Annotated in this window: 64 protein-coding genes and 4 pseudogenes (2 of these 68 cut by a window edge); 37 read left to right on the top strand and 31 right to left on the bottom strand. The window is 48.1% G+C overall.

Features of this window, described 5'->3' with window-relative positions:
* The 20 genes from FEK47_RS05850 to FEK47_RS05945 form a co-directional block, all read left to right on the top strand.
* Positions 1-1,982, top strand: partial view of a ClpP-like prohead protease/major capsid protein fusion protein gene (locus FEK47_RS05850; protein WP_135486263.1) — the 3' portion only. Its footprint begins 109 nt before the window's first position; only the last 1,982 of its 2,091 coding nucleotides appear in the window; its start codon lies off the left edge, out of view; its stop codon occupies positions 1,980-1,982.
* A gap of 72 nt (positions 1,983-2,054) precedes the next feature.
* Positions 2,055-2,384, top strand: a complete 330-nt coding sequence (locus FEK47_RS05855) for a DUF2190 family protein (RefSeq protein ID WP_240727680.1) — start codon at positions 2,055-2,057, stop codon at positions 2,382-2,384.
* A complete protein-coding gene (locus tag FEK47_RS05860) occupies positions 2,384-2,770 on the top strand; it encodes a head-tail joining protein (RefSeq protein ID WP_135486261.1) in 387 nt (128 codons plus the stop codon). Before FEK47_RS05855 ends, FEK47_RS05860 begins: the two co-directional genes overlap by 1 nt.
* Positions 2,751-3,473, top strand: coding sequence for a hypothetical protein (locus tag FEK47_RS05865; RefSeq protein WP_129541814.1), 723 nt, complete (start codon positions 2,751-2,753; stop codon positions 3,471-3,473). The genes FEK47_RS05860 and FEK47_RS05865 overlap by 20 nt, the downstream gene beginning before the upstream one ends.
* 11 nt (positions 3,474-3,484) lie before the next feature.
* Positions 3,485-4,036: a hypothetical protein gene (locus FEK47_RS05870; RefSeq protein ID WP_129542085.1), complete on the top strand. Its 552-nt coding sequence runs from the start codon at positions 3,485-3,487 to the stop codon at positions 4,034-4,036.
* Entirely contained in the window at positions 4,020-4,643 is a 624-nt protein-coding gene (locus FEK47_RS05875) for a phage baseplate assembly protein V (protein ID WP_135486260.1), read from the top strand. The genes FEK47_RS05870 and FEK47_RS05875 overlap by 17 nt, the downstream gene beginning before the upstream one ends.
* 34 nt (positions 4,644-4,677) lie before the next feature.
* Positions 4,678-5,034: a GPW/gp25 family protein gene (locus FEK47_RS05880; protein ID WP_040091455.1), complete on the top strand. Its 357-nt coding sequence runs from the start codon at positions 4,678-4,680 to the stop codon at positions 5,032-5,034.
* On the top strand, positions 5,009-5,923 hold the full coding sequence (locus tag FEK47_RS05885; RefSeq protein ID WP_135486259.1) for a baseplate J/gp47 family protein: 915 nt from the start codon (positions 5,009-5,011) through the stop codon (positions 5,921-5,923). The genes FEK47_RS05880 and FEK47_RS05885 overlap by 26 nt, the downstream gene beginning before the upstream one ends.
* Complete coding sequence (locus tag FEK47_RS25065) at positions 5,916-8,327, top strand: phage tail protein I (protein ID WP_135486258.1); 2,412 nt, start codon at positions 5,916-5,918, stop codon at positions 8,325-8,327. The genes FEK47_RS05885 and FEK47_RS25065 overlap by 8 nt, the downstream gene beginning before the upstream one ends.
* Before the next feature lie 12 nt (positions 8,328-8,339).
* Positions 8,340-9,728 carry a phage tail protein gene (locus FEK47_RS05895; protein WP_138183138.1) on the top strand — a complete coding sequence of 463 codons (1,389 nt, stop codon included), beginning with the start codon at positions 8,340-8,342 and terminating at the stop codon, positions 9,726-9,728.
* 2 nt (positions 9,729-9,730) lie between these two features.
* Positions 9,731-10,276 carry a tail fiber assembly protein gene (locus FEK47_RS05900; protein ID WP_135486257.1) on the top strand — a complete coding sequence of 182 codons (546 nt, stop codon included), beginning with the start codon at positions 9,731-9,733 and terminating at the stop codon, positions 10,274-10,276.
* 55 nt (positions 10,277-10,331) lie between these two features.
* Positions 10,332-11,807, top strand: a complete 1,476-nt coding sequence (locus FEK47_RS05905; protein WP_135486256.1) for a phage tail sheath C-terminal domain-containing protein — start codon at positions 10,332-10,334, stop codon at positions 11,805-11,807.
* Positions 11,804-12,322, top strand: coding sequence for a phage major tail tube protein (locus FEK47_RS05910; protein WP_000627737.1), 519 nt, complete (start codon positions 11,804-11,806; stop codon positions 12,320-12,322). Before FEK47_RS05905 ends, FEK47_RS05910 begins: the two co-directional genes overlap by 4 nt.
* Positions 12,323-12,381: 59 nt before the next feature.
* Complete coding sequence (locus FEK47_RS05915; RefSeq protein WP_129541822.1) at positions 12,382-12,684, top strand: phage tail assembly protein; 303 nt, start codon at positions 12,382-12,384, stop codon at positions 12,682-12,684.
* Positions 12,685-12,801: 117 nt separating this feature from the next.
* Entirely contained in the window at positions 12,802-14,463 is a 1,662-nt protein-coding gene (locus FEK47_RS05920; protein WP_135486255.1) for a hypothetical protein, read from the top strand.
* Between the two features lie 2 nt (positions 14,464-14,465).
* Positions 14,466-14,954 (top strand): phage tail protein, encoded by a 489-nt coding sequence (locus tag FEK47_RS05925; protein ID WP_000228001.1) that lies wholly within the window; start codon positions 14,466-14,468, stop codon positions 14,952-14,954.
* Entirely contained in the window at positions 14,929-15,147 is a 219-nt protein-coding gene (locus FEK47_RS05930; RefSeq protein ID WP_129541824.1) for a tail protein X, read from the top strand. The genes FEK47_RS05925 and FEK47_RS05930 overlap by 26 nt, the downstream gene beginning before the upstream one ends.
* Positions 15,138-16,238: a contractile injection system protein, VgrG/Pvc8 family gene (locus tag FEK47_RS05935; protein ID WP_135486254.1), complete on the top strand. Its 1,101-nt coding sequence runs from the start codon at positions 15,138-15,140 to the stop codon at positions 16,236-16,238. Before FEK47_RS05930 ends, FEK47_RS05935 begins: the two co-directional genes overlap by 10 nt.
* A 24-nt stretch (positions 16,239-16,262) precedes the next feature.
* Complete coding sequence (locus tag FEK47_RS05940; RefSeq protein ID WP_135486253.1) at positions 16,263-17,660, top strand: prophage tail fiber N-terminal domain-containing protein; 1,398 nt, start codon at positions 16,263-16,265, stop codon at positions 17,658-17,660.
* Positions 17,657-18,259, top strand: coding sequence for a tail fiber assembly protein (locus tag FEK47_RS05945; RefSeq protein WP_135486252.1), 603 nt, complete (start codon positions 17,657-17,659; stop codon positions 18,257-18,259). Before FEK47_RS05940 ends, FEK47_RS05945 begins: the two co-directional genes overlap by 4 nt.
* Before the next feature lie 196 nt (positions 18,260-18,455).
* Here FEK47_RS05945 and potB read toward each other — a convergent pair whose 3' ends face one another.
* Positions 18,456-19,319, bottom strand: a complete 864-nt coding sequence (gene potB / locus FEK47_RS05950) for a spermidine/putrescine ABC transporter permease PotB (RefSeq protein WP_135486251.1) — start codon at positions 19,317-19,319, stop codon at positions 18,456-18,458.
* Positions 19,303-20,439, bottom strand: coding sequence for a spermidine/putrescine ABC transporter ATP-binding protein PotA (gene potA, locus FEK47_RS05955; protein ID WP_130205581.1), 1,137 nt, complete (start codon positions 20,437-20,439; stop codon positions 19,303-19,305). Before potA ends, potB begins: the two co-directional genes overlap by 17 nt.
* A 249-nt stretch (positions 20,440-20,688) precedes the next feature.
* Here potA and pepT point away from each other — a divergent pair, with 249 nt between their 5' ends.
* Positions 20,689-21,915: a peptidase T gene (pepT, locus tag FEK47_RS05960; RefSeq protein WP_130205583.1), complete on the top strand. Its 1,227-nt coding sequence runs from the start codon at positions 20,689-20,691 to the stop codon at positions 21,913-21,915.
* Between the two features lie 48 nt (positions 21,916-21,963).
* Here the strand turns inward: pepT and roxA are convergent, their stop codons facing one another.
* The 8 genes from roxA to rluE all read right to left on the bottom strand — a co-directional run bounded on the left by roxA (position 21,964) and on the right by rluE (position 29,790).
* A complete protein-coding gene (gene roxA / locus FEK47_RS05965) occupies positions 21,964-23,085 on the bottom strand; it encodes a [50S ribosomal protein L16]-arginine 3-hydroxylase (RefSeq protein ID WP_135486250.1) in 1,122 nt (373 codons plus the stop codon).
* 75 nt (positions 23,086-23,160) lie between these two features.
* Positions 23,161-24,621 carry a two-component system sensor histidine kinase PhoQ gene (gene phoQ, locus FEK47_RS05970; RefSeq protein WP_130215937.1) on the bottom strand — a complete coding sequence of 487 codons (1,461 nt, stop codon included), beginning with the start codon at positions 24,619-24,621 and terminating at the stop codon, positions 23,161-23,163.
* Positions 24,621-25,292 carry a two-component system response regulator PhoP gene (gene phoP / locus FEK47_RS05975; RefSeq protein WP_130205589.1) on the bottom strand — a complete coding sequence of 224 codons (672 nt, stop codon included), beginning with the start codon at positions 25,290-25,292 and terminating at the stop codon, positions 24,621-24,623. Before phoP ends, phoQ begins: the two co-directional genes overlap by 1 nt.
* A 162-nt stretch (positions 25,293-25,454) precedes the next feature.
* Positions 25,455-26,825, bottom strand: coding sequence for an adenylosuccinate lyase (gene purB, locus FEK47_RS05980; RefSeq protein ID WP_000423737.1), 1,371 nt, complete (start codon positions 26,823-26,825; stop codon positions 25,455-25,457).
* A 3-nt stretch (positions 26,826-26,828) separates the two neighbouring features.
* On the bottom strand, positions 26,829-27,470 hold the full coding sequence (gene hflD / locus FEK47_RS05985; RefSeq protein ID WP_001297479.1) for a high frequency lysogenization protein HflD: 642 nt from the start codon (positions 27,468-27,470) through the stop codon (positions 26,829-26,831).
* 35 nt (positions 27,471-27,505) lie between these two features.
* Entirely contained in the window at positions 27,506-28,612 is a 1,107-nt protein-coding gene (gene mnmA, locus FEK47_RS05990; protein ID WP_130222859.1) for a tRNA 2-thiouridine(34) synthase MnmA, read from the bottom strand.
* A 53-nt stretch (positions 28,613-28,665) separates the two neighbouring features.
* Complete coding sequence (gene nudJ, locus FEK47_RS05995) at positions 28,666-29,127, bottom strand: phosphatase NudJ (protein ID WP_022296361.1); 462 nt, start codon at positions 29,125-29,127, stop codon at positions 28,666-28,668.
* A 9-nt stretch (positions 29,128-29,136) separates the two neighbouring features.
* Entirely contained in the window at positions 29,137-29,790 is a 654-nt protein-coding gene (rluE, locus tag FEK47_RS06000) for a 23S rRNA pseudouridine(2457) synthase RluE (RefSeq protein WP_135486249.1), read from the bottom strand.
* Positions 29,791-29,961: 171 nt separating this feature from the next.
* Here rluE and icd point away from each other — a divergent pair, with 171 nt between their 5' ends.
* On the top strand, positions 29,962-31,212 hold the full coding sequence (gene icd / locus FEK47_RS06005; protein ID WP_059274669.1) for an NADP-dependent isocitrate dehydrogenase: 1,251 nt from the start codon (positions 29,962-29,964) through the stop codon (positions 31,210-31,212).
* Between the two features lie 113 nt (positions 31,213-31,325).
* On the opposite strand, the gene FEK47_RS06010 is transcribed toward icd, so the two are convergent.
* The 9 genes and pseudogenes from FEK47_RS06010 to FEK47_RS06050 form a co-directional block, all read right to left on the bottom strand.
* A complete protein-coding gene (locus tag FEK47_RS06010) occupies positions 31,326-32,468 on the bottom strand; it encodes a site-specific integrase (protein WP_135486248.1) in 1,143 nt (380 codons plus the stop codon).
* Positions 32,458-32,694 (bottom strand): excisionase, encoded by a 237-nt coding sequence (locus FEK47_RS06015; RefSeq protein WP_000088653.1) that lies wholly within the window; start codon positions 32,692-32,694, stop codon positions 32,458-32,460. The genes FEK47_RS06010 and FEK47_RS06015 overlap by 11 nt, the downstream gene beginning before the upstream one ends.
* 139 nt (positions 32,695-32,833) lie before the next feature.
* Positions 32,834-33,073 (bottom strand): DUF4222 domain-containing protein, encoded by a 240-nt coding sequence (locus tag FEK47_RS06020; protein ID WP_135486247.1) that lies wholly within the window; start codon positions 33,071-33,073, stop codon positions 32,834-32,836.
* A 47-nt stretch (positions 33,074-33,120) separates the two neighbouring features.
* Complete coding sequence (locus FEK47_RS06025; protein ID WP_000763387.1) at positions 33,121-33,339, bottom strand: TraR/DksA family transcriptional regulator; 219 nt, start codon at positions 33,337-33,339, stop codon at positions 33,121-33,123.
* A gap of 98 nt (positions 33,340-33,437) precedes the next feature.
* Positions 33,438-33,653 carry a hypothetical protein gene (locus tag FEK47_RS06030; protein WP_000188892.1) on the bottom strand — a complete coding sequence of 72 codons (216 nt, stop codon included), beginning with the start codon at positions 33,651-33,653 and terminating at the stop codon, positions 33,438-33,440.
* Between the two features lie 76 nt (positions 33,654-33,729).
* Positions 33,730-33,921, bottom strand: coding sequence for a DUF1382 family protein (locus tag FEK47_RS06035; RefSeq protein ID WP_023143467.1), 192 nt, complete (start codon positions 33,919-33,921; stop codon positions 33,730-33,732).
* Positions 33,894-34,076 (bottom strand): DUF1317 domain-containing protein, encoded by a 183-nt coding sequence (locus tag FEK47_RS06040; protein WP_000682305.1) that lies wholly within the window; start codon positions 34,074-34,076, stop codon positions 33,894-33,896. The genes FEK47_RS06035 and FEK47_RS06040 overlap by 28 nt, the downstream gene beginning before the upstream one ends.
* Positions 34,073-34,753 carry a lambda exonuclease family protein gene (locus FEK47_RS06045; RefSeq protein WP_135486246.1) on the bottom strand — a complete coding sequence of 227 codons (681 nt, stop codon included), beginning with the start codon at positions 34,751-34,753 and terminating at the stop codon, positions 34,073-34,075. Before FEK47_RS06045 ends, FEK47_RS06040 begins: the two co-directional genes overlap by 4 nt.
* A pseudogene (locus FEK47_RS06050) lies at positions 34,750-34,884 on the bottom strand (phage recombination protein Bet); the annotation flags it as partial. The pseudogene FEK47_RS06050 and the gene FEK47_RS06045, both read right to left, overlap by 4 nt.
* Before the next feature lie 30 nt (positions 34,885-34,914).
* Here FEK47_RS06050 and FEK47_RS06055 point away from each other — a divergent pair.
* Together FEK47_RS06055 and FEK47_RS06060 are read left to right on the top strand one after the other, a co-directional pair.
* A pseudogene (locus FEK47_RS06055) lies at positions 34,915-35,175 on the top strand (hypothetical protein); the annotation flags it as partial.
* Entirely contained in the window at positions 35,175-35,759 is a 585-nt protein-coding gene (locus tag FEK47_RS06060) for a tail fiber assembly protein (RefSeq protein ID WP_135486245.1), read from the top strand. The pseudogene FEK47_RS06055 and the gene FEK47_RS06060, both read left to right, overlap by 1 nt.
* A 122-nt stretch (positions 35,760-35,881) precedes the next feature.
* Here FEK47_RS06060 and FEK47_RS06065 read toward each other — a convergent pair whose 3' ends face one another.
* The 4 genes from FEK47_RS06065 to FEK47_RS06080 all read right to left on the bottom strand — a co-directional run bounded on the left by FEK47_RS06065 (position 35,882) and on the right by FEK47_RS06080 (position 39,296).
* Entirely contained in the window at positions 35,882-36,715 is an 834-nt protein-coding gene (locus FEK47_RS06065; protein WP_135486244.1) for an SDR family NAD(P)-dependent oxidoreductase, read from the bottom strand.
* A gap of 72 nt (positions 36,716-36,787) precedes the next feature.
* A complete protein-coding gene (locus FEK47_RS06070) occupies positions 36,788-37,426 on the bottom strand; it encodes an SDR family oxidoreductase (protein WP_135486243.1) in 639 nt (212 codons plus the stop codon).
* A gap of 17 nt (positions 37,427-37,443) precedes the next feature.
* Positions 37,444-38,376, bottom strand: coding sequence for an alpha/beta hydrolase (locus FEK47_RS06075; protein WP_135486242.1), 933 nt, complete (start codon positions 38,374-38,376; stop codon positions 37,444-37,446).
* Positions 38,376-39,296 carry an alpha/beta hydrolase gene (locus FEK47_RS06080; RefSeq protein ID WP_000981715.1) on the bottom strand — a complete coding sequence of 307 codons (921 nt, stop codon included), beginning with the start codon at positions 39,294-39,296 and terminating at the stop codon, positions 38,376-38,378. The genes FEK47_RS06075 and FEK47_RS06080 overlap by 1 nt, the downstream gene beginning before the upstream one ends.
* Before the next feature lie 137 nt (positions 39,297-39,433).
* On the opposite strand from FEK47_RS06080, the gene pgrR reads away from it, so the two are divergent.
* From pgrR to FEK47_RS06095, 3 genes and pseudogenes are all read left to right on the top strand, one after another.
* Complete coding sequence (gene pgrR / locus FEK47_RS06085; RefSeq protein WP_138183139.1) at positions 39,434-40,333, top strand: DNA-binding transcriptional regulator PgrR; 900 nt, start codon at positions 39,434-39,436, stop codon at positions 40,331-40,333.
* Positions 40,334-40,500: 167 nt separating this feature from the next.
* Entirely contained in the window at positions 40,501-41,163 is a 663-nt protein-coding gene (locus FEK47_RS06090) for an epoxyqueuosine reductase QueH (protein WP_135486241.1), read from the top strand.
* 286 nt (positions 41,164-41,449) lie between these two features.
* Positions 41,450-41,617, top strand: a pseudogene (locus tag FEK47_RS06095) (isocitrate/isopropylmalate family dehydrogenase); the annotation flags it as partial.
* A gap of 188 nt (positions 41,618-41,805) precedes the next feature.
* On the opposite strand, the gene FEK47_RS06100 reads toward FEK47_RS06095, so the two are convergent.
* Positions 41,806-42,147, bottom strand: a complete 342-nt coding sequence (locus tag FEK47_RS06100; protein WP_130222855.1) for a DHCW motif cupin fold protein — start codon at positions 42,145-42,147, stop codon at positions 41,806-41,808.
* 680 nt (positions 42,148-42,827) lie between these two features.
* Here FEK47_RS06100 and FEK47_RS06105 point away from each other — a divergent pair.
* Positions 42,828-43,544, top strand: coding sequence for a YebC/PmpR family DNA-binding transcriptional regulator (locus FEK47_RS06105; RefSeq protein ID WP_064528650.1), 717 nt, complete (start codon positions 42,828-42,830; stop codon positions 43,542-43,544).
* Between the two features lie 404 nt (positions 43,545-43,948).
* Here FEK47_RS06105 and FEK47_RS06110 read toward each other — a convergent pair whose 3' ends face one another.
* On the bottom strand, positions 43,949-44,278 hold the full coding sequence (locus FEK47_RS06110) for a YkgJ family cysteine cluster protein (protein WP_130205601.1): 330 nt from the start codon (positions 44,276-44,278) through the stop codon (positions 43,949-43,951).
* 454 nt (positions 44,279-44,732) lie between these two features.
* Between FEK47_RS06110 and FEK47_RS06115 the strand changes: the two genes are divergently transcribed.
* From FEK47_RS06115 to FEK47_RS06130, 4 genes and pseudogenes are all read left to right on the top strand, one after another.
* Complete coding sequence (locus FEK47_RS06115; protein ID WP_135486240.1) at positions 44,733-45,134, top strand: DUF302 domain-containing protein; 402 nt, start codon at positions 44,733-44,735, stop codon at positions 45,132-45,134.
* 253 nt (positions 45,135-45,387) lie between these two features.
* Complete coding sequence (locus tag FEK47_RS06120) at positions 45,388-46,911, top strand: cyclic diguanylate phosphodiesterase (protein WP_135486239.1); 1,524 nt, start codon at positions 45,388-45,390, stop codon at positions 46,909-46,911.
* A gap of 130 nt (positions 46,912-47,041) precedes the next feature.
* Positions 47,042-47,260 (top strand): cell division-associated protein YmgF, encoded by a 219-nt coding sequence (gene ymgF, locus FEK47_RS06125; RefSeq protein ID WP_130215949.1) that lies wholly within the window; start codon positions 47,042-47,044, stop codon positions 47,258-47,260.
* A gap of 48 nt (positions 47,261-47,308) precedes the next feature.
* Positions 47,309-47,452, top strand: a pseudogene (locus FEK47_RS06130) (autotransporter outer membrane beta-barrel domain-containing protein); the annotation flags it as partial.
* Positions 47,453-47,509: 57 nt separating this feature from the next.
* Here the strand turns inward: FEK47_RS06130 and FEK47_RS06135 are convergent.
* The 5 genes from FEK47_RS06135 to minC all read right to left on the bottom strand — a co-directional run bounded on the left by FEK47_RS06135 (position 47,510) and on the right by minC (position 50,448).
* The gene (locus FEK47_RS06135; RefSeq protein ID WP_074399524.1) at positions 47,510-47,845 is read right to left on the bottom strand and encodes a YmgD family protein; all 336 of its coding nucleotides are present in this window, start codon (positions 47,843-47,845) and stop codon (positions 47,510-47,512) included.
* Positions 47,846-47,848: 3 nt separating this feature from the next.
* On the bottom strand, positions 47,849-48,193 hold the full coding sequence (locus FEK47_RS06140; RefSeq protein ID WP_064528662.1) for a YMGG-like glycine zipper-containing protein: 345 nt from the start codon (positions 48,191-48,193) through the stop codon (positions 47,849-47,851).
* Positions 48,194-48,646: 453 nt separating this feature from the next.
* Entirely contained in the window at positions 48,647-48,913 is a 267-nt protein-coding gene (gene minE, locus FEK47_RS06145; protein ID WP_001185664.1) for a cell division topological specificity factor MinE, read from the bottom strand.
* A 3-nt stretch (positions 48,914-48,916) separates the two neighbouring features.
* On the bottom strand, positions 48,917-49,729 hold the full coding sequence (minD, locus tag FEK47_RS06150; protein WP_000101043.1) for a septum site-determining protein MinD: 813 nt from the start codon (positions 49,727-49,729) through the stop codon (positions 48,917-48,919).
* 23 nt (positions 49,730-49,752) lie between these two features.
* Positions 49,753-50,448 (bottom strand): septum site-determining protein MinC, encoded by a 696-nt coding sequence (gene minC, locus FEK47_RS06155; protein WP_130215951.1) that lies wholly within the window; start codon positions 50,446-50,448, stop codon positions 49,753-49,755.
* 125 nt (positions 50,449-50,573) lie between these two features.
* Here minC and FEK47_RS06160 point away from each other — a divergent pair, with 125 nt between their 5' ends.
* The 3 genes from FEK47_RS06160 (at position 50,574) to FEK47_RS06170 (ending at position 52,135) form a co-directional block, all read left to right on the top strand.
* The gene (locus FEK47_RS06160; RefSeq protein ID WP_130205736.1) at positions 50,574-50,867 is read left to right on the top strand and encodes a YcgL domain-containing protein; all 294 of its coding nucleotides are present in this window, start codon (positions 50,574-50,576) and stop codon (positions 50,865-50,867) included.
* A 71-nt stretch (positions 50,868-50,938) separates the two neighbouring features.
* Positions 50,939-51,598: a fumarylacetoacetate hydrolase family protein gene (locus FEK47_RS06165; protein WP_135404263.1), complete on the top strand. Its 660-nt coding sequence runs from the start codon at positions 50,939-50,941 to the stop codon at positions 51,596-51,598.
* Between the two features lie 90 nt (positions 51,599-51,688).
* Positions 51,689-52,135, top strand: a complete 447-nt coding sequence (locus tag FEK47_RS06170) for a YcgN family cysteine cluster protein (protein WP_205712811.1) — start codon at positions 51,689-51,691, stop codon at positions 52,133-52,135.
* A gap of 669 nt (positions 52,136-52,804) precedes the next feature.
* Here the strand turns inward: FEK47_RS06170 and FEK47_RS25355 are convergent.
* Positions 52,805-52,951 carry a hypothetical protein gene (locus tag FEK47_RS25355; protein WP_240727677.1) on the bottom strand — a complete coding sequence of 49 codons (147 nt, stop codon included), beginning with the start codon at positions 52,949-52,951 and terminating at the stop codon, positions 52,805-52,807.
* A gap of 907 nt (positions 52,952-53,858) precedes the next feature.
* On the opposite strand from FEK47_RS25355, the gene FEK47_RS06180 reads away from it, so the two are divergent.
* Together FEK47_RS06180 and umuC are read left to right on the top strand one after the other, a co-directional pair.
* Complete coding sequence (locus FEK47_RS06180) at positions 53,859-54,278, top strand: translesion error-prone DNA polymerase V autoproteolytic subunit (protein ID WP_130205617.1); 420 nt, start codon at positions 53,859-53,861, stop codon at positions 54,276-54,278.
* Positions 54,278-54,925: the 5' portion of a DNA polymerase V catalytic protein gene (gene umuC / locus FEK47_RS06185; protein WP_138183140.1), read on the top strand. It continues 621 nt past the right edge of the window; the window shows 648 of its 1,269 coding nt (coding positions 1-648); it begins with the start codon at positions 54,278-54,280; the stop codon falls past the right edge of the window. The genes FEK47_RS06180 and umuC overlap by 1 nt, the downstream gene beginning before the upstream one ends.

Consider the following 54,925-nt stretch of genomic DNA (forward strand, 5'->3'; position numbering starts at 1 on the left):
AGGCTGCCGGGCGGGTGGAAATTTACCTCTATGACGTGATTGGTGGATGGGGCATCACCGCGCAGCAGTTTATTGCTGACTGTAAAAATGCGGGGGTGTTTGAGGCCAGCGCCATTGATCTGCATATCCACAGCCCGGGCGGTGATGTGATGCAGGGTTTTGCCATCTTTAACACGCTGTCACGTCTGAAAGCGAAGGTGGATATCTGGGTGGATGGGGTTGCTGCCAGCATGGCCTCCATGATTGTTTGTCTGCCCGGCGCCACAGTGCATATGCCCGAAAACGCCTGGCTGATGATACACAAGCCGTGGGGTGGGATCGCCGGCGATTCTGATGATATGCGTGATTATGCCGACTGGCTGGATCGCAACGAGGCGCTGATGCTGTCAGCCTACATGAATAAAACCGGACTCGGGCAGGAGGAGCTGGAAGTCATGCTGAAAGCAGAAACCTGGCTGAACGGTGCTGAAGCCGTGGAAAAAGGCTTCGCTGATACGCTTGAACCAGAATTACAGGCTGCGGCCTGTGTGAACCAAAATAAACTGAAGGATTACCATAACATGCCAAAACAGCTTAACACGCTTTTTGCTCCGCGTGCAGAAACGACGAACGGACAGCAGCAGGAACCGAAAGCAGGTTCGCAAGATGCACAACAGACCGCAACTCAGCAGGCGTCATCAACCGGAAATGTGGATATCAGCGCAATTGCTTCGCAGGTTCAGCAACAACTGATGGCAGCCAATGCGGAACGTGTGCAGGCTGTAACTGCTGTTTTTGCCTCTTTCCCGTCTTATGCCGCACTGAAAGCGGAGTGTCTGAACGACATGACCTGTACGGAAGCACAGGCCCGTGAAAAACTTTTGCATGCGCTGGCAGTCGGAACGACACCAAGTGCAGGCCCGGGCGCTGTTCATATTCATGCCGGGAACGGTAATCTGGTCGGCGATTCCATTCGTGCGGCTGTGATGGCACGCGCCGGATATGCCGAAGCAGAAAAAGATAATGCTTATAACGGTTTTACTCTGCGCGAGCTGGCGCGTGCTTCGCTGGTTGATCGCGGTATTGGTATCTCAGGTCATTCCGCACCGATGGCGATGGTTGGGCTGGCATTTACTCACAGCAGCAGCGATTTCGGCAATATCCTGATGGATGTGGCTCATAAAGCTGCGTTGCAGGGCTGGGATGATGCCAGCGAAAATTTTGACAAATGGACCCGCAAGGGAACGCTGACTGATTTTAAAACCGCGCATCGTGTCGGGCTGGAAACTTTCCCGACGCTACGAAAAGTATTGCCGGGGGCTGAATATAAATATGTGACCCTGAAAGATCGTGGCGAACCGATTGCACTGGCGACGTATGGCGAATTGTTCAGCATTGATCGCCAGACCATCATCAATGATGACCTGGATATGCTGACCCGTATTCCGATGGCAATGGGGGCGGCAGCGCGTACTACCGTGGGTGATCTGGTCTGGGCCGTGCTGACCAGCAATCCGAAAATGTCGGATGGTAAACCGCTGTTCCATGCAGATCATGGCAACCTGGTGACTGCCGATTTGTCTATTGAGGGGCTGGATTCCGGGCGTAAAGCTATGCTGCTCCAGAAATCGGGTGACCGTCGTCTGAACATTCGTCCTGCTTTTATGCTGACGCCTGTTGCCATTGAGTCGCGTGCCAATCAGTTGATTAAGTCTGCCAGCGTGCCCGGTGCAGATGCGAACAGCGGCATTATTAACCCGATTCAGAATTTTTCCACGGTTCTGTCAGAGGCCCGTCTTGATGACAGCAGCCAGACGGATTATTACCTGGTGGCAGCGCAGGGGCGTGACACGATTGAAGTGGCTTACCTCGACGGTATTGATACGCCGTATCTGGAGCAGCAACAGGGCTTTACGGTTGATGGTGCAGCATTCAAGGTGCGCATTGATGCCGGAGTGGCACCGCTTGACTGGCGTGGCATGGTCAAAGTGAAAAAACAGTAAATAACCGCCGGACAGGGCGGTTTTTTTATGGCTGAAGCGGCGTACCAGGCGCCGCATTTACCGGAGAAGAAAATGTCAAAAAATTTTGTTCAGGACGGAAAAAACGTCGACTGGCTGAATGGGACCGGAAAGGTAGTGTCATCTGGCGATCTGGTTGTTCAGGATAATCTTATTGGTGTTGCTCATGCTGATATTCCGGACGGAGATGTGGGCATTCTGCATACGACGGGAGTTTTCTCTTTGCCTAAAGAGGCAGAGGCGTTGACGCAAGGCAAGCTGGTGTATTTCAAAGCGGATACGGCAACACTGACAGCAACGAAATCAGGTAATACGCTGGTGGGTACCGTCTGGTGTAACGCTGAAACCAGTGATGCCACTGTGTGTGTACGTCTGGGGTACTGATGAACAGGTTTCGACGCCTGCTTACAAACGCGGATGCCCGGGTAACCCGGGCATTTGCTGAAGAGATACCCGCATACCTGTTCCTCCGGGACGGAGATAAACGGCCTGTAAGCGTGATATTCGAATCGCCGGATGCGACCGTCGGGATCCGTGATGGTGGTGAAATTAATGATCATGCGCCAGCCTTCAGTGCCATGACAGCAGATATTTCCGGGTTAATGAAACGTGATCAGGTGGAAATTAATGCTGATATTTTTCACGTGACGCATATTGGCGCTGATGAGGAAGGGCGTACACGGGTTACTCTTGCGCGGGGAGAACCCGGAAGAAGTACACCTGCCGCCCCTGTCCGACCGAGTAAACGTTATGGCAGTCAGAGAGCATGAACGAAGCAGTGCCCGGCAGCGACGGCTGGCACGAAACCTCGTCGTCGATATTGATGAAGATGAGGTGCTGAAAATTATCGCTAAACTGGGCGGTTCAAAAAGCCAGATCCGTAAAGCCTGGGGCGTGGCACTGAAAAGAGCTTCGTCTGCACTGCGGATGAAGGCTATGGCAGAGTTTAAAAAACAGGTTGCCCCACGCAGTCAGAAAATGATCAAAAAGCGTGTTCTGCATAATTTTGTCATTCGTCGTAACGGTGATGAGTTTGATGAGGCGAAGGTGTGGTTTGGTCTGAATGCCATCAAAGTACGTGATCTGCGCGGACGCATCAGTGGGGGACGACGCGGCGAACGTCATCAGTTGCGCGATGAGCGGGGACGTTTTGCACCAGCTTCCCACCGCAGGAAGGCGCGGGAGATCCGTTTTAAACCTTCCGGGGAATCCCTGCCTGTCACCACCTGGTCAACGGATGATGCCTTCATCAACCAGTTCGAAACGGAAAATCGTAACGGACGTATATCAAAAAGGAAAACGATACTGGTCCGACAGGCATCCGGACGGCGGAGGGTGCGTGAAGCGGAAATTGATATTTATGAAGCCATGCTGAACCGTATAGAGGATTTTGTTTTTCCGGATGCGGAAGCACTGATCCTGAAAAATTTTGAGCATGAACTGAAATTCCGGGTATTTAAGGGGCTGGAGTGATGGAGCCATTGATGATGGGAGCCTGGCATCAGGCGGTGATTGACAGTCTGAAACAAATTCCCTGGGTGGAAGATGCTGATGAATACCCGGAAAAAGTGACGCAACTGGTGACGCCTGCCGTGTTTGTGGATGTACCTGGCTGGGACAAGACTCAGTTTGCCGACGGGCAGACGCGGGTCACGCTGAAATGTGATCTGTTTGTGGTGACAGACCGGGCCGGAAAGACGGAAAACGTGCCAAAACCGCAGATTTTTGCCCGTTGCCTGGCGATGGATTTGTCTGACTGGATTGAGGGGGCCACGTTCGGGCTGGATAACGTTGATCCGGCTGTTTTTATTGATGCAGAGGTGGATACCTTCGACCGGCTTCTGGATGACTACATCGTTTTCCGTGTTTCTTTCGAACAGGATATTCCTGTCGGGGAAGATCCGTTCGCGGTTCCGGCAGGTGCGCCATTACAGGAAGTCTGGCTGGGGAAAGTACCGGAAACTGGCAAGAGACATGAGCGGGATTATCGTCTTATCTGGAAAACCGAGGGCACCGGCAATGAGTCTGGCGGATGAAGTGGCAGAGTTACGCCGCAGGGTGGCGGATATGGTGCGGCGTGGGGTGGTGGAGGAAGTGATACCGGGTAGTCCGGTGATGGTTCGGGTGGATATCGGGGATGTGCTTTCGCCGCCGTTACCCTGGATTCAGGTGCAGTCCGGGCGCTACATGCAGGTCAGTAATTATCCGGCTCCCGGCGATGCCGTTACGGTGATATCGGAGGCGGGCGATCTGCGTAACGGTCGGGTGTATCCGGGGGCCAATATTGACGCTATCCCTGTCCCTGAGGGCAGTAAATACGAACATGTTATTTTGTTTGATACCGGAACGGAAATCCGTTACGACCGTAAGGCTAATGCCCTGTCCATCACGCTGGCTGAAGGCGGTAGCTATAAAATTACCGGCAAGGGAACCCTGGACGGTCCGGTAGAAATCACAGACACCCTGACCGTACATGGTAAAGCAACCATGAATACTGAAGCGGTAGTTAAGGCGGATCTGACGGTCGGTGGTGAGGTTTCTGATCATTACGGAACGATGAGTCAAATCCGGCTTGTCTATAACGGTCACAATCACCGGGGCGACAGTGGTGGCAGCACCGGACAGCCTGGTCAGCAAATGTAATCTCCTTTTCAGTTTTTTTTCCGGAATAAACAACATGATTGGTATTGATTCAGCCACCGGCAGATATCTGCACGGTAACGAACATCTGCGCCAGTCCGTCACCGATATTTTGTCAACGCCGGTCGGTAGCCGGGTCCTGCTCAGGGAATACGGCAGCAGACTGTTCAGTCTGCTTGATAACCCACAGGATGATTTCACGCGGGTGAGAATTGTCCGTGAAACGGTAACCGCCCTTGAACGCTGGGAACCCCGCCTGACCCTCCGGCGGGTGGAGGTGACGTGGACAGGAGAAGGGAGCGCCTGGCTGACGCTTGTCGGGGTGAACAACGAAACTCAGGACACGATTCGACTCGAGGAGATAAAAATTGGCAATGTCTCAGGCAATCATTGATCTGTCCGCGATACCGGTACCGGATGCTGTGGAAGTGCCGGATACCGCAATGCTCGTCTCTCAGATAGTGGCGAAGTATCAGGAGCTGGATACGTTGTTTTCAGCACTGGTGGAATCTGATCCTGCTTATAAATGGGCGGAGGCACTGGCTTTTCGGGTGGCGCTGATGCGCCAGCAAATAAATGATGCAGTTCGTGCAGTACTGCTTGCCAGTGCCGGTGGGAACGATCTGGATCAGGTTGGCGCGAATTATCAGGTACAGCGGCTGGTAATTACCCCTGCAGACGACAGCACCATTCCGCCCACGCCGGCGGTGTATGAAGATGATGACGCCTTTCGCGAACGCATTCAGTTGTCATGGGCACGGCTCAGCACCGCTGGCGCGAAAAATGCGTACCACTATTTTGCACAAAGTGCTGATCCTGATGTGCTGGATGTGAAAGCCTACGGGCCGGAAACGCATTCGCAGGAAGGGCGGGTTTTTCTTTATGTGTTATCCCGGTCAGGAAATGGCACCGCATCACAACCCCTGCTGGATAAGGTGGCAGCATCAGTCAGTGATGATGAAACCCGTCCCCTGACGGATTTTGTCAGTGTCCGGGCGGCAGAAATTATTCCCTACGACGTGGTGGCGAATATTCATATTCCCTACGGACTGGATGGTGAACTGGTAATGGCAAATGCCCGTAAGGCGCTGCAGTCTTACACTGACAGTGTCCACAGGATTGGTTCAGTGGCATCCCGTTCCGGCATGGATGGTGCACTGCACCAGACCGGGGTGATTACGGTGAATCTGACCTCTCCTGCCAGCGATATCGTTCCTGCGATGGGGCAGGCACCGTGGTGCCGTAAGGTAACACTGAACAAGGTGGAGACAACCGATGAATGACGATATCAGGAGCATACTGCCGATCAATGCCAGCCGGGCAGAGCGGGTGGTGGACTGTGTCGCCGGAGATATGTTGGCAGACATAGCGGTCTGTCTGATCCGCTATGTGAAAAATCCCGATTTATGTCCTGCTGAATTGCTGCCATGGCTGGCCTGGGAAATGGCAGTAGATACCTGGAATGAACACTGGACGGAGGCGGAAAAACGTTCTGCTATAAAGCGTGCCGCCTATATCCATCGCCACAGAGGGACTAAAGCGGCGCTGATGGCGTCGCTGGCTGACAGTCCGTTCCGGTCGCAGATTGTGGAATGGTATGAGCAGACGCCGCCTGGTGATCCCTATACATTCCGGTTGAATGTGGAGCAGAAGGACTTGCCTGTCCTGATGAGTGACCACCAGGATCTGAAACATGCCGTATTACGTGCCAAAAATCTGCGCAGCTGGTTCAGTATTCATGTTTATGGGGGCTGTCAGGGGAAAGGATACGGCTATGGGTATGTGACAGCGACGGAAAAGATGAAAAACAGGATACTGCCGTCAGAAATACAGTTGTCATCAGACAACTTACGACTGGCCCCTGGAGACGTTGTTTCTGTGCAGGTGACGGTGCTACCACTGATTGCTGATTCCCGCGTATTTTCTGTACAAATCGAAGATGACAGTGTGGCCGCGATAAGTGTTTCTGGTGATGTGGTTACTCTGACAGGGAAACAGTCTGGTCGAACTACAGTCGTCGTATCAACGGTAAATGGAGTGGTTGCCAGACTGCCGGTAAGTGTTGTGTCTGTTGTTCAGGTTATTATCAGGGCAGATAACGCCAGCATGCCACTGTTTTTTATCGATCCCCAGGATAACGACTTCACTATTGATTATGGTGATGGACTGGACAGCAGAGATTATGTGATTAAGGAGGATGTGGTCAAAGCTACCCGCACATTGCCGGTCGGAGAAGAAATTACACTGACGATTAAGGGCGCGGAAAGTCTGACATTCTACACCTCGAAGGCAGTAAACAACACCAATCCACTCCTGGAGATCATCCGCGTCAGTGGTTCCAGAAAAGACATGTCGTGGTTTGCGAATCTGCAGTGGGCATTGCGAAAAATTCACGCAGGTTCTTTTGATAATCTGCCTCACGTACTTTCATTTGAGAATGCCTTTAGGGGGTGTTCGTCTCTTCATGAATTACCTGAAAATCTTTTTGCCAGGTGCGAAGCTGTGGTGAATTGGTCTGGTGTATTCTATGGGTGCTCTGCCCTGACAGACATCCCACTTTTATTTGCGACAAAATCAAGCGCGAACATACTTTCAAAACTGTTTTGTGGCTGTTCGGAGATCGTCCGGGTTCCGGAGACATTATTCGCTGGTATGGAGAATGCATTGACTTTTGAAAATGCTTTTTCCGGGTGTGAGAAGATGGTTAATGCCCCCGCTATTCCAGCTCACAGACTTCAGAATTTTTACAGGGCGTTTTCTGGGTGTTGTAATCTTGCGGAACTCCCGGCGATATTTGGGGAGCAGAACGAAAACGACGCATCATCAATTGATTTGTCCTATGCGTTTTATGGTTGCCGAACACTGACAACCATTCCCGGTGGCTGGGTGGATGTTATCAGAAGCAGAATTGCGCATATTGATGGCATATTTAATGAGTGTGACAGTATACGCAGTATACCTGCGCGATTGTTTTCTGGAGCAGATAATCTTCGTTCTGCTAATAATGCGTTTTACAACTGCCACAGTATTACCCATGTTGGCGATGGCTTATTCGAGGGATGTCAGAAGCTGACAGGAATAAACGGGGTGTTTTATAACTGCAAATCACTGGAAAGCATTGGTGACAGACTTTTTTCGGGGTGTGTGTCAGTTAAATCGGCATCAGAAACGTTTGCTAACTGTAATATTTCGACTGAGATCGGTGAAGGGATTTTTTCTGGTTGTACATCTCTGATATCAATGAATTCCGTTTTTGCAAATTGCAGAAAACTTATTATGTTACCGGCTGACACATTCAGAGGATGTATTTCGCTGAAAGATGTGTCTTATATTTTTTCGAATTGCAATGCATTAACGAAGATTCAGGGTGAACTATTTGCAGACTGCCCACTTACCGTGAGCAGAGGCATGTTCAGATGGTGTTCGTCATTGATTAAGGTTCCTTGTGGGGTGATTAATCATCGGGAAAGTAGTGTCGACATGACCGAAATGTTTCGTGAGTGCACATTATTGGCAATGGACATTAATGATATATTCCCGGATGTGTTTGCTGAAAAATGCAATCTGTCATATTTGTTTTTCCAGTGCAGCAATGTAACAGGCAGTAAGTCAGAATTTATGGCAAAGTTTCCGGATCCGGTATCTGTTGCTAATGCATTTAATTATTGTTCGTTACTTACAGACTGATAAGGAGAATGTATGCCATCAGGACTGACGTTAACAATACAAGGAGCAGCCGAAATTGAATCGGCTTATCAGACTGGTCAGGTGGTTACGATCACTCATGTACTGACGGGGGATGGCGGCGGTAAAACGTTACCATCAACACCGGATGAGATGGCTTCAATGTCGGCATTGTTGGGGCAATTTGGTCAGGAAGTGTTTTCTGAAGGTAAGGTTGAGCAGGGATTTATCAGTGGTGACATTGTCATTGACTGTAAAAAATATCCCGGAAGAACCTTGCGTGAGCTGGGAATGGTTAGCAGCAGCGGTACGCTGATTGCTTATGGTCGTTATCCCGACACGTATTTACCGGCGCAGACTGATTCTGTTATCAAAGAAGTTATACTGACAATGGTTCTGGCGCTTACCCACACCCAGAATGTGACGCTGGAGATTGATCCTGAAAGGGCCATTATTACCCAGGAAACAGGTGACAGGCGTTATCTGCAGCGAAAAAACAATCTTTCAGATGTGGAAGACAATGACGAAGCAATTGATAACCTCGGATTAAAACCCACGGTAGACAAGGCAAAAAATGCCGTTCAGCGTGATGGTGACACCATGAGCGGGGAACTGAAAATCCATGGTGTGAATGCGCTGAGGATTTTCAACGAAGCTTTTGGCCTGATTTTTCGTCGTTCGGAAGAGTGCCTGCACCTTATCCCTACCAGTGAAGGTCAGGGTGAAAATGGCGATATTGGCTCCCTGCGTCCGTTCACCATAAATTTGCGGACGGGTGAGATATCCATGTCGCACAAATTGTCTGTTGGCGGTGGTTCTCAGGTGAATGGTGCATTGGGTATCGGCGTTCAGAACGCACTGGGCGGTAACTCAATTGCTCTCGGAGATAACGATACAGGTATAAAACAAAACGGCGACGGCATTCTGGATGTTTATGCGAATGGACAGCATGTATTTCGTTTTCAGAATGGGGTGGCAATAGCGTTAAAAAATATTCAGGCCGGAAATGCCAGGAAATTTACGCTATCCAGCACTAACGAATCTGCGAAAAATGCAACGTTTAATTTATGGGGGCATTCATCCAGACCCGTAGTTGTTGAACTTGGTGATGATTCAGGCTGGCATTTTTACAGCCAGAGGAATACAGATAACAGCATCACGTTCGCTGTAAACGGACAGGTAGTGCCATCAAATTATGGAAACTTTGATGCCCGTTACCAGATGAAAACAGGGATCGTACAGGATGTGCGACTGGGGAGTGCGGTTGGGATTGGGCGTGGAGGGAATGCACCATCAGGCCATTTGCTGAGCGGTGTTGATGGTGGCGAAAGCGTGGACTGGGCGAATGCCCGCCCGGTGCAGGTTCTGATTAATGGCGTCTGGCGGAATGTAGCGAGTTTGTAATTATGATGCATTTAAAAAATATTTCTGTTCAGAACCCTAAAACGATTGAGCAATACCAACTGGCACGACAGCATAAATTTTTATTGTGGCTGTTCTCAGAGGATGGTCAGGAATGGCACGAAGCTCAGGAAAAATTTCAGCCAGACACACTCAAAGTGATTTATGTCAAAACGGGAGAAGTCGTCTGGGTCGGGAAAAATATCACATCGGTTTGCCCGGAAAATAAAAGCGTAATTGAACTGCCGGACATTACCGCGAATCGTCGTATTGCAGCGTCAGGCTACTGGTTTTACCGCAATGATGAATTTGTTTTCGACTACAAATTAAAAGCAGAAGACGAACGCGATGCTCTGTTAAAGCAGGTCAGTATCGTGACCAGCGAGTGGGAAAAAGACCTGCAACTTGGGTTAATCAGCGACGAAGATAAAGAAAAGCTGAAGGCGTACCGTATTTACGCAAAGAAATTGCAGATGATGGATTTCAGCAATATTTCGGATAAGGCCACTTGCAACAATATCGTCTGGCCTGAGCCACCACAAAATATCTGAAAAAGAAATGAATTATCTGACCGCCTTAAGGGCGGTTTTTTTATGGGAGAAATGTATGTCCGGACTACATGGTGTTGAAACCATTGAACTGACGACAGGCACGGTTGCCGTGCAGACCATCTCCACGGCTGTAATTGGCCTGGTGGGGACCGCGCCGGACGCCTCCGGTGGTGTGTGTGCTTCCGGTACAGCTGGTTCGTGGCTGCTGGGAACGGCGCTGGATTTTACGGCGAAACAGGAAGGTAGGGCTGGCAATAATATTTCGGTTGTTGCTGTCGCTGCCACAGAGCAAAGCGCGCAGACAGCGGCTTCGCTGGAAGGTTCGACCCTGATGATAACGCTGGGTACGGATGAACGCAGCCAGGTTAACACCACGGTGGCTCGTGTGATTGAGGTGGTGAATGCACTGGGTGATTCGCCAGTGACAGTGGCGGTCAGTCCACTGAATGCAGAGGGTGCAGAAAATAATGTGGTGTCGCCGTTCAGTCTGACCTTATCCGGCGGAGAGGATGAGGCGTTTCCGGTTAATACACCGGTGGTGGTGGCGGGGGCGTTAACTCAGGCCGGGAAACTGGGCGCAGCCGGGACATTATATCCGGCCCTGCGTGATATTTTTGACCAGACAGGTGCGCTGGTGATTGTGGTGCGTGCGGAAAGCAAAACGAAGGCAAAGGAAGCAGAACAGCGCGCGGCAGTCATTCGGGCAATGGAAGCCCTGATGGAAAGCAAAGGAAAAACGGGCTACCAGCCGCGCATTCTTATCGCTACTGGTTACAGTGAGGATGATGGCGTGGCAAAGGCGCTGGAAACGTACGCAGCGAAGTTACGGGCCGTGGCCTATATAGACTCCCCCTCAATGGCAACGCCGCAGGATGTGGTTCAGCGACGTGCGTCCTTTGGCGGGCGTGTGGAGCTGCTGCGTCCGCGCGTGTCAGTGATGGATGACAGCGGGCAGACGGTATTTCGTCCGTATTCAGCACGAGCTGCAGGGCTACGTGCCCGTATTGATTACGAAAAAGGATGGTGGTGGTCCAAGTCAAACCAGGACGTGATGAATATCACCGGACTGGAGCAGGTTGACACATTTATTCTCGGAGAGCAGAACTGCACAGCAAACCTGCTGAACATGGAAAATATCTCCACCATTATTCGCCACGACGGTTTTAAACACTGGGGGAACCGTCTGTGCTCATCCCACAGTCAGTGGCGTTTTGAGCCGGTACGCCGTACAGCAGATGTGATTGAAGACAGCATTCAGGAGGCCATGCTGCCTTATGTCGATCGGCCGCTTGATCGGGATGTGGCAGAAGACATTCTTGGCAGTATTAATGCCTATATGCGCCAGCTTAAAAATCTGGGCGCGATCCACGGAGGCAGTGCCTGGCTGAATGATGAACTGAATACAGCAGAAACCCTGGCGGCAGGGCAGTTGTATATTGATTATGACTTTGGGCCGAAGTCACCACTGGAGCGCCTGACACTGCGGGCGATGATTAACAATAAACTGGCGCTGGAGGAGCTGACAGTATGATTACGGGTGAAAAAAAACTGTTGCGCGCGTGGGCGTTATTTCTTCCTGGCGGGATCCGTCTTCAGGGGGCACATGAATACACGCCGCCTGCCATTAATATCACGACAGTGGATATCAAAACCGGCGCAATGGATGCACCGGTAGCAGTGGATGATGGCATGGAAGCACTGACCTGCTCATTTAAAATTTATGGCTACGATGTTGCCATGCTGACTCTGCTGGGGTTGCAGGCCGGACTTTATTCACCGGAGATCGTTGTTCGTCAGGCTTACCGGGTGGGGAATGCGACCAGCGGACAGGTGGAAACCCTGCAGGGGATGATCACCAGTATCACCCCGGATGCGCGCCCGGCAACATCACAGGCTGAGGCTTCGGTGACGGTGGAAATGTCACTGAGTTATTACCGTCAGGCTGTCGACGGTCTGGAAACCATCTGCATTATTCCGGAGGAATTTGTGCGTCGTATTAACGGCGTTAATGTTCTGTCGGATCTGAAAAAAATTATCCGGGTTTAATCCCGGCATCCTGTCATTCAGGCGGCTCAGGCCGCTTTTTTTTTTAAAAGGAGACGATTATGTCGGAAAAAAACAGTGTTCCCGCCAGCAGTGTGGAAATTGTGTTATCCGTGCCGTATGTCACCGCATCAGGACAGACGATCACGCATGTCACCATGCGTGCGCCTACCGTCCGCGATCGTCTGTTGCATCGCCGGAGTACCAAACCGGAAGCAGAGGCTGATCTGGATATGATTGCCGGTCTGTGCGGGATGGACGCGGCGGACATGATGAACATGGAAGCGTGTGATTACCTGACCCTGGAGCGGCAGTTCAATGTTTTTTTGCTGCCGCCGGTCCGGCGGAAGAAGAAAGCATCCTGACGGCGATACGGCGCGCCGGTGCCTGGTTCGGGTGGTCTCCGGGAGATGTGATGGCGCTGCCGTATACGGATTTTGTGGCAATGATGCTGGCGGAGTCGGAAGAGAGGAAGCGATGTTATGGCAACGGTGGGCGATAACCTTAAAGCGAATATCCGGATCGGAGGTTCGATAGATCCGTCGTGGAAAAAATCGGTTGATGGACTGAAGCACGGATTATCAGGGGCAACACAGGAAGTGGCTCGCCTGACACGCCAGCAGGACGTACTGAAACGAAAAATTCAGGCTGGTGTACTGGCAGGACAGGATATTACCGAACTGCGAAAGCAGTATGAAAAGCTGGGCAGAAAAATTCATGATGCCACCGGGGAACAGGATAAATTTAACCGTAAGCTGGCGCGGGCAGAACGTCTGGAACGCTGGAAAGGACGGGCCGGGACGGTTCTTAAAACCGGGCTGGGGCTTTCGGTTGGTTCCGGACTGACGCTGGCAGCCGGTGCCGGCGCGGTACTGAACCGGAATGCGGAAACGGCAGAGCGGTCAGGGATAGCCCGGAGTTACGGGGTGGATTATGAAACCTATGCGGCGTGGGATTCACTGGGCCGGCAGATGGGGTTAAACGGCGAAAACATCGGTGATCTGTTTGAGGAATACCGGAACAAGGTTTTTGACGATGATAATGGTGCCACGGACAAAGGAGCCATTCAGGAGGTATTCGGTAAACTGGGGCTGAAGGCGGGCGTAATGGCCGGAAAAAGCAACCAGGAGCAAGTCGAATTTTTGTTTGAACGCTTACTGCAGGTGGAGAATGAGCAGCAGGCGGCGGGTATGGCAGATGCGCTGTTTGGTGGTGAGGCCAATAAAATTCTGACCTGGATGCGTCTGTCAGGAAAGACCTTCCAGGAACTTATCAGTGAGCAGAAACGCTATAACCTGGTGACAAAGGAAGGGGCTGATGGCGCAGTTCAGGGGCATGTGGCGCTGTCAAATCTCCGTAATGTTCTGAGCTCTTCCATTGATGACATCAGTGGGAAACTGGGTAAGGAGCTGTCACCACATATTCAACAGGTGACGGATGACCTTGCGGACTGGTTTAAGAATGGTGGACTTGAAAAAATTCAGGAATTTATAAATGACGTCGCTTTGCCGACGTTGATCAGGATGGCTGCATGGATGTGGAAATTCGGAAAAGTATTGGGCGGAATTACACAAAAAGCCATTGAGTGGGGGCTGGCGGATGATCCGCGAGAGGACCGACGAGAAGTGCTGGAATATCTGGCAAAAATGGGGTCGCCGGAGCTGGCGAGAGCGGTGGCGCAGAAAAACGGTCAGGGTGAATGGTTTGATGAACTTCTCAGGCAAAATCCGGACCTGACGAAACAGGTTGTACAGGCCTATAAAGACACTCGCGGTTATCTCCCATGGAATCATGACGATAAAAAGTTTGATGCATTTCTCGACCCTTTGCTGGGGCCAGAAGATACTCCCGACTTTAAGGGGTGGGAAGAGGCAATCCGCAATGGTCTGGTGAAATATGGTGCGCTGCCTGCTGTCGGGCAGGAGCAGAAAAACCCGGATCCTCTCTCGGCTCTTCAGGATACCCCCGGCAGTATCAGCCAGGTGGAAGTAAAACCCACGTATCAGATACGGGCGGAATTTAACATCACTCAGAAGCCCGGCGAGGATGCCGGACAACTGGCAGACAGGGTAACGAAAAATCTGGGAGATATTAATTTTGGTCAGCGTTCTCGCATGACCGATGGTGATGCATTCTGGGGGTGAACATGGTGGATTTGCTGGGCTGGGGCGTAAACCGGCTTGAGCGTGAAGCATGGGACGCGGTGGGCTCATTAACGGATGTCGCCTCCCGCGTCATGCTGTCGTTTGGTGAGTTTGAATTCAGTATTGATACGGCAGCCTATAACGCCATGAAGCGCACTATGGAATGGCGATGGGATGAACAGCAACTTATCGGAAAAAACGACCTGCTGCAGTATACCGGTAAGGGGGCCAGAACAATAACCCTTGAAGGTATGGTGCATGCGGGATTTCGTGACGGTGTGGGAATGGATGCTCTTGATACACTGGTTCAGATGGTGGATGACAATCCGGCTCCGCATCTTCTGGTTTCGAGCACAGGTGATGTGATGGGGTATTTTGTGGCAACTGCCTATTCAGATAACACCACGTCCTTTCTTCCCGGCGGTGCGCCGAAGAACAAAACGTTCACACTGGAGCTGAAATACTATGGCGAAAAACTGGCGGACCACTGACGGCGATATGCTGGATGATATCTGTCAGAGACACTATGGCAGTGCCGGACTTAACCAGTCACTGGCAGCGGTACTGGAGGCTAATCCGGGGATTGCTGACTTTGGTCCGGTGTATCCCGCAGGGGTGGAAATCGTGTTGCCGGACTGGACATATGAGCCGGAAGAGGAGGAGGCGTTTCAGTTATGGGACTGAATGAATATCAGCCTGATTTCAGTCTGACAGCGGAAGGTAATGATATCACAAAGGCCATAAAGCGGGGGCTGGCAGAACTGCGTTATACCGATAATGGTGCGGCCACAAAGCGATCCGATGAACTGATGGTAACGCTGTTCAGCGAGACGATGGTGCTGCCTCCGAAAGGTGCGGTATTAACGCTGGGGCTGGGATTTAATGGAAATCTGGTAAATAAAGGCAGCTTTACCGTCTGTCAGGTGGCAAGCGGTGGCCCTCCCCGCCGGATCACCATTTATGCCACCGCAGCCCCCATGAATGCGTCCAGACATGGCGCGGATGTGACCGCACTGAAAACCCGCGCCTTCAGCGATATCACGCTGGGCGACCTGGTAAAAAACATCGCCACTGAAAATAATCTGGTGGCGCGGGTTTCACCATCGCTTGCTGATATTCGTATCTCCTGGGTGATGCAGTCATCAGAATCAGACGCAGCCCTCCTGTCCCGGCTTGCAGGCGTGTATGGTGCCACCAGTAAACCGACGAACGGTTACTGGTTATTTCTGGAGTATGGCGCATCGCAGAGTACAGGCGGAAGAGATACCCCTGTGATGACCATCACACCGGATATGGTGTCAGACTGGGATTACCGGGAGGGCGAACGACAGGGTGCTGCGGGTAGTGGGAAGGGAGACAAAAAGAATGGGAAAGTGGGTGTCCGATATTTTGATACCCGTGACGGACGCACACGAGAAGTTAAAGTGGATGTGGAGTCTACAGACAAGCGGCATCCGTTTACCCAGCCTGACCAGGGCACCGCAAAACACTGTGCAGACTCGAAAGTTAAACGCGTGCAGAAAGCCGGACGCCAGATGACGATAACGCTACCGTGCAGACCGGCACTGCTGAAAGCGGGAGCAGAGATGCGTTTTATCACGCAGGGGTTTGGAGTACGGGAAGATCATAACTGGCAGGCAGAGTCAGTGGAGTTTTCACTGGCACCAGGGCAGGGGTTTGCGCTGAATCTGTCGCTGGCTACCGATATTTCCGCGAAAGGGAAGGCCTCAGGGAAGAAGAAAGCGGATAAAAAGGGCGTGAATTATTTTGGTTAGTGTTTTCTGTATCAGGTAATAAAAATGGCTGTATTAATTTCAGGTGTGCTGACTGATGGCGCGGGACTCCCCATGTCCGGATACCATATTATTCTGAAAGCCCGGCAGAATACATCTGCAGTGGTCATGAGAACGGTGGCTGCAGTGGTGACAGGGGCGGCAGGAGAATATGCCTTTGAGGCTCAGACCGGAAAATATGATGTATATCTTCGGTCGTGCATTGAAAGAGAATATTGTGTCGGTGACATTTCAGTTTATTACGACTCAAAGCCCGGCACGCTGAACGACTTTCTGACCGCCCTTGATGAAGACGACCTGAAGCCGGATGTGGTGAAGCGTTTTGAGGAAATTGCAGATGCAGTCAACCGTCTCTCTGAACAGGTGAGTATTGACAAGGAGAAAGCAGAAGCAGCTGCTGATGCTGCAAAAAATGCAGCATCAGCAGCTCTGGACAATACAAATAAGGCGGAGGAATTTAAAGAACAATCACGGAAGAATGCCGAAATCGCTGCGGGATGCGCGCAAAGTGCCGGACAGCACGCTTCGGATGCTGCACAAACTGAAAAGCAGGTGGAAATCCTGGCGACAGATATTCGACAGAATGCAGGCGATGTTTATCAGAACGTACAGCATGTTGAGCGTCTGGCATCAGAAGTTGCGCAGAATGCCAGCCAGGTGCATCAGAATACCCTGACAGTAACGGATGCAGCGCAGTCTGTGGAGCGGAATGCACAGCTGACAACGCAGTTAAGAAACGAAGCCGGTCGCTTTGCCGACGAATCCAGGAAAAGTTCAGAGGATGCAAAAGAGTACAGTGACAGTGCCAGAAAAGCGGTCGATGAACTGAAATCTGTCGGTACTTATCCGGCAGGGATAGCTTTTGCATGGCCAGCGGATATTCCCCCGGAGGGGTTTGCAATAATGCAGGGGCAGCCATTCGATAAATCTGCGTATCCACAACTGGCAGCTGTATTTCCGTCAGGTGTAATACCTGATATGCGGGGGTGGACAATAAAAGGCAAACCAGACGGGCGCGCAGTACTGTCTCATGAAGAGGATGGTGTTAAGCGGCACGGGCATACGGCAAAGGTATTACCGACGGATTTGGGAGCCAGGGAGACAAGTTCCTTTGATTATGGCTCTAAAAGTACAGAGCATGGAGGATTGCATAATCACATTACCAACGGAGTCTGGACAGGTTCTACAACGAGGAACGGAGGAACAAAGTGGGACACGCCAGGATATATAGCGGATATAACAACCAGCAGCGGAGGCGAGCATGTGCATGTGGTTTATATCGGCCCGCATATTCATACCGTGGCACTGGGCGAGCATGGTCATGATGTCACAGTTGATGAGACGGGTAATGCAGAAAATACAGTTAAAAATATCGCGTTTAACTTCATTGTGAGACTGGCATGACAAATTTCAAAATGAGTCCGGAATCGCGGACACTGAAAATTTATAACTTACGGGCTGATACAAAAGAGTATATAGGCGCAGGAGATGTTTATATTCCACCGTATACGGGATTACCGGCGAACTGCACGCTTATCGAACCGCCAGAGGCTGGCCCCGGCCTGGTTGCCGTTTTCAACGATGCGCAGCAACAGTGGGAAGTTGTTGAAGACCACCGTGGGAAAACGGTATATGACACAGCCACCGGGAAGACATTGTGCATTTCCCGTCCGGGGGCTTTGCCGGATGATGTCACCACTTTACCGCCAGAGGGGGAATTCCATCAATGGGATGGTGCGAAATGGATAAAAGACGACGAGGCCGAAAGGGCGGCGAAAATTCGTGACGCTGAACGGGAGAAGCAAAAATTACTTCAGGAGATAATGGAAAAAACACAGCTGTGGCAAACGTGGCTGTCACTTGGGATTATCAGCGAAGCTGATAAAAAATCACTCAGGGAGTGGATGTTGTATGCCCAAAAAGTTGAAGCGACGGACACATCTGAATTACCTGTGAAATTTCCCGACAAACCCGCTTGTAAATTAGCCGCAACAGGTGCTTGAAGTCCTCCCCGACCATTCCAATAGTCGGGGAGGGTGTTATTGATTGAGGCTAGGCGTAACAAACTTTAGCAAAAAGCCTTAAAAAGCATTCTCCAAAACCAGAACGCAACTGACTGATTTTGATGAAATACATAGTGCTGTTGCTTTAAACAATAAAGCAGCTTAAAAATGCACTTATTCCATTGAATTTAGAGGATTAATTGTCTATTTCGCTCACCTTCTTATTCAGCAAACGAGAAGCGCGCCAGTAAACCAGCAACATCAGGCCCATTACGATAGTCAGCGTAATGCTGGTAGCTGCACCAAACGGCCAGTCACGAATATTAAGGAACTGGACCTTGATGACGTTACCAATCAGCAGGTTTTTCGCTCCGCCCATCAGGTCGGACACATAGAACAGCCCCATCGCTGGCAGCATCACCAGCAGACATCCGGCAATAATTCCCGGCATCGTCAGTGGAATAATGATGCGGATAAAAGTCTGTAACTTGCTGGCACCGAGATCGCGCGCCGCCTCAAGCAACGGCTTATCCAGTTTTTCGATACTGGAGTACAGCGGCATCACCATAAACGGCAGCAGAATGTAAACCAGACCGATAATCACGGCACTGGGCGTGAACATGATACGAATTGGTGTGTCGATAACGCCCAGCCAGAGCAAAAACTCGTTGAGATAGCCTTTGGTACTGAGGAAAATTTTCAGCCCGTAGATGCGAATCAGTGAGTTGGTCCAGAAGGGAACAATCAGCAGAAACAGCAGCAGCGGACGCACCTTGTGCGGCAGCTTCGCCAGAAACCAGGCAAACGGATAGCCCAGAACCAGGCAGGCAAGGGTAGCGATCAGCGCCATATTCAGCGAGTGCAATAGCACTTCAAAATAGAGCGGATCGAGCAGACGTGCGTAGTTTTCCAGCGTAAAGACGATTTTGACGAAACTGGTGTCGTCGCGGGTCAAAAAGCTGGTGCCAATGATCATCAGGTTGGGCAGAAAGACAAATAACACAAGCCAACCGACAATAGTGACAATCACTACATTCTGGAACTTACTTGTGTTCTTCATCAGCCAGTACGACCTCCCAGCTTTCTACCCAATTAATGGCCATTTTTTGGTCGAGAGAGTGGTCAAAGTCAGGATCGTCTTCATTGAAGAATTCGCTGACCATCACCATCTTGCCATTTTCCAGTTCAACAACCGACTCCAGCGTCATGCCTTTGTAGTTACGCTCGCGAACGTAACCAATCAGCCCTTCAGCATGGTTGTCGTCGTTAATCTCTTCAACACGTAAGTCTTCCGGGCGCAGCAGAACATGCAGTTTTTGCCCCGGTTCTACGGCGAAGTTAACGTAGATATTACACTCGCGACCTTCAACGTTAGCCCGTACGCGCTGCTCGTCGAGTCGCTCGATCACCGTGGCGTTGAACATATTGATCTCGCCAATGAATCCGGCAACAAATAAATTCTTCGGCTCTTCGTAAATTTCGCGCGGTGTACCATCTTGCTCAATACGACCCTCGCGCATCACCACAATCCTGTCTGACATGGTGAGCGCTTCTTCCTGATCGTGAGTGACAAAGACGAAGGTAATACCAAGCTTACGCTGTAACGCTTTCAGCTCGTTCTGCATTTGCTTGCGAAGTTTGTAATCCAGCGCCGAGAGCGACTCATCAAGCAGCAGCAGGCGAGGCTTGTTAACCACCGCGCGGGCAATGGCGACGCGTTGCTGTTGACCGCCTGAGAGTTGATGCGGTTTGCGTTGAGCGAAGCTTTCCAGTTGCACCATCCGCAAAGCTTCCATCACGCGAGGCGTAATTTCAGCAGCGGGGGTTTTTTGCATACGCAAACCAAAGGCCACATTTTCGAATACGGTCATGTGGGGGAATAGCGCGTAGCTTTGGAAAACGGTGTTCACATAGCGGTTTTCCGCCGGAACGTGGGTGATGTCCTCGTTATCCAGCATGATGCGTCCAGAATCAACAGTTTCCAGACCCGCAATCAGGCGAAGAACGGTTGTTTTACCGCAGCCAGAAGGGCCAAGCAGCGTGAGGAACTCGCCATTGTTGATAGTCAGATCCAGCTGGGGAATGACCTCTTTACCATCAAAGCATTTGCGAATTCCCGCCAATTGCACCAGCGGTGAAAGCGAACTCGGTTGTTTATTCAATTTTTTACTCTGTCCCATGTAAACGCAACGGATGGCTTACCGAAGCGGGGTTTGTGGTTAACCACCTTGGTGACTCTTAAAGAGGGCCGTAATTCTACGGCAAACTACTTGGATCGCCAATCCTTGTTGTGAATTACTGGCTTAGCTTTATATTCATTAAGGTAATGTTGATAAATATTCCCGATTGCAGGGGTAAAAGTGACCTGACGCAATATTTGTCTTTTCCTGCTTCTTAATAATGTTGTCACGAAAAGTGAGGGTGACTACATGGATAAACTACTTGAGCGTTTTTTGAACTACGTGTCTCTCGATACCCAATCAAAAGCGGGGGTGAGACAAGTTCCCAGCACGGAAGGCCAGTGGAAATTATTGCATCTGCTGAAAGATCAGCTGGAAGAAATGGGTCTTATCAATGTGACCTTAAGTGAGAAAGGAACGTTGATGGCGACGCTACCGGCTAACGTTCCTGGCGATATTCCGGCGATTGGCTTTATTTCTCATGTGGATACCTCACCGGATTGCAGCGGTAAAAATGTGAACCCGCAGATTGTTGAAAACTATCGTGGCGGCGACATTGCGTTGGGCGTCGGCGACGAAGTCCTGTCACCGGTCATGTTCCCGGTACTGCATCAACTGCTGGGACAGACGCTGATCACCACTGACGGTAAAACATTGTTGGGTGCTGACGACAAAGCAGGTATTGCAGAAATCATGACCGCGCTGGCGGTATTGCAGCAGAAAAATATTCCGCATGGCGATATTCGTGTTGCCTTTACGCCTGATGAAGAAGTGGGTAAAGGGGCGAAACATTTTGATGTTGAAGCCTTTGATGCCCGCTGGGCTTACACCGTAGATGGTGGTGGCGTAGGTGAACTGGAGTTTGAAAACTTCAACGCTGCTTCGGTGAATATCAAAATCGTCGGCAACAATGTTCACCCGGGTACGGCAAAAGGTGTGATGGTGAATGCGCTGTCGCTGGCGGCACGCATTCATGCGGAAGTACCGGCAGATGAAAGCCCGGAAGCTACGGAAGGTTATGAAGGTTTCTATCACCTGACAAGCATGAAAGGCACTGTTGAGCGCGCCGATATGCACTACATCATCCGTGATTTCGACCGTAAACAGTTTGAAGCGCGTAAACGTAAAATGATGGAAATTGCCAAGAAAGTGGGCAAAGGGTTACACCCGGATTGCTACATTGAACTGGTGATTGAAGACAGTTACTACAACATGCGCGAGAAAGTCGTTGAGCATCCGCATATTCTTGATATTGCCCAGCAGGCGATGCGCGATTGCGATATTGAACCAGACCTGAAACCGATCCGTGGTGGTACTGACGGTGCGCAGTTGTCGTTTATGGGATTACCGTGCCCGAATCTGTTTACCGGCGGTTATAACTATCATGGCAAACATGAGTTTGTCACTCTGGAAGGAATGGAAAAAGCGGTGCAAGTGATTGTGCGTATTGCCGAGTTAACGGCGAAACGAAAGTAAGCGAAATTGGATGCGGCATATGATGCCGCATCCGGCTTCAATTCAAATTTACCCTTCGAAGAACCAATACCCGCTATTGACCAGCGCCGCGAGCATCGCGAGGAATGACGGATCTTCCAGTGCGTCGCCAAAATTCTCGGCGGTCAGTGCAATATTGCTGGCGAGTGCATCCAGCGCCGGACGGTGCGGGGAATCAATTTTCTCACCATTGGCATAAACATCGTCGCCAATGCGCAAGACGCGCAGACCACCCAGACGCACCAGTACATCACCTTGTTTCAGCGCGTCATAGATTTCATCCGGTTGATACGGTGGCTCTGGCGGAGCGATATCCAGTTCATGACGTGACTGCGAAATAAACTCGCCAAACCACTGCTTAAAGTGTTCTGGCTGGTTGATCAACTCAAGCATCATCTCACGCAGTTTATCCATCTCCTGCGGCAGAACGTCTGCCGGATGATCGCGAGGCGGGACATCCGGATCGCTGTAGTAATTACCGCCCAGCTCACGTTGCAGCACGTAATCGGCAAATCCGCTGATCAGTTCCCGCGTATTCGGCGCACGAAAACCAACGGAATAGTTCATCGCATTTTCCAGTGCGTAGCCTTCGTGCGGGAACCCCGGCGGAATATAAAGAATATCGCCTGGCTCCAGCTCTTCATCAATAATCGCTTCAAACGGATCAACCTGTAACAGATCCGGGTGAGGGCAGTGCTGCCTCATGTGCAGTTTTTCACCTACCCGCCAGCGACGGCGACCTGTACCCTGAATAATAAACACATCGTACTGATCGAGATGCGGACCGACGCCGCCTCCAGGCACAGAAAACGAGATCATCAGGTCGTCAATGCGCCAGTCCGGTAATTCACGGAACGGACGCATCAGCGCGGCGGCCGGTTCATGCCAGTGATCAACCGCCTGGACCAGCAATGACCAGTTGGTTTCGCCCAGATGGTCGTAGCTTTCGAATGGCCCGTGACTGACCTGCCATTTGCCATCCTGATGACTGACCAGCCGACTGTCGACTTCACTTTCCATCGCCAGGCCCGCCAGCTCGTCGGGAGAAATAGGATCAATAAAATTATCAAAGCCGCGTTTTAACACCACGGGACGTTTCTGCCAGTGGCGTTCAAGAAAATCGGGCCAATTAAGGGTGAGTTGGTATTCCATGTTAAGCGTCCATAGGCGGGTATCTGCAACCGATTATAACGGATGCGTACTGTAATGCGTGAACAAAGGACATATTTATTCATCTTTTGGCAAGGAATGCTGGCGACCAAAAATCACCTCCATTCGCGCACCGCCGAGCATGCTCTCTCCGGCGATGATTCTTCCGTCGTACTGTTCAGTAATTTCACGAGCGACCGCCAGCCCCACGCCTTGCCCGGGGCGTAAGGTATCAACACGCTGACCACGGTCGAAAATTACCTCACGCTTGCTTTGCGGGATCCCCGGTCCATCATCTTCGACCACGATGTAGAGATGTTTGTCAGTTTGCCTTGCGGAGATTTCGACAAACTCGAGACAATATTTACAGGCGTTATCCAGTACATTGCCCATTACCTCAACAAAATCGTTTTGCTCACCGACAAAGCTAATTTCTGGCGAGATATCGAGGGAAATATTGACGCCTTTACGCTGATAAACTTTATTCAGTGCCGATGTGAGATTGTCCAACAACGGGGCCACTGGATGTAGTTCTCGGCTAAGTAATGTCCCGCCACGCATACTGGCTCGGTGTAGGTAGTAACCAATTTGTTGCGAGATACGGCTAATTTGTTCCAGCATCACCGGTTCCGCCTCACTGACGTTCATCTTTTCACTTCGCAAAGAACGTAGCGTACTTTGTAGCACCGCCAGAGGCGTTTTCAGGCTGTGAGTCAGGTCAGTGAGCGTAGTGCGGTATTTGTCGTAACGCTCACGCTCGCTTTTTAAAAGTCGGTTCAGGTTACCCACCAGGCTGGTAAGTTCTCTCGTTGTTGTAGGGTTGAGCAGTTCACGGTGGTGTTCTTCCAGTTCGCGGACTTCGCGCGCCAGGGCTTCAATAGGACGTAAGCTCCACCAGGCGGCGACCCACAGTAACGGGATCACTAACAGCAGGTTGGCCAGGAGTACATAGAGAAACCAGCTCCATACCGTATAGGAACTTTTAAGCTCTACGGGAATGGTATCGACCACCACAATGGTGAGTTTTGGCATTCGCGCCGTCGCCGGATAGACATTAACGGCTACCGAGTGGGTCATTTCTGCATCGTCGTCGTCTTCCCGAACTTCCTGCAACTGCTGCTGAATAGAGAGATCGTTACTCAGTAGCAGGCTGGTATCGTTCACGTCAGCCTCTATTTCGTGAAAACCATTGGATTTCAGCCAGTCAGGCTGGATCATTTTCATCAGCCAGGGAACGTCACGCTGCGCCCACAATAGTTTGCCGTTCTCGTCATAAATCAGAGACATCGTGGGACTTTGCTTGTCGATATTTTCCGGCAGTTCAACATGTAGCTTATTGTTTTCCCATTTCGCCAGTGTATAGAATAAATTGCTCTCGCCGCGTAACAGACGAAACGTCGTTTTATCGAAACTAACGCTATAACCGATCAGGGCAACCATACCGTAGGAAAGTGAAAGCACTAGTACTACCGCGGCCGTCGCCAACAGAAAACGTACCCGCAGCGAGAGCGGGAAAAAAACACGCAGTAATTTTTTCATCAGCGCAATTCGAAAAGATAACCCTGGCCGCGAACGGTGGTAATCACCTCGTGCGGGTATTGCGCCTGAATTTTTTTGCGCAGCCTGCCCATCAGAACATCAATGGTATGACTTTCCCTCAGTTCGGCATCCGGGTAGAGCTGTAACATCAATGAATCTTTACTGACCACTTTGCCGTTGTTACGGATCAAGGTTTCCATAATGGTGTATTCAAATGCGGTCAGTTTGATTACTTCGTCACTAATGGATAATTCGCGACGGGAGAGATCAACCTGAAACGGCGGCAGCGAAATAACCTGTGAAGCCAGGCCGCTATTACGCCGCATTAATGCCTGCATCCGTGCCATCACTTCTTCAATATGAAAGGGTTTAGTCACGTAATCGTCAGCACCGGCGCTTAATACTTCGACTTTGTCCTGCCAGCTTTCACGGGCGGTTAAAACCAGAATAGGCAGTGAAACATCATTACTACGCCAGCGACGGATCAGCGACAAACCATCTTCGTCAGGCAAACCGAGATCGACAATCGCAATATCCGGTAAATGTTCGTTGAGATAATAATCGGCTTCTTTGGCATCTTCTGCGTCATCGACCTGATGACCAGCGTCCTGAATCTGAACTTTAAGATGGTGACGTAACAACGCATTGTCTTCGACAACCAGTACGCGCATTTTTATTTCTCCCTGTCTTAATTATAAAAATAGTGTAACGCGATTATGTGGTTGTGGGGGTAAACATTAAATAAACCAGTGGGGAAGGGAGGTGTAAATAGAAAAGCGGATTATCTTAATAAACAGGCCGGACGGCATCACCATCCGGCACTGATACGAGGCTTATTTCAGCTCATCAACCATAGTGATGGCACGACCAATATAGTTAGCCGGCGTCATCGCTTTCAGGCGTGCTTTTTCTTCTTCTGGCAGCGCCAGACCGTCGATAAATTGCTTCATGCCTTCGGCGTCAACGCGCTTACCGCGAGTCAGCTCTTTCAGCTTCTCGTACGGTTTTTCGATGCCATAGCGACGCATAACAGTCTGGATTGGCTCAGCCAGCACTTCCCAGTTGTGATCCAGTTCATCCAGCAGATGGTCACGGTTCACTTCCAGTTTGCTCACGCCTTTCAGGGTGGATTGATACGCAATCAGCGCATAACCGATACCCACGCCAAGATTACGCAGCACGGTGGAGTCGGTCAGGTCACGCTGCCAGCGGGAAACCGGCAGTTTACTTGCCAGATGCTGCAATACCGCGTTGGAAAGGCCCAGATTCCCTTCGGAGTTTTCGAAGTCGATCGGGTTAACTTTATGCGGCATGGTGGAAGAACCAATCTCACCAGCAATGGTTTTTTGTTTGAAGTGGTTAAGGGCGATATAACCCCAGACGTCACGGTCAAAGTCGATCAGAATGGTGTTGAAGCGCGCAACGCAATCAAACAGTTCGGCAATGTAGTCGTGCGGTTCGATCTGGGTGGTGTACGGGTTCCACTGAATACCCAGCGAGGTGACGAACTCTTCGCTGAACTGATGCCAGTCAACTTCCGGGTAAGCGGCGATGTGGGCGTTATAGTTACCGACAGCGCCGTTGATTTTGCCGAGGATCTCCACCTGGTTAAGCTGGCGGTACTGGCGCTCCATACGGTAGGCGACGTTTGCCATCTCTTTACCGATGGTTGACGGCGTGGCTGGCTGACCGTGGGTACGAGACAGCAGCGGGATATCGCGATACTGAACGGCGAGATCTTTAATGCCATCAATCAGTTGACGCCAGTACGGCAGGATCACTTCATCACGCGCGGTTTTCAGCATTAATGCGTGGGAGAGGTTATTGATATCTTCCGAAGTACAGGCAAAGTGGATGAATTCAGAAACCGCGTGCAGTTCCGGGATATCCGCCACTTTTTCTTTCAGGAAATACTCAACCGCTTTAACGTCGTGGTTAGTGGTACGCTCGATGGTTTTGATGCGTGCTGCATCTTCTTCGCTGAAACTGGCGACAATTGCATCAAGGTAACCGATTGCGTCGGCAGCAAAAGCAGGAACTTCCTTAATCGCTGCGTGCGCGGCCAGTTTTTGCAGCCAACGTACTTCAACTTGTACACGGAATTTCAGCAAACCATATTCGCTGAAAATCCCGCGCAGCGCGCTGACTTTATCGCCGTAGCGTCCATCGACAGGGGAAACGGCGGTCAGTGAGGATAATTCCATAGATCACAACTCCGGGGTTAAATGAGCAAGAATTTGTTTTGCCTGAGTGGTCAGGCGATTACGAGAAAACATCAGTTGCAGACGTCCGCCGCCGACCTGGTGCCAGAGCACGGCGGCGCGAATGCCTGCCAGCAGGGTTGCGCGAACTTTCGCCTGCACTTGTGGGCTTTGCAGTACAGCAGGGGAGCCGGTGACCTGAATGCGTGGGCCAAGCGGGCTAATCACATCAACATAGATAGCAGCCATCGCGCTCATCAGCGTTTCGGACTGTAAATCGAAGTGTTCGAGTTGGCGTTGCAGGCCGTTGATCCGGTTGCCCAGGGTGTCGAGCGCGCCTTTGGCGGAGGAGAGTTTGCGCTCAAGCACCATCAGGCTTAGCGTGTAGCGGGTTAGCTCAGCGTTTAAGCCCTGACGACTGCTGGCATTGAGCACGCCGAGCAGGGTTTCCAGTCCGACGCGCAGGTTGGCTTCGCTACCGCCAAAAACCGCCAGCGTCGAGCTGGGGTTCATATCAATAATACTGTTGAGTGAGACGTGTAGCGCATCGGCATCACAATGCCCCTGGTGAGCGAGTTGTTGCACCAGGCGTGCCGACTGACAAATACCGGCCAGGGCGAGGGTGATGTCATAGTAATTCTTTGCCACGTTCACTGCTTCCTTGTTGTAATTAAAGACAATAATCAGACCGGCAGCGGCAGACGCTGCTCAATGATACCGCCACCGAGGCACACTTCACCGTTATAGAAGACGGCAGACTGGCCCGGCGTCACGGCGGCAACGGGCTCATCGAAAATCACTTCAATGCGATCATCGTCCAGCGCCTTGACGGTGCACGGAATGTCGGTCTGGCGATAGCGGGTTTTCACCGTGCAACGCATAGTACCGGTGAACGGTTCGCGATCGACCCAGTGCAGCTGCTGGGCAATCAGACCGACAGACATCAGACGCGGGTGTTCATGGCCCTGCGCAACAATCAGAATGTTGTTTTCGACGTCTTTATCGACCACATACCACGGTTCTTCGGTGCCTTCTTTGGTGCCACCGATACCCAGACCTTTACGCTGACCGAGGGTGTGATACATCAGCCCCTGGTGCTCACCAATTTCATCGCCATCGACGGTAATGATTTTGCCCGGTTGCGCCGGGAGATAACGGCCCAGGAACTCGCGGAATTTACGTTCGCCAATGAAGCAAATGCCGGTAGAGTCTTTTTTCTTCGCGGTGACCAGACCGAGATCTTCAGCAATCTTACGCACCTGCGGTTTTTCCAGTTCGCCGACCGGGAACAGGCTTTGCGCAATCTGCTCATGGCCGAGCGTATAAAGGAAGTAGCTCTGGTCTTTATTGCTGTCCAGACCACGCAGCAGGCGGCTCTTGCCATCGACATCTGCCCGACGCACGTAATGACCGGTAGCGATATAATCGGCACCTAAATCTTCGGCGGCAAATTCGAGGAAGGCTTTAAATTTGATCTCTTTGTTGCACAGAATATCCGGATTCGGCGTGCGACCGGCTTTATATTCGGCAAGGAACAGTTCGAAGACGTTGTCCCAGTACTCGGCAGCAAAGTTAACGGTGTGCAGTTCAATGCCGAGCTTATCGCAGACCGCCTGGGCATCAGCCAGATCCGCTGCCGCTGTGCAATATTCCTCACCGTCGTCTTCTTCCCAGTTCTTCATAAACAGGCCTTCGACCTGATATCCCTGTTGTTGCAACAGCCAGGCAGAAACGGAGGAATCGACACCGCCGGACATGCCGACGATCACTTTTTTTGCGGTTTCAGACATTGGATTACTCACGACATTGAACTTCAAGGCGGCGTATTCTATCACGCAGCCTTTTAGATGACACCCTTTGTAAAAGGCCAGTTAAAATCGCCAATCATCTCCAGCGGATAGCGTTGCCCGCTTTGATAACAACGAATACTTTCCGCCACCAGCGGCGAACGAAGATTTGACGCCTGTAAAATTTCTTCGGCGCTGACCCAACGGCAGCAGTCGATATCGCTGTCATGAGGCTGGGTCGGGCATATTTGCTCAAGCTCAATGGCAAACAGGAAACGCAAAAACGGCGTTTTATCTGGCGCAATCCACTGATGCATGCGGATGAAGTGTTGCGGTCGCGCGCTGATGCCGGTTTCTTCCCACAGCTCACGCGCAGCCGCTTCCACTAGCGTCTCATCCGCTTCCAGATGTCCCGCCGGTTGGTTCCATAACGCTTTACCGTTAATCGTCTCTTCAACAACTAAAAATTTGCCTTCTGCGTGTACCACGCAGGCTACGGTAACGTGCGGTTTAAACATTGTGCATCCTTATTCTTTTGCTTCTCGCCATTCGCCGTTAGCGAGATTATCCAGTGTGTAATTGCCCATGGCATAGCGGATCAGTCGCAGCGTAGGGAAACCGACATGGGCGGTCATGCGGCGCACCTGGCGATTACGTCCTTCATATAAGGTGATCTTAAGCCAGCTGGTGGGAATACTTTTGCGTTCACGAATTGGTGGATTCCGCGGCCATAACCACTCTGGTTCTTCAACCAGCTCCACGCCTGCGGGCAGGGTAGGACCATCATTTAAGGTTACGCCATTGCGCAAGGCTTCAAGTGCGTCTTGCGTAGGAATGCCTTCCACCTGCACATAATAGATTTTCCCGGTGCGTTTTCCCGGCTGAGTTAAACGTGCCTGTAGTGCACCGTTATTAGTCAGCACCAGTAACCCTTCGCTATCGCGGTCAAGACGACCTGCCGCATAAACGCCCTGAACCGGGATGAATTCTTTTAATGTTTTGCGCCCGGCTTCATCGGTGAACTGTGGCAGGACATCGTAAGGTTTATTGAACAGGATCACACGCGTGGGCTGGTTTTCTGGCTTGCGTTTGTTAGTGCGTTGCGAGCTGAATCGCTTAACCTGGTGATTTCTAAAAGAAGTTTTTTGCATGGTATTTTCAGAGATTATGAATTGCCGCATTATAGCCTAATAACGCGCATCTTTCATGACGGCAAACAATAGGGTAGTATTGACAAGCCAATTACAAATCATTAACAAAAAATTGCTCTAAAGCATCCGTATCGCAGGACGCAAACGCATATGCAACGTGGTGGCAGACGAGCAAACCAGTAGCGCTCGAAGGAGAGGTGAATGGAAAGTAAAGTAGTTGTTCCGGCACAAGGCAAGAAGATCACCCTGCAAAACGGCAAACTCAACGTTCCTGAAAATCCGATTATCCCTTACATTGAAGGTGATGGAATCGGTGTAGATGTAACCCCAGCCATGCTGAAAGTGGTCGACGCTGCGGTCGAGAAAGCCTATAAAGGCGAGCGTAAAATCTCCTGGATGGAAATTTACACCGGTGAAAAATCCACACAGGTTTATGGTCAGGATGTCTGGCTGCCTGCTGAAACCCTTGATCTGATTCGTGAATATCGCGTTGCCATTAAAGGCCCATTGACCACTCCGGTTGGGGGCGGTATTCGCTCTCTGAACGTTGCCCTGCGCCAGGAACTGGATCTCTACATCTGCCTGCGTCCGGTACGTTACTATCAGGGCACCCCAAGCCCGGTTAAACACCCTGAACTGACCGATATGGTTATCTTCCGTGAAAACTCGGAAGACATTTATGCAGGTATCGAATGGAAAGCAGACTCTGCCGACGCTGAGAAAGTAATTAAATTCCTGCGTGAAGAGATGGGCGTGAAGAAAATTCGCTTCCCGGAACATTGCGGTATCGGTATTAAGCCGTGTTCTGAAGAAGGCACCAAACGTCTGGTTCGTGCCGCGATCGAATACGCAATTGCTAACGATCGTGACTCTGTGACCCTGGTGCACAAAGGCAACATCATGAAGTTCACCGAAGGCGCGTTTAAAGACTGGGGCTACCAGCTGGCGCGTGAAGAGTTTGGCGGTGAACTGATTGACGGTGGCCCGTGGCTGAAAGTTAAAAACCCGAATACCGGCAAAGAGATCGTCATTAAAGACGTGATTGCTGACGCATTCCTGCAACAGATCCTGCTGCGTCCGGCTGAATATGATGTTATCGCCTGTATGAACCTGAACGGTGACTACATTTCTGACGCCCTGGCAGCGCAGGTTGGCGGTATCGGTATCGCCCCTGGCGCAAACATCGGTGACGAATGCGCCCTGTTTGAAGCTACCCACGGTACTGCGCCGAAGTATGCCGGTCAGGACAAAGTTAACCCAGGCTCTATCATCCTTTCCGCTGAGATGATGCTGCGCCATATGGGCTGGACTGAAGCCGCAGACCTGATTGTTAAAGGTATGGAAGGCGCAATTAACGCTAAGACCGTAACCTATGACTTTGAACGTCTGATGGACGGCGCTAAGCTGCTGAAATGTTCAGAGTTTGGTGATGCGATCATCAAGAACATGTAATTTCTGCATGTGTTAAAAACTGTAACGGGCGTATAACACGCCCGTTGTTTTATGGTGATGTAAAATCTTCCCCAAAACTTTCCCCAAAACCCTTCCCCAAAACTGGCTATTTTCTATGCTGTTTTGATATCTACGATAACCCAGTCTTTACCACGATCATCATTGTATCGGTCGGTCATTTTTCTGGATTTATGGCCTAACAACTTTTGCGTATCCAGACCCTGTTCCCGATATAACCGTTCTGACAGAGATCGCTGCTCATGAAATGTGGGCGCAGTTCCTTGCTCCCATTTTATGCCACATTTTTCCCTGGCCTTTTTAAAAGCCGTTGTCAGAGTATTTGCAGAAACCTGGTCTCCTCTGTTTGCTTGAGAGGTAGTGTGACGGTAATGGACCAGATATTTACTAACAACAGCATCCCTGCACTGAGATATAACTTCACGAAGGGTAATATTCAGAGCATCGCATTTCAGGCTAAGCGGAATAGCAAGTTTTGAACCGGTTTTTTCCTGAGTAATGTGCAACATGTCGTCCCAGATATCAGAGAATTTCAAATTGCAGATATCACCTAAACGTTGTCCAGTAACAAGAGCAAGTAGCATGCCGCATTTTAAATAGGGCTGCCGTCTGCTTACGCTTTCAAATATTGCCTGCCATTCGGGCAGTGACAATCTTTGGCGGTTTACTCGATTTCGCGGTTGTTTTGTTGCCTGCGCTGGGTTAAATCCTGGCGGAACATGTCCTGCGTGTTGTGCTTCTTTGAAGACGTCGATCAACACCATTCTCACGACTTGCGCCATCCTGTTATGACCTTCAGCCTTTACAGCATCAATTATTTCGGCAATATCAAGTGCGGTAATATCCTTGAGGTGTTGCATTCCACAATGCTCACGGAAAAGACGAATGGGTTTGCCTTTTTGCCGATAGGAGTTGGGTCTTAGTTCATTATGTTGCAGCCTGTCCTCCTGGATAGAAATATATTTATCAAGCCATTCTGTCACCGTAATGTCTGAGCGCCTGCCTTTCATTCTTTCCAGACGCTCATTGACGCTTAATATTTGTCGGGTACGTTGTTCAGCAATAATGGTATTTGCTTCAGTAGCAACTTGTTTTGCTTCATTCTCATCAGTTCCTAAGCTATGAAAACGACCGGATAGTGGATGTTTGTATTGCCAATATACCTTTCCGGTTCGCTTATCTAATTTGCAATATAAATTGGGTATAGAGATTTTGTGAGATCGGGGTCTAGCAGCCATCAGCGATTATCCGTTGGAGTTTTGGGTTTGCGTTTATTGGGAGTTGCGGTTCTGCAAGCGTTCCTACAAAACGGGAATTTCGGTCAATCATCCAGTAGCGACCAACTTTTATAGCGGGTGGGGCCATCATTTTCCCTTGCGCGTATTTTTTCAGAACTCGCTCACTTGGTGCTAAGTCCCCAAATTCTTCTTTAGCCCAGTCCTGTAAAGTGATTAGTCGAGACATTTGTCCTCCTCTTAGCTGCTGAGGGAGTTTGTGACCGATATATCTGACATGATATTAAGCTCATGGCAGGTACATCTCTTGACTGGTCATAGAGATAAATTTAATGCTGAGAAATGCAGTATTGAATTTATCAATTTTTCTATTTCCTGCGTATGGCACGTAACTTCTTAATGTGTTCTGCCGTTTCGGTCTCTTCTGCTATCCGATCTGCATCAGCTTTATTCACAGGTTCAAAGTCATGATTAAAGCGGAACATGCTGGCGATACATGTTCTGCCTTTTCGGATGTAGTGAACTTTGTTGTGGGTAGAACGCAGGATTTTGCAGGGAGTGCCGTGGTGGTCGACGTACCAGGTGTTAGGAAAAATGATTCTGAACATTTTTACACCTCAGTTGGACGATGTTGAAATTTGCTGCTTTGAGGCCATCACAATCCCCATTGTTTGTTCTTAAGTTCGATCTCCTCCTGGCAACTTGCACAAGTCCGACAACCCTGAACGACCAGGCGTCTTCGCTCATCTATCGGATCGCCACACTCACAACAATGAGTGGCAGATACAGTCTGGTAGTTCAGACGACGCATTTTTATTGCTGTATTGCGCTGTAATTCTTCGATTTCTGATGCTGAATCAATGATGTCTGCCATCTTCCATTAATCCCTGAATTGTTGGTTAATACGCTTGAGGGTGAATGCGAATAATAAAAAAGGAGCCTGTAGCTCCCTGATGATTTTGCTTTTCATGTTCATCGCTCCTTAAAGACGCCGTTTAACATGCCGATCGCCAGGCTTAAATGAGTCGGTGTGAATCCCATCAGCGTTACCGTTTCGCGGTGCTTCTTCAGTACGCTACGGCAAATGTCATCGACGTTTTTATCCGGAAACTGCTGTCTGGCTTTTTTGATTTCAGAGTTAGCTTGACGGGCAATGCTGCGAAGGGCGTTTTTCTGCTGAGGTGTCACTGAACAAGCCCCATGCCGGAAAGCATAAGCACACAGAATATGAAGCCCGCCGCCAGAAAAATGCATTCTGTTGTTGTCATGCAAGCTCTCTCTCGTTTGCCTCTGCTTTCGCCGCCATCATTTCCAGCTTTTGTGAAAGGGATGCGGCTAACGTATGAAATTCTTCGTCTGTTTCTACTGGTATTGGCACAAACCTGACTCCAATTTGAGCGAGGCTATGTGCCATCTCGATACTCGTTCTTAACTCAACAGGAGATGCTTTGTGCATACAGCCCCTCGTTTATTATTTATCTCCTCAGCCAGTCGCTGTGCTTTCAGTGGATTTCGGATAACAGAAAGGCCGGGAAATACCCAGCCTCGCTTTGTAACGGAGTAGACGAAAGTAATCGCGCCTACCCGGATATTATCGTGAGGATGCTTCATCGCCATTGCTCCCCAAATACAAAACCAATTTCAGCCAGTGCCTCGTCCATTTTTTCGATGAACTCCGGCACGATCTCGTCAAAACTCGCCATGTACTTTTCATCCCGCTCAATCACGACATAATGCAGGCCTTCACGCTTCATACGCGGGTCATAGTTGGCAAAGTACCAGGCATCTTTTCGCGTCACCCACATGCTGTACTGCACCTGGGCCATGTAAGCTGACTTTATGGCCTCGAAACCACCGAGCCGGAACTTCATGAAATCCCGGGAGGTAAACGGGCATTTCAGTTCAAGGCCGTTGCCGTCACTGCATAAACCATCTGGAGAGCAGGCGGTACGCATACTTTCGTCGCGATAGATGATCGGGGATTCAGTAACATTCACGCCGGAAGTGAACTCAAACAGGGCTCTGGCGTCGTTCTCGTACTGTTTTCCCCAGGCCAGCGCTTTAGCGTTAACTTCCGGAGCCACACCGGTGCAAACCTCAGCAAGCAGGGTGTGGAAGTAGGACATTTTCATGTCAGGCCACTTTTTTCCGGAGCGGGGTTTTGCTATTACGTTATGAACTTCTGAAGCTGTGATGACGCCGAGCCGTAATTTGTGCCACGCATCATCTCCCTGTTCGACAGCTCTCACGTCGATCCCGGTACGCTGCAGGATAATGTCCGGTGTCATGCAGCCACCTTCTGTTCAGAGGCTTTCTGTTTCAGGAATCCAAGAGCTTTCACTGCTTCGGCCTGTGTCAGTTCTGACGATGCGCGAATGTCGCGGCGAAATATCTGGGAACAGAGCGGCAATAAGTCGTCAACCGCGCTGACAGACAATACGCAGGGGGCAGCCAGTGGTCACAAAATGGGTCAGTACATAAGGTAGTGTCTGCGGCCAGTGTGAATACAAGTGTTGCAGGAGCGCACACTCATAGTGTCAGCGGCACAGCTGCATCTGCAGGTGCTCACGCACATACTGTCGGTATTGGTGCTCATACGCACTCTGTTGCGATTGGCTCACATGGACACACCATCACCGTTAACGCTGCTGGTAACGCGGAAAACACCGTCAAAAACATCGCATTTAACTACATTGTGAGGCTTGCATAATGGCATTCAGAATGAGTGAACAACCACGGACCATAAAAATTTATAATCTGCTGGCCGGAACTAATGAATTTATTGGTGAAGGTGACGCATATATTCCGCCTCATACAGGTCTGCCAGCAAACAGTACCTATATTGCACCGCCAGATATTCCGGCTGGCTTCGTGGCTGTTTTCAACAGTGATGAGTCATCGTGGCATCTCGTTGAAGATCATCGGGGTAAAACGGTTTATGACGTGGCTTCCGGCGACGCGTTATTTATTTCTGAACTCGGCTCATTACCGGAAAATGTCACCTGGTTATCCCCGGAAGGGGAGTTTCAGAAGTGGAACGGCACAGCCTGGGTGAAAGATGCAGAAGCAGAAAAACTGTTCCGGATCCGAGAGGCGGAAGAAACAAAAAACAGCCTGATGCAGGTAGCCAGTGAGCATATTGCGCCGCTTCAGGATGCTGCAGATCTGGAAATCGCAACGGAGGAAGAAACCTCGTTGCTGGAAGCCTGGAAAAAGTATCGGGTGTTGCTGAACCGTGTTGATACATCAACTGCACCTGATATTGAGTGGCCTGCAATACCTGCTATAGAATAACCATTAATAATCCAGCCTCTAAACCGATGTATGTGCTTGTATGTCAGAGGCTGGATCAGATATTAGAATTAGTTTGTTATTATATTTTGGGGAGTTAAAGTATTTCAGACACTTATGGTTTATCAATCAATATCGGTTGTGTTACTTAACTCTTTATATTCCCATGCTTCTTTGATTCGATACTCCAGAGATGGCATGACAAAATTGATAGCGTCACTACCAATTAATAATTGACGTGGCGGCTTTTCCATTTCAGCTACACGGCAAATTACTTGTGCTAGTTTTGATGGGTCACCTTGTTGCTGGCCGTCAGCAGATGCTAATAATTCACGAGCGTTTCCCCAGATAGTATAGTCCTCAATGTTTCGTTCACCATATACTGCGGAACAATCACTAAGAAATTCTGTTCGAAAAAAGCCAGGTTCAATAGCAGTAACTTTTATGCCAAAAGGAGCAACTTCATCGGCAAGTGCTAGTGTCATGCCTTCTACGGCAAATTTGGAAGCAGAGTAGAATGTGGCATTTGCTACAGCTTTAACTCCTGCAATTGAGGAAGTGTTAATAACATGTCCGCTACGCTGTTGACGCATAATTGGTAATATGGCTCGTAATACGTTAGCCATTCCAAAAACGTTAGTAGCAAATTGCTGTTCTATTTGTTTTGCGGTTGCCTCTTCAAAGCGTCCCAATAAACAGTATCCGGCATTGTTAACCAGAATATCTATTCGTCCAAAACGACGAACCGCAGCATCAGCTGCGACCATAGCTTGATGTTCATTACGGACATCAAGTTCCAGTAGTTCAATTTTATCCGGTGCAATTGAAATAAATGTCTGGCGCAATTTACCTATATCACGCCCCGTGGCCACTACACGATCCCCCTGTTGTAAAGCTGCTTTGACGATGTGAGTTCCCATACCACGGGTAGCGCCGGTTACAAACCAAACTCGATTCATATCAGTTTACCTTAATAAGTTTAATAAATCGTACTGCACATAGTACAGTACGATGGTAGTTATGTAATTGATTTACATGAAAAATAGCTTATCACCATCAGTACCAGGTTGATTGATGCCTATATTCTCACCAATGTGTTTCTCAGGTTTATCGATGATATCTGTGATTAATGCAGCGACACTCTTACGCGATACGATCGTACCTTTGAATAGTTCATTGCGTGAGGTAATCTCATAATCAATAATATCTTCATCAGTCAGCCAGGCAGGGCGAAGAATTGTATAATCCAGTCCAGAAGCCTCAATTGCATCCGCAGCCCTGCGGAATGGTTTTAGGGGCTCACCAATAACTGCATTATTCCATTCGCCAAATTTTCCTGGAACTTCATCATAAATGCCGAGGGAAAGAACAAAGATCAGACGTTTAACATCACAGGCTTTCATCGCAGCGATCACTGAATTTGCCTGAATATCTAAATCTTCCCCCGTAAGGTTGGCATACACAATATCCTGTCCCTGCATGGCCTGCTTCAGTGCTGCATGATTCAGTACATCCCCCATAATAATCTGGCTATTAGTTGGATAGGGTTTGTGTATTTTTGCTGGCTGACGAGCAAATAAAGTTTGTTTAATGGTTTGTTTATCTGCCAGTTGATTAATCACATGGCGGGCTATCTGACCGCCAGCACCAAGAATGAGTACTTTTTTCATAATATTTCTCATGAAACTTATCCCAGATGGGTGTTGAAAAAAGGAATAACTTTTTCCAGCGCCTCCTGAACTGCTTCCGGTTTGTCATACAGTTCATAATGTGAGAAATCGGGTAACGAAACTAACTGACGATCCTGCGAAACCATCGCCCGGCCATAGACTTCCAGTCCATCACGATAAGCACCGAAGGCACCGACTTTTTCACCAACTACTACCATCACCGGCTGAGTCAGTAACACTTCAGTAAATGCGAAGGCATCCCAGGCCAGCGTTTTCTGTGCATGTGAGAACAACATTTTTGTCGCACCTCCCGGTTGTTGCCCGCGTGGTGTTTTATAGTAGTCAGTTGCTTCATAAACATCGCGTTCGGTCAGTCCATGGGCTTTTGCTGCATCCAGGCTGGCGGGAAGTAATTCGTTGATCTGTAATTCTCCACCACGAGCCTCTTTGGTTCGTTGCGACGCCATTGCATTCAATGCGCCAATCGGATAGTAATTGCTGAAACCTTCCCGAAAAAGACGCCCGATATTAACACCCGTAATACTCACTACAGCTTTAATTCGTTTTTCTGTCAGCGCGGCATTAATGGCATAGCCACCCCCCCCACACACACCCAGCACGCCAATGCGTTCAGCATCAACATATGGCAGAGTTACTGCATAATCGATAACACGGCTAATATCCTCTACGCGCTGTGTCGGATCTTCTATCCAACGAGGCTCCCCGCCAGATTCTCCCTGGAAACTGGCGTCATAAGCGAGAACGACATAGCCTTTTTCAGCCAATGCCTTGCCATAGATATTGCCAGACGTCTGCTCCTTACAACTGCCAAAAGGATGGACGCTGATAATCGCCGGATACTGTTTTGACTCATCAAAATTTGGTGGAAACTGAATATTGGCAGCAATATGCCAGGCCATATCACTATTGCGGATTTGAATATGTTTCATTACAGAGTTTCCTCAAAGAACGGAGCTAATACTGAAATTGCTTCAGCCACATAGGCTTTGCCGTCATAAAGATCCATATGGTTTGCGCCTTCAACAATGTGATAGCGTTTATCCTGGCTTGATGCCCGATCGTACAGGTCGTCACTCATCCATTTGCTCCCTGCCTGGCTGCCCGCCACAATCTGCATCGGCTGAGTCAGGTACACTTCCGCCATATGGTAAGCATCATAGGTAATAATCTGGTTAAGGCTGCGCAAAGTAGCGTAACCCGGTGCTGTTGGATACTGCGCACGAGGGGTGTGGTAATACTCCCAGGCCTGACGCAGTTCTTCGTTCGGCGCATCGGCCTCCTTCATTGGAGCCAGTGGCATAATGGCGTATTCTTCGCTGCTAATATCGCTGGTTCGGGCGTTTGAGCCAGCTTCAATGTGTGGCAGAGCATCAATAGATTTCACATTGTTTTCCCAACCATTGCGGAACATCGAACCAATATTGACCGCACTAACGGTACCGATGGCCTTGATGCGGCGATCCTGAATTGCAGCATTGGCTGTATATCCTGCACCGGCACAAATTCCCATCGCACCAATTCGGGTATTGTCGACATAAGAAAGCGTTGTCAGGTAATCAATCACGGCACTGACGTCTTCAGTACGAATGTATGGGTTTTCTAACTGACGCGGCTCGCCGCCGCTTTCACCTTGATAAGATGCGTCATAAGCAATAGTGACAAATCCCTTTTCCGCCAGTTTTTCGGCATAGGTTCCGGCAGTTTGCTCTTTAACGCCCCCACCAGGGTGAGATACCACAATTGCCGGATACTGACGGGTTTCATCAAATTTTGGAGGGAAATAGATCACTGCAGACAAAGAGATGGTTGGATTATTGCTGTTAGTGAAGCTGACTTTATTATTCATCATTCCGTTCCTCATGGAGTTGTCGGTTCGTTTTAACGGTTGGTGATATCACTATAGATATTGATCATTAAGTTGATTAGACCCAAAATCATGATTAGACCTATCATTTAAATGATTAATAGATTGTATGGAGATACTGAATGAAGCGTGAAGAAATCGCTGATCTGATGGCGTTTGTCGTCGTTGCAGAGGAGCGTAGCTTCACTCGCGCAGCAGCCCGCCTGAGCATGGCGCAGTCAGCTTTAAGCCAGATAGTGCGCCGTATAGAAGAACGACTGGGATTGCGGCTTCTGACGCGAACCACGCGCAGCGTTGTACCCACTGAAGCGGGCGAGCATCTTTTGTCTGTTCTTGGCCCTATGCTGCATGACATAGATTCTGCCCTGGCATCCCTGAGCGATCTGCAGAACCGCCCATCCGGGACAATACGTATTACTACTGTAGAACATGCAGCAAAAACGATATTGTTACCAGCCATGCGCACATTCCTGAAATCACACCCTGAAATTGATATTCAGCTTCTCATTGATTATGGTTTGACTGATGTTGTTTCTGAACGTTTTGATGCAGGCGTCCGTCTGGGTGGGGAGATGGATAAAGATATGATCGCCATTCGAATCGGGCCAGATATACCAATGGCTATTGTTGGCTCACCGGATTATTTTTCCCGCCGAAGTGCTCCAACGTCAGTGTCACAATTAATAGATCATCAGGCAATTAATTTGTATCTTCCCACATCGGGTACAGCAAATCGCTGGAGATTAATACGCGGTGGACGCGAAGTTCGTGTTCGCATGGAAGGTCAGCTTTTACTGAATACGATAGACCTGATCATTGATGCTGCAATTGATGGGCATGGACTGGCGTATCTACCTTATGATCAGGTTGAGCGGGCTATTAAAGAAAAAAAACTGATACGTGTTCTGGATAAATTTACACCAGATTTACCCGGTTATCACCTGTACTATCCGCATCGTCGACATGCTGGCTCGGCATTCTCATTATTTATAGATAGAGTGAAGTATAAAGGTGTTGTTTAGTTCTGATACGTTAATTTAATTCCTCCCTTAACGTATTGACGGTTACTTTCGACGTTTTGGTCGTTGTTTCTTCTTCGTACAATGACGGCAATTACGTCCTCTTACTTTTATTATCGCGGATGTTAATACCATAATTTCTGACTACACTATTGCTAACAAATACATTTATGAATAACACTGATTTCAAACGCCCACAATTAACATTGCCGAATGGAGCAAACAAACTGCTGTTACACTCGTGCTGTGCACCCTGCTCTGGAGAGATTATGGAGGCGATTGAAGCCTCGGGAATTGATTACACTATATTCTTTTATAATCCTAATATTCACCCGCAGAAGGAGTACCTTATCCGTAAGGAAGAGAATATGCGTTTTGCTGAAAAACATGGCGTGCCTTTTGTTGATGCTGATTATGATACCGAAAACTGGTTTGAACGTGCGAAAGGAATGGAATGGGAACCTGAACGTGGTGTTCGTTGCACAATGTGCTTTGACATGCGCCTTGAACGCACTGCATTGTATGCCGCGGAACATGGGTTCAGCGTGATTAGCAGTTCGCTTGGAATTTCTCGTTGGAAGAACCTGCAACAGGTTAATGACAGTGGCCGACGAGCTGCTGCTCGTTATCCGGGAATGGTGTACTTGGATTACAACTGGCGTAAGCAGGGCGGTTCATCGCGCATGATTGAGATTAGCAAGCGTGAGCAGTTTTACCAGCAGGAGTATTGTGGCTGCGTCTATTCACTACGTGATGTGAATATGTATCGTAAGTCGCAGGGCAGGCCGCTCATTAAACTCGGCAAACTTTACTATGGTAAGGACGGTGAATAACACTGCATCAGAGTATTTTTTACTATGCAGTAATTCATAGCACAAAGGTGGGACAAAACAGAGACACATAAGGTCTCACAAAGGTCTGCAAGGCCTCACATGTATTGAGATGTTAATAAAATGTAGACTTGTGATTTTGATATAAATGGTAGAGAAAACCTTTCCCCAAAATAAAAACGAACGTCAATGAAATCAAACGGTTGAATAAAGTTGATTTTGGCTAATAAAAAGACAAGAAAATAATATTTATGATTAAATATCAGCGAGTTGAATACATAATTTTTATATACTGCTGCGCCATATGGGCTGGACTGAAGCTGCAGACCTGATTGTTAAAGGTATGGAAGGCGCAATTAACGCTAAGACCGTAACCTATGACTTTGAACGTCTGATGGACGGCGCTAAACTGCTGAAATGTTCAGAATTTGGTGATGCGATCATCAAGAACATGTAATTCGGTAATTTATTAAATCCATTAACGGGAGCGTAACGCTCCCGTTATTTTTGTCAGGATGCTAACGGTTATCAAAATAAGTTATCAAAACCCCCAGGTAGTTGGGGGATGGTCAGATGGTTGTTTTACTGCCAGGTTCCAATTCTGTGCCAGAATCGGACGTCGCAATCGCAACAACGACGAATCCGTTAGTCCACAATAAAGAGTTTTGCTCCTGTCTCCGTTCTGGACTGATGTGGCTCTGCGTTATCACCAACCTGATAACTCATCCCCGCAGTTAAAGTGAATTTGCGGCCATCTGCGAGCTGTGTTTCGAGTTCTCCCTCTATGCATAAAAGGATATGACCTTTACTGCACCAATGATCCGCCAGGTAACCTGGGGTATATTCAACCATTCGCACACGGATTTGGTTCGGCTTGTGACCAAAAAATTGTGTGCGCCAGTAGGCCATGCCTGTTTCCCCGGGATGTTCTGTTTTTTCGACTTCACCCCAGTTGGTGGTGCCAAAAGCAAATGCTTCGATATTCATTTTATGGCCTTTCGTTGTTAAGAAAGAGTGCTTGAGCTCAGGTTGGAATGAATTAACATAAGAAAAAATAATTTATATATCAATACATTATTTTTCATATGTAGTAACGAAGTTGAACCTGATTTAAGGTATATACTCATTTAGAGTGCTACATTAGTGAAGATCGGCGGGTGTCGGTAACGTCCGCTTTTCGCTCATAGCTCAACCGTAATCATTAAAAGTTCCTCTTAATCGTTGGTGAAAAGAAACGTTATTTTGATATAAGTGATAGTAAAAACACTTCCTAAAATGAAGGATAATATCAAGTATATCAAATGGTTGGGGAAGGGCTGATTTCAACTAATAAAAGAACAATTAAATGAAATTTATCATTAAATATCAGTTGATTAAGAGTGGATCTGTTTTAAAAACGGTTATCCAGATAATTAGTCGGGATTATCACATTATTTTTGCCTTAGGTATTGTTATAGCGTTTCAATTATTAAGAACAAAAAGCTAAAACTAAATCCGAAAAATAATCTGGTAACATTTTAAAATAATGAAAAATTAAAGTGCCGCTATACATTTATCTTATTTCTAATTCTCATAGACGAAATTTTCCATGTTATGATATAATATGACGAAAATCGCAGGTTATCAACCTGTTATTGATGTAAATAAATTTCGAGGAGATTATTCCAGTGGGACGTAAATGGGCCAATATCGTAGCTAAAAAAACGGCTAAAGACGGGGCAACGTCTAAAGTATATGCAAAATTCGGTGTGGAAATCTATGCTGCGGCTAAACAAGGTGAACCAGACCCAGAATTAAACACTTCTTTAAAGTTTGTTATTGAACGCGCGAAGCAGGCGCAAGTTCCAAAACACGTTATTGATAAAGCTATTGATAAAGCCAAAGGTGGCGGAGACGAAACGTTCGTACAAGGACGTTATGAAGGCTTTGGACCCAATGGTTCAATGATTATCGCTGAAACGTTGACTTCAAACGTTAACCGTACGATTGCTAACGTTCGTACCATTTTCAATAAAAAAGGCGGGAATATCGGAGCAGCTGGTTCTGTCAGCTATATGTTTGACAATACTGGCGTGATTGTATTTGAAGGAACTGACCCTGACCGTATTTTTGAAATTTTGCTTGAAGCTGAAGTGGATGTCCGTGATGTGACCGAAGAAGAAGGAAACATCGTTATTTATACTGAGCCTACAGACCTTCACAAAGGAATTGCAGCTCTAAAAGCAGCTGGAATTACTGAGTTCTCAACAACAGAATTAGAAATGATTGCTCAATCAGAAGTTGAGCTTTCACCAGAAGATTTAGAAATCTTTGAAGGACTTATTGATGCCCTCGAAGATGACGACGATGTTCAAAAAGTATATCATAACGTTGCAAATCTCTAATTATAAATTAAAGAAATCTGTCTTTATGGCAGATTTCTTATTATTAAAGAATGTTAAAAAACATATAAAAGACTCTCATCTAAAAAATAAGACAAATCGAAATTACTGATTTTAACTATCTCATGATTAACGGCAAAGGATCATCCGATGGGTGGGAATTGCGCAAAAAACGTAATTGTTTACAGTCGAAATATCAGAATGTAATGCCTGTTAATTGTTACGTAAAATATCAAGAATGATCATCAAGAACTGAATTTTTAAAATGGCAGTTTTCACCAAAATGTTGCCCGGTACCAGGAACATATGGCATTGTATTCTTGATACTCGGGCAATGGGCATGTTACATCAGAATATAATCATGGATACGCAGTTTTATAGCGCCCATTAAAAATGAAAAGTGCTTTTTAAATTGGAGGCAGCCCATATTTTGCGCGGGCGCGATTACATGCCTCATTAATCTTCCCATCCTCGCCAGACATGGCGAATTCTCGACATGTCGATGAGCGATTCTTATATATGGTGCAACATGCGTTTTTTCCAGGCGTTCCTGCCAGGGCGACACAACGTGGATCCTTCTGGTTAGTACCGCTCATACATCGGTGGTAAGGGGATATTTGCTCAGTAAGATGAGCCGGGATAGTGCCGCCTGCATCATCTGCTTCGGCCCAGTAAAAAGAGACGCGGAAAAATGCACAACAGGCACCACACGCCAGGCATGGATTCAGATTGCTCATAATTCACCAGTACTACTATATACATCACAATACATCATAACAAAAAATGCAGACACGCCCTGTAAAGATGCGCGTCTGTGACCGGCTGGCGAATTTTCTATAGTCAACTACTGAATGATCACCAGCTGTTATTAATTTTACATATCCACTGAGATATAACTAGACAGTCAAAATATAAACAGAGTAAATTAATCTTTACAATTTGTAACTACAGGGTTTAGGAAGAGAATGCTTTATGGAATCAGAGTCTACATTATCTTGTTACTATAGGATGATTTTATAAGCATAGTGGATATTGTGATTGTTTTAATTCTGGTTGATTAAAGGGACTCATCAGAAAATGTTATTTCTCTGATGTTCAAAAATATGAGCAAGTTCAGGTTATAATATTTTGTATTTATATTACGGTTGTCTCATCGTTCACATTGATTATTGTGTTAATGGTAAAAACGTTATGATTCAATTCAATAGTGCATTTGACTTCGAGCATACCAGAACACGTCTTCTTAAGGCGGTATCAGATAATGGTCTGGTTTTATTTGGCGAGTTTGACCACGCAAAAGCTGCCCGTAATGCAGGGCTTGTAATGCCGCCAACTACTGTTCTGGTATTTGGTAATCCTGAAAAGGGAACGCCTTTGATGTTGGAGCATCCAGACCTCGCTCTGGAATTACCTTTCAGGGTACTCCTTCGCCAGTTACCCGGAGGTCAGGTCAACGTTAGATTTCACTCGGCAGAAGAATTGAAATGTTATGGACTTGACTCAACGGCGATACAAACGTTGAAAAAGCTGGAGTTGCTGGTACAGAAATACATTCAACCTATTGATTCACATATGCATAAAGGCGAAAGTTAAAGCTAAACAGAAACGTGCTCAACCTGTATTTTTGTTCCCGAATTATTACCCCATGCCTCTTCTCTGCTTAAAGACCCATTGATCAGCGCGAACATTAGTTTTTCATCAGTCATTGAAAGACTTGCGGCATGTTGGGCAAAATTTCATCTGATGCGTGGATATTTCTGATTCTCTCGACCATGCTCTCTGTAGACGCCAGATTGAGCGAATGAATGTCAACCCCCTCTATTAACCTGTTGCCAGGGACACGCAGATGCGCAATACACTTATCCCTATCCTCGCTGCGGTTTGCCTGCTTATTACCGGCGTCTCTATTTTGAACATCCAGCTCTGGTATTCCGCAAAAGCGGAGAACCTGGCAGGGGCGAGATATGCCACAAACAATATCAATTATATACTTGAGGAAGCGTCACAGGCGACTCAAACGGCACAGGAAATAGCCATAAAAGGGTGTGATCTGGATGAACAATATCAACTAGGTACAGAGGCAGCGCTCAAGCCACATCTGCGTACGATCATCATTCTCAAACAAGATGCGGTCTGGTGTACTTCACTGCCGGGGAACCGCGTACTGCTATCACGTATACCCATGATTCCTGAAAGCAATTTACTGCTAGCTCCGGCAATCGATACTGTTAATAACATGCCCATTTTGCTTTATCAGAATCAGTTCGCTGATACCCGAGTTTTGGTGACTATTAGCGATCAACATATTCGTGGCGCGCTCAATGTGCCGTTGAAGGGGGCGAAATATACTTTACTCGTTGGCGGTAGCATTATTGGCCCGTCGGGAGATGTGACCCCTCTCAATGGTAAAAATCATTTTTCTGGGCGAGTCAGTTCCACAAAATATCATTTCAGTATTATTTATAACCAGCCGCCTCTATTTAGCTTTAGCAGACTTATCGATAAAGGTCTGGGGATTTTGATATTCATTTTGTTAATTTCCTGCGCCGTTGCCTTCCTGCTTGATAAATATTTCAACAAAAGCGCGACACCGGAAGAGATCCTGCGGCGGGCAATACATAACGGTGAAATTGTGCCTTTTTATCAACCAGTGGTAAATGGGCGGGAAGGGACGTTACGCGGTGTGGAAGTCCTTGCCCGCTGGAAACACCCTCGGGGAGGATATATCTCTCCTGCGGCTTTCATTCCTCTTGCTGAAAAATCAGGGTTGATAGTTCCGCTCACCCAAAGTTTGATGAGCCAGGTCACCAAACAAATGAATGCGATCGAAAGTAAACTGCCAGAAGGTTTTCACGTTGGGATAAATTTCAGCGCCTCGCATATTATTTCGCCGACATTTGTTGAAGAATGCCTGAAATACAAGGACAGCTTCACGCGCCGTGATTTGAATCTCGTGCTTGAAGTCACTGAGCGTGAGCCTTTGCATGTTGATGAAAGTCTGGTCCAGCGACTAAACATTTTGCATGAAAATGGTTTTGTCATCGCACTGGATGATTTTGGTACTGGATACTCGGGGCTTTCTTATCTGCATGATCTACATATTGATTATATCAAGATTGATCACAGCTTCGTCGGGCGGGTCAACGCAGATCCAGATTCCACCCGGATCCTGGACTGCGTGCTGGATCTGGCGCGCAAACTTTCTATCAGTATTGTCGCTGAAGGTGTTGAGACGAAGGAGCAGCTCGATTACCTGAACCAAAACAACATCACGTTCCAACAGGGATACTATTTCTATAAACCGGTGACATATATTGAGCTGGTCAAAATTATTCTCTCAAAACCGAAGGTGAAAGTGGTGGTTGAGTGAAAAGTGATCGCTTGAGCGTGAGGTGACGTAATTATAGACAGCTAATTAGCTCGTTTCGTCTTGTTACTATTGTTCATTATTTTGTTTGCTATAATTGTCTGAAATTTTTGACAGGATTACCATCAGTAGCATGAACAAGAGTAATAATCTGGATTATTTTACTTTATATATCATTTTCTCCATTGCATTTATGCTAATCACTTTCCTGGTTATCCTTTTTGCCAAACCCAGCACCTGGTTGGGAGAAGTGCTTGTTACTATAAATTTGCTAAATGCGTTGGTTTGGTTGGCGATCAATGTGGTTAATCGGTTAAGAGGAAAACTCGTTAGCCATAGGGATCAGCCTTAATCCTTCTGTTATCACTGTCAGAAAACGGCTAAATGAGTTGCTGGCAGTGCGCGTAATCTGGGGGAAATTAAACTTGGCGTAAATGGCAATCTGAATCCAGCGGCCAGCGTCTGGGGAAATGTTAGCGTTCAACTCGGTGATAATGGCTACAATGACACCGCAGTGATGGTGGGATTTAAATATAAGTTCTGATTCCTTCGCCTGCTAAAAAAACGCGCCGAATCAATCGGCGCGGTACTGCATTAATGATTATTTTTTGCCAATGGCACGCATGGTGTCATCAATGGCGGTAATTAACAGCATTTGCGGATCTTTAGCACAAACCTGGTTCAGTTTTTCTACCACTTTGGCACTGAGTTCCGGAGATTGCTCGATTTTTAAATCACGGCTCGTAACGCTGGCGTTACCCATTACAGCCACAATTTCTGCAACCTGTGCGCTGTCAGTTTTTGCCATTTCGTTAGCTTCAGCACAAGTAATATAGGTTTCTGCCGGCAAACCGTTCTTAATATTGTAGTCCTGCGCCCAGCTCATTGGTGCGAAAACAAACAGACCAGCCAGTAATGCAAATTTTTTCATCATCATTCCTTATTTCATTTTACCCAGAATGGCACCACCTGTGCCGCCAATTACAGCACCTTTAATCGCGCCTTCCAGACCATTGCCGGTCAACACGCCAGTGACTGCACCAACGGCAGCACCCACTTTCGCACCTTTGCGGGCATTTTTGCCGTCACGACCTTTTTCAGTTACTGCACCAACACCAGCGCCCACAGCAGCGCCTTTCAGCACACCATTAACGCCATTGCCAGTCAGTAAACCTACGCCTGCACCTAACAGCGCACCTTTCGTGGTGCGATTCATGTCCGCCATTGCTGGTGCGGAGCAGAACAATGCTGAGATAAGCCCGAAGGCGAGTATTTTTTTCTTCAACTTAGATGTCCGGTATTAAGTAAGTTGCACACACAATAATTTCGTCTTTAATTAATATTCACTTAACTAAAGAACGCTCGCTATTATTCAGATAATTCAAAATGAGCGCGAATGGTATAATAGTAATTGTGTTTTATGCTTGAATGGGAATAATCTTAAATAAGGATTAACTCATTGATTTGAAATATTTTCTTCAAGAAATGTCATCAGGTGTTAACATGGTATTGTAAAGGTTAGGCAATCTGAAATATCAATATTGTTGTGTGATTTAAATGTAAAAAATATTTATCAAAAAAGGCAAGGTAAGTAATTTCGCTCTGGTGGCAATAGTGTGAATTAGCGGCGATTTGAGCTGACAATAGAAGGGGAGAACAAAATTTAGACCAAATGCAATCTGACAGATACCAGTATAAACAACCGGTAACTGTCAGATCAGGTTTGAGCTAATACAGCTTATTTCAGCTCTTCTGCTTCTGGTAAGGTCACGTTAAGCTCAAGAATGGAAATATCGCCATCCTTTTGCTCGAGTTGTACGGTTACCATCTCGGGATCAATTTGTACGTATTTACAAATGACATCAAGAATATCTTTACGCAACTGCGGCAGATAGTGTGGTTCTGCATCGCTGCGACGACGTTCAGCAACAATAATCTGCAACCGTTCTTTTGCAATGTTGGCCGTGTTTTTCTTCCGTGAGAGAAAGAAATCGAGTAATGCCATAACTTATCCTCCGAACAAGCGTTTGAGGAAGCCTTTCTTCTCTTCTTCAATGAAGCGGAAAGGGCGTTCTTCACCCAACAGGCGTTCTACGGTATCTGCGTAGGCTTTACCCGCATCGGCATTGATGTCGAGAATGACAGGTTCACCCTGGTTAGAGGCGCGCAATACGGATTGATCCTCTGGGATCACGCCGACGAGTTTGATGCGCAGGATTTCCAGCACGTCTTCCATACTCAGCATGTCTCCTTTGTGCACGCGACCAGGGTTATAGCGCGTTAACAACAGGTGCTCTTTAATGGGTTCTTCGCCGTTTTCTGCGCGACGTGATTTCGACGCCAGAATACCTAAAATACGGTCAGAGTCACGAACTGATGAGACTTCCGGGTTCGTGGTAATAATGGCTTCATCAGCGAAATAAAGAGCCATTAATGCACCGGTTTCAATACCCGCCGGTGAGTCACAAACGATAAACTCAAAGTCCATCGCTTTTAGGTCATCAAGAACTTTGGCCACCCCTTCGCGGGTGAGGGCATCTTTATCGCGAGTTTGCGATGCCGGGAGAATGTAGAGGTTATCAGTACGCTTATCCTTAATTAGCGCCTGATTTAGCGTTGCATCGCCCTGAATGACGTTGACGAAATCGTACACGACCCGACGCTCACAACCCATAATCAGGTCGAGGTTACGCAAGCCGATATCAAAATCGATCACGACAGTTTTCTTTCCCTTCTGGGCCAAACCAGTGGCGATGGCCGCGCTGGAGGTGGTCTTTCCAACGCCCCCTTTCCCCGAAGTAACAACAATAATGCGTGCCATAAAAATTCCTTGTTAAAAAGGGATCAATTTAACGATTGAACGGTCAAAGCGTTTTCGACTAATTGCAGCCGTGCCGCTTTGCCATAAAATTCTACTGGGATTTTATCACTCAGCCAGTATTCACCAGCAATAGATACTAGTTCGGCCATCAGGTTAGTACAAAATATTTGCGCTTCCCGGTCACCACTTGCTCCCGCCAGCGCACGACCGCGCATCATGCCATAGACATGAATGTTACCATCCGCGATCAATTCTGCTCCTGCACTTACATTACTTGTAACAATCAAATCACATTGTGGAGCATAAATGCGCTGACCGGAACGCACAGGAGTATCTATTAACCGTGTTTTTGTGTCCGGGATCGTATTTTGCGCTGGTGCCTGGGGAACGGGAGCTGAACGTGGCGCTTTTTCCTTTCCTTCAGTCAGGATTGGTAGCCCCATCTTTTCTATTTCAGCTTTCAGTTTCGCATTTTTACAACCGCTGACGCCAATTATCCGCAAGCCAGTTGCTGAGATAGCTTTGTGCATTGCTGACCAGTTGACCCGTTCTTCGAGGCCACTGACATTGAGTACGACGGGGGCATGCTTTAAAAATGCGGGGGCCTGAGCGATTTTGTCTTCCAGCGCTTGATGAATAATCTTAGGCTCTGCCTCATGCAGATGAACCACTGATAAGGTGAAGTTGCTACCTTTAAGCTCGATTGGCGTGTTTGACATCCTGGCCTTACTCAATTAGCTAATTATCATCATCAGCGAGCGATGATATTACGAAGACTATCAGGCATGTTATAGTCTGGATTATATTGAGGCAAGTCACCCCCACATTTATTCAGAGTAAAATTATGTTTTGTGTGATCTATCGAAGTAGCAAACGTGACCAGACCTATTTATATGTCGAAAAAAAAGACGATTTTTCGCGTGTTCCAGAGGAGCTGATGAAAGGGTTTGGCCAGCCTCAACTCGCGATGATTCTGCCATTGGATGGGCGGAAAAAACTGGTAAATGCCGATATTGAGAAAGTTAAACAGGCATTAGCCGAGCAAGGTTATTATCTCCAGTTACCACCACCACCTGAAGATTTGCTTAAACAACATCTTTCTGTGATGGCGAAAAATACAGACAGTACTGACAAATAACCGATATCCGGCGGTGGCATCATATTCGTTGGAGCGGGTTTTAAGAACCACGATGAAGTGAGAGGAACGTTATGTATCAACATCACAACTGGCAAGGTGCGCTGCTGGATTATCCGGTGAGTAAGGTCGTCTGTGTTGGCAGTAACTATGCCAAACATATTAAAGAGATGGGGAGTGAAGTGCCCGAAGAGCCCGTGTTGTTTATTAAACCTGAAACGGCACTGTGTGATCTGCGCCAGCCCCTGGCTATCCCCTCTGATTTCGGCTCGGTTCATCATGAAGTTGAACTGGCGGTGTTGATTGGCGCGACGCTACGTCAGGCCACGGAAGAGCATGTGCGCAAAGCTATTGCAGGTTACGGTGTGGCGCTCGATCTGACATTACGTGATGTTCAGGGAAAAATGAAGAAAGCCGGACAGCCGTGGGAAAAGGCCAAAGGGTTTGATAACTCGTGTCCACTTTCCGGGTTTATTCCTGCAGCAGAGTTCAGCGGTGATCCACAAAATACGTCGCTGGGTCTAAGTGTAAACGGCGAACAACGCCAACAAGGTACGACTGCGGACATGATCCACAAAATCGTTCCACTGATTGCTTATATGAGCAAGTTTTTTACCCTTAAGGCCGGTGACGTTGTGCTGACAGGCACGCCTGATGGTGTTGGTCCGCTGCACAGTGGCGATGAATTGACGGTTACTTTCGGCGGTCATTCTTTGACAACTCGCGTTTTGTAATACTTTTGCCGCCTGAAAGGGGCGGCAAAGCTTGCATCGCCGTGCCAGACTGGTTATAAGGTGCGTTTTAACGTAATGGTGGAACACCTGATGAGCGATATACCTTTCTGGCAAAGTAAAACCCTGGACGAAATGAGCGATGCAGAATGGGAGTCGTTGTGTGATGGTTGTGGTCAGTGCTGCCTGCATAAACTGATGGATGAAGACACCGACGAAATCTACTTCACTAACGTCGCCTGCCGTCAGCTCAATATTAAAACCTGTCAATGTCGGAACTACGAACGCCGCTTCGAGTTTGAACCCGACTGCATTAAATTAACTCGTGAAAATCTGCCCACGTTCGAATGGCTACCGATGACTTGTGCTTATCGCTTGTTGGCGGAGGGTAAAGATTTACCTGCGTGGCATCCGTTACTTACCGGTTCAAAAGCAGCCATGCATGGCGAACGCATTTCAGTGCGCCATATCGCGGTGAAAGAGTCGGAAGTGATTGACTGGCAGGACCATATCTTAAATAAACCTGACTGGGCGCAATAATCCGCATCAGTCAAGCCGCAGCGAAAATGGTCCTTGCGGTTTTCTGGTCATCAATAACAAGGTCTGGCGCACAGTGTATTAGCGATTTGCTACCCGGAAAGAAATGCCCCCGATTTTCCAGACGTGTCGCCAGAGTGCCGCGATGAAGTTAGGGCTGGCGGTATATTGGAAGTATGAAATATTTTGTACTGATGGGCTGAAGTATTAATCCTGAATCCTGCAAAAAATTTTCGAGCTAAAAAGTGAGAGCGTCATCGCTGTTTCTAAGCAAATCGTAGCACACGAAAAAAGATAATCTACGGTATGACAATAATTCAAATGCCGTAACCAATGGAAACATTCATTAGACTGCCTGAATATGCATGCTTATTCTACTCAGGTGTTCTGGTGGGTATAAAGCGAAAGACGGTAAATTCGGACATCAAACGACGTCGTTATATATCCGATCTACAGGTAGTTGATATAAAAATACTCGTGAATATGATTGTAGAATATGCAAAAAAAATTCATAAAGTCCTTTTATATTGTTAGTTTTATTTAGCGCTATGCACTGGCGGTTGAAACTGAGAATCATCCGCTATATGGGTGATTCTGATTACGTGAGACTGTTCAATTCCAGTCTATGTTTACTCTACAATCATGCAAATGACAGTGGACAAAGAAGCGCCATCAGGCGATGGATTCGCCGTAGAATGCTACTGCCTGAGCAGGATAAACCACAGCAAGATCCTGATCTTCCCCATGACTTTCAACATAATAAACACACCTATCTTCCTGAGCGTAAATATCCAACGTTACGCAACGCCCTCCACTCATGGAAAAGTCCTGCATTAACTTCTCGTCTGTCATATTTCTTTTCATCATCCAACTCGAAATGATTAATATCACGCCGTGCTGAAAAAACTCCGTTCATACTGTTAATCCACGGTAACGTGTCTTTAGTTGAACGATAAACTTTAGCTCTATATTAAAAACGCTTCACGATAAAAATATAAATATCGGAAGGTATTATTGACTTGAACATTATCAATGACCATCTTGAAGGCCGCCACCAGGAACAATGTGTCAGGAAAACAATAACTACTCTTTATATCATTTTAATATCGAAGATATCCCATTAACTAAAACACCTGTAATTCTATTGATCATTAAATCTTCGTTGTTAATAAAACAAATGGCTTCTTTTATTATTTTTTTTGAGGCTTATTTATGGTCAGTGTTATTGCTCTCGTTGTCCATCTTCTCAGATTTATTGTGGTGGGCAGAGTCCAAAGTGATGAAACCAAAGAACTGGTTGATGTCGTAACCGGATAACTCACTGCTATCCATTCATTACGTGGCCAGGATCACACGGGTACAGGATGAGCCGTAGAGCAAGGTCCGTAGGTTTACGGTGGGTTAGATAATAAAAAGAAACGCGGCTGTCGGATTGTAGCCGCGGGACAAGGTCCAAAAATTTCCAAGAGTCGTTGAATTTCCCAGCTTTTTTGGAAGCACAGGTATCTTACTAATAACTAAAAAAGGTTTAAACTATAAAATTAACCGTATTTTTAGGTAACGCTTACCGACATATCCATACCGCGTTCAGACGGTTAACAGTGGGGCGGCAATCCTTAAGGATCAGCCTACGCAGCGACAGATATTGATAGCCTGAATCAGTATTGATCTGCTGGCAAGAACAGACTACTGTATATAAAAACAGTACAACTTCAGGCAGATTATTATGTTGTTTATCAAGCCTGCGGATCTCCGCGAAATTGTGACTTTTCCGCTATTTAGCGATCTTGTTCAGTGTGGCTTTCCTTCACCGGCAGCGGATTACGTTGAACAGCGTATCGATCTGAATCAATTGCTTATTCAGCATCCCAGCGCGACTTACTTCGTCAAAGCGAGCGGAGACTCCATGATTGACGGTGGGATTAGTGACGGTGATTTATTGATTGTCGATAGCGCTATTACCGCCAGCCACGGTGATATCGTCATCGCTGCTGTCGATGGCGAGTTTACGGTGAAAAAATTGCAGTTGCGCCCGACGGTACAGCTTATTCCCATGAATAGCGCATACTCGCCGATTACCCTCGGCAGCGAGGATACGCTGGATGTCTTTGGCGTAGTTGTCCATGTAATAAAGGCGATGCGCTGATGTTTGCCCTTTGCGATGTGAACTCGTTTTATGCCAGTTGTGAAGCGGTGTTTCGCCCTGACTTATGGGGTAAACCGGTGGTTGTGCTATCGAATAACGACGGTTGCGTTATTGCCCGAAACGCTGAGGCAAAGGCGCTGGGCGTTAAAATGGGCGATCCCTGGTTCAAACAAAAAGATCTGTTTCGTCGCTGTGGCGTTGTCTGCTTTAGCAGCAATTATGAGCTTTACGCAGACATGAGCAATCGGGTGATGTCGACGCTGGAAGAGCTGTCTCCTCGCGTGGAGATTTACAGTATTGATGAAGCGTTCTGCGATTTGACGGGGGTACGTAACTGCCGCGATCTCACTGACTTTGGCAGAGAAATTCGCGCAACGGTACTGCAACGCACGCATCTCACCGTGGGGGTGGGTATCGCTCAGACCAAAACGCTGGCAAAACTTGCCAATCATGCGGCAAAAAAATGGCAGCGGCAGACCGGTGGGGTGGTGGATTTATCCAATCTGGAACGCCAGCGTAAATTAATGGCCACTTTACCCGTAGATGAAGTCTGGGGAATTGGACGGCGCATCAGCAAAAAATTGAACGCGATGGGTATCAAAACCGTTCTGGATTTGGCGGATACAGATATCCGGTTTATTCGTAAA

It is taken from the genome of Escherichia sp. E3659, assembly GCF_005781135.1.
In the GTDB taxonomy this organism is placed as follows: Bacteria; Pseudomonadota; Gammaproteobacteria; order Enterobacterales; family Enterobacteriaceae; genus Escherichia.

What these genes read in the sequence shown, in the direction of transcription:
- FEK47_RS05855 (WP_240727680.1), top strand. Translation starts at nt 2,055, where the DNA reads ATGTCAAAAAATTTTGTTCAGGACGGAAAAAACGTCGACTGGCTGAAT.
- FEK47_RS05860 (WP_135486261.1), top strand. Translation starts at nt 2,384, where the DNA reads ATGAACAGGTTTCGACGCCTGCTTACAAACGCGGATGCCCGGGTAACC.
- FEK47_RS05865 (WP_129541814.1), top strand. Translation starts at nt 2,751, where the DNA reads ATGGCAGTCAGAGAGCATGAACGAAGCAGTGCCCGGCAGCGACGGCTG.
- FEK47_RS05870 (WP_129542085.1), top strand. Translation starts at nt 3,485, where the DNA reads ATGATGGGAGCCTGGCATCAGGCGGTGATTGACAGTCTGAAACAAATT.
- FEK47_RS05875 (WP_135486260.1), top strand. Translation starts at nt 4,020, where the DNA reads ATGAGTCTGGCGGATGAAGTGGCAGAGTTACGCCGCAGGGTGGCGGAT.
- FEK47_RS05880 (WP_040091455.1), top strand. Translation starts at nt 4,678, where the DNA reads ATGATTGGTATTGATTCAGCCACCGGCAGATATCTGCACGGTAACGAA.
- FEK47_RS25065 (WP_135486258.1), top strand. Translation starts at nt 5,916, where the DNA reads ATGAATGACGATATCAGGAGCATACTGCCGATCAATGCCAGCCGGGCA.
- FEK47_RS05895 (WP_138183138.1), top strand. Translation starts at nt 8,340, where the DNA reads ATGCCATCAGGACTGACGTTAACAATACAAGGAGCAGCCGAAATTGAA.
- FEK47_RS05900 (WP_135486257.1), top strand. Translation starts at nt 9,731, where the DNA reads ATGATGCATTTAAAAAATATTTCTGTTCAGAACCCTAAAACGATTGAG.
- FEK47_RS05905 (WP_135486256.1), top strand. Translation starts at nt 10,332, where the DNA reads ATGTCCGGACTACATGGTGTTGAAACCATTGAACTGACGACAGGCACG.
- FEK47_RS05910 (WP_000627737.1), top strand. Translation starts at nt 11,804, where the DNA reads ATGATTACGGGTGAAAAAAAACTGTTGCGCGCGTGGGCGTTATTTCTT.
- FEK47_RS05915 (WP_129541822.1), top strand. Translation starts at nt 12,382, where the DNA reads ATGTCGGAAAAAAACAGTGTTCCCGCCAGCAGTGTGGAAATTGTGTTA.
- FEK47_RS05920 (WP_135486255.1), top strand. Translation starts at nt 12,802, where the DNA reads ATGGCAACGGTGGGCGATAACCTTAAAGCGAATATCCGGATCGGAGGT.
- FEK47_RS05925 (WP_000228001.1), top strand. Translation starts at nt 14,466, where the DNA reads ATGGTGGATTTGCTGGGCTGGGGCGTAAACCGGCTTGAGCGTGAAGCA.
- FEK47_RS05930 (WP_129541824.1), top strand. Translation starts at nt 14,929, where the DNA reads ATGGCGAAAAACTGGCGGACCACTGACGGCGATATGCTGGATGATATC.
- FEK47_RS05935 (WP_135486254.1), top strand. Translation starts at nt 15,138, where the DNA reads ATGGGACTGAATGAATATCAGCCTGATTTCAGTCTGACAGCGGAAGGT.
- FEK47_RS05940 (WP_135486253.1), top strand. Translation starts at nt 16,263, where the DNA reads ATGGCTGTATTAATTTCAGGTGTGCTGACTGATGGCGCGGGACTCCCC.
- FEK47_RS05945 (WP_135486252.1), top strand. Translation starts at nt 17,657, where the DNA reads ATGACAAATTTCAAAATGAGTCCGGAATCGCGGACACTGAAAATTTAT.
- potB (WP_135486251.1), bottom strand. Translation starts at nt 19,319, where the DNA reads ATGAAGAACACAAGTAAGTTCCAGAATGTAGTGATTGTCACTATTGTC.
- potA (WP_130205581.1), bottom strand. Translation starts at nt 20,439, where the DNA reads ATGGGACAGAGTAAAAAATTGAATAAACAACCGAGTTCGCTTTCACCG.
- pepT (WP_130205583.1), top strand. Translation starts at nt 20,689, where the DNA reads ATGGATAAACTACTTGAGCGTTTTTTGAACTACGTGTCTCTCGATACC.
- roxA (WP_135486250.1), bottom strand. Translation starts at nt 23,085, where the DNA reads ATGGAATACCAACTCACCCTTAATTGGCCCGATTTTCTTGAACGCCAC.
- phoQ (WP_130215937.1), bottom strand. Translation starts at nt 24,621, where the DNA reads ATGAAAAAATTACTGCGTGTTTTTTTCCCGCTCTCGCTGCGGGTACGT.
- phoP (WP_130205589.1), bottom strand. Translation starts at nt 25,292, where the DNA reads ATGCGCGTACTGGTTGTCGAAGACAATGCGTTGTTACGTCACCATCTT.
- purB (WP_000423737.1), bottom strand. Translation starts at nt 26,825, where the DNA reads ATGGAATTATCCTCACTGACCGCCGTTTCCCCTGTCGATGGACGCTAC.
- mnmA (WP_130222859.1), bottom strand. Translation starts at nt 28,612, where the DNA reads ATGTCTGAAACCGCAAAAAAAGTGATCGTCGGCATGTCCGGCGGTGTC.
- nudJ (WP_022296361.1), bottom strand. Translation starts at nt 29,127, where the DNA reads ATGTTTAAACCGCACGTTACCGTAGCCTGCGTGGTACACGCAGAAGGC.
- rluE (WP_135486249.1), bottom strand. Translation starts at nt 29,790, where the DNA reads ATGCGGCAATTCATAATCTCTGAAAATACCATGCAAAAAACTTCTTTT.
- icd (WP_059274669.1), top strand. Translation starts at nt 29,962, where the DNA reads ATGGAAAGTAAAGTAGTTGTTCCGGCACAAGGCAAGAAGATCACCCTG.
- FEK47_RS06010 (WP_135486248.1), bottom strand. Translation starts at nt 32,468, where the DNA reads ATGGCTGCTAGACCCCGATCTCACAAAATCTCTATACCCAATTTATAT.
- FEK47_RS06015 (WP_000088653.1), bottom strand. Translation starts at nt 32,694, where the DNA reads ATGTCTCGACTAATCACTTTACAGGACTGGGCTAAAGAAGAATTTGGG.
- FEK47_RS06020 (WP_135486247.1), bottom strand. Translation starts at nt 33,073, where the DNA reads ATGTTCAGAATCATTTTTCCTAACACCTGGTACGTCGACCACCACGGC.
- FEK47_RS06025 (WP_000763387.1), bottom strand. Translation starts at nt 33,339, where the DNA reads ATGGCAGACATCATTGATTCAGCATCAGAAATCGAAGAATTACAGCGC.
- FEK47_RS06035 (WP_023143467.1), bottom strand. Translation starts at nt 33,921, where the DNA reads ATGCACAAAGCATCTCCTGTTGAGTTAAGAACGAGTATCGAGATGGCA.
- FEK47_RS06040 (WP_000682305.1), bottom strand. Translation starts at nt 34,076, where the DNA reads ATGAAGCATCCTCACGATAATATCCGGGTAGGCGCGATTACTTTCGTC.
- FEK47_RS06045 (WP_135486246.1), bottom strand. Translation starts at nt 34,753, where the DNA reads ATGACACCGGACATTATCCTGCAGCGTACCGGGATCGACGTGAGAGCT.
- FEK47_RS06060 (WP_135486245.1), top strand. Translation starts at nt 35,175, where the DNA reads ATGGCATTCAGAATGAGTGAACAACCACGGACCATAAAAATTTATAAT.
- FEK47_RS06065 (WP_135486244.1), bottom strand. Translation starts at nt 36,715, where the DNA reads ATGAATCGAGTTTGGTTTGTAACCGGCGCTACCCGTGGTATGGGAACT.
- FEK47_RS06070 (WP_135486243.1), bottom strand. Translation starts at nt 37,426, where the DNA reads ATGAAAAAAGTACTCATTCTTGGTGCTGGCGGTCAGATAGCCCGCCAT.
- FEK47_RS06075 (WP_135486242.1), bottom strand. Translation starts at nt 38,376, where the DNA reads ATGAAACATATTCAAATCCGCAATAGTGATATGGCCTGGCATATTGCT.
- FEK47_RS06080 (WP_000981715.1), bottom strand. Translation starts at nt 39,296, where the DNA reads ATGATGAATAATAAAGTCAGCTTCACTAACAGCAATAATCCAACCATC.
- pgrR (WP_138183139.1), top strand. Translation starts at nt 39,434, where the DNA reads ATGAAGCGTGAAGAAATCGCTGATCTGATGGCGTTTGTCGTCGTTGCA.
- FEK47_RS06090 (WP_135486241.1), top strand. Translation starts at nt 40,501, where the DNA reads ATGAATAACACTGATTTCAAACGCCCACAATTAACATTGCCGAATGGA.
- FEK47_RS06100 (WP_130222855.1), bottom strand. Translation starts at nt 42,147, where the DNA reads ATGAATATCGAAGCATTTGCTTTTGGCACCACCAACTGGGGTGAAGTC.
- FEK47_RS06110 (WP_130205601.1), bottom strand. Translation starts at nt 44,278, where the DNA reads ATGAGCAATCTGAATCCATGCCTGGCGTGTGGTGCCTGTTGTGCATTT.
- FEK47_RS06115 (WP_135486240.1), top strand. Translation starts at nt 44,733, where the DNA reads ATGATTCAATTCAATAGTGCATTTGACTTCGAGCATACCAGAACACGT.
- FEK47_RS06120 (WP_135486239.1), top strand. Translation starts at nt 45,388, where the DNA reads ATGCGCAATACACTTATCCCTATCCTCGCTGCGGTTTGCCTGCTTATT.
- ymgF (WP_130215949.1), top strand. Translation starts at nt 47,042, where the DNA reads ATGAACAAGAGTAATAATCTGGATTATTTTACTTTATATATCATTTTC.
- FEK47_RS06135 (WP_074399524.1), bottom strand. Translation starts at nt 47,845, where the DNA reads ATGATGATGAAAAAATTTGCATTACTGGCTGGTCTGTTTGTTTTCGCA.
- minE (WP_001185664.1), bottom strand. Translation starts at nt 48,913, where the DNA reads ATGGCATTACTCGATTTCTTTCTCTCACGGAAGAAAAACACGGCCAAC.
- minD (WP_000101043.1), bottom strand. Translation starts at nt 49,729, where the DNA reads ATGGCACGCATTATTGTTGTTACTTCGGGGAAAGGGGGCGTTGGAAAG.
- minC (WP_130215951.1), bottom strand. Translation starts at nt 50,448, where the DNA reads ATGTCAAACACGCCAATCGAGCTTAAAGGTAGCAACTTCACCTTATCA.
- FEK47_RS06160 (WP_130205736.1), top strand. Translation starts at nt 50,574, where the DNA reads ATGTTTTGTGTGATCTATCGAAGTAGCAAACGTGACCAGACCTATTTA.
- FEK47_RS06165 (WP_135404263.1), top strand. Translation starts at nt 50,939, where the DNA reads ATGTATCAACATCACAACTGGCAAGGTGCGCTGCTGGATTATCCGGTG.
- FEK47_RS06170 (WP_205712811.1), top strand. Translation starts at nt 51,689, where the DNA reads ATGAGCGATATACCTTTCTGGCAAAGTAAAACCCTGGACGAAATGAGC.
- FEK47_RS25355 (WP_240727677.1), bottom strand. Translation starts at nt 52,951, where the DNA reads ATGAGTGGAGGGCGTTGCGTAACGTTGGATATTTACGCTCAGGAAGAT.
- FEK47_RS06180 (WP_130205617.1), top strand. Translation starts at nt 53,859, where the DNA reads ATGTTGTTTATCAAGCCTGCGGATCTCCGCGAAATTGTGACTTTTCCG.